The sequence below is a fragment of the Methanocaldococcus sp. genome (assembly GCF_024490875.1).
In the GTDB taxonomy this organism is placed as follows: domain Archaea; phylum AGJL01; class Methanococci; order Methanococcales; family Methanocaldococcaceae; genus Methanocaldococcus.
On record NZ_JACCLX010000042.1, the window covers coordinates 1 to 53,051 of the forward strand.

Consider the following 53,051-nt stretch of genomic DNA (forward strand, 5'->3'; position numbering starts at 1 on the left):
ATTATCTTTAATACTACTTATATTTGTCTGTCTGTTATTTCCATATCCAATTTCTACTGAAACACCCTTGTATATCCAAAATTATGATGTTAGGTTATTTATAATCTTAGCAATTTTTTATTATTTCTTACCGCTAATTGTTTTTAAATTATATAACAAAAAAATAAGAATTAAAAACTTAGTTAAAGTTTTAGTTTCTCCTAAATATGTTTTAATTGTTGGAATATCTTTGATTTACTTATTTTTTATTTTAAAAGTTGCTATTTATTTAATGTTTTTAAAATCTTTCATTGTTTTTTATCTTCTTATTGTAATAGCACGAATGTTTGGAGTTTATTTTAAAGGAGAGTTGTATTTATTCAATGCCCAATTTCTTTAAAACTGGATCTACTGGAATAGCGTGAACACTAACTGCTAACTCTTCAGGTTTCATTCCAAATGCTAAACCTAACAACTGACTTAGATGTAAAACAGGAAGTTTGTATTCTTCACCAAACTTTTCTTTAATTTCTAATTGTCCTCTATCAAACTGTAAATGACAGAATGGACAGACATTGACAGTACAGTCAGCATTTGCATCTAACATGTTTCTTATTTTTTCTCTTGTCATATCTAATGCTGTTTTTAAAAATCTTGCCCTAACCCCACCTCCTGCTCCACAACACATTAAGTAATCTCTATACATAACTGGCTTAGCTCCTGTTGCTGAAACTATTTCTTCTAACAGTTTTGGTCTTTCTGGGCTGTCAAGGCGCTTAACATCACATGGCTTTAAAAGGTGACATCCATAGTGTATAGCAACATTTAAGTTATTTAATGGTCTTACAACTTTTTCTTTTATTTTTTCAGTTCCTATCTCCTTATAAATTAATTCTGCAAAGTGATAAACTTTAACAGTACCTTTATACTGCTTACCAATTTTATCTAACTTCTCATTAACAAAGTCTAATGCTTCTTTATTCTCATGTAATATATGCGCCGCTTCAAATAAGGAACCATAACATCCGTTACATACAGTTATTATATCTAAACCCATCTCCTCAGCAATACATAAGTTTCTTGCAGCAATTGTAAGCCATGTCTTTAAATCGAAAGATCCAAAGACTCCTGGAGCAGGACAGCAAGATGCTCCTGGCATGTATTCTAATTCAACTCCTAACTCTCTCATAACTTTTTTTGTAGCCAATTCAATTCCTGGATATCTATGTGGCATTATACAACCTAAGAAAAATGCATATTTCATTGTTATCACCATCATAATATTAATTGTTTTATTCTTTTAAGTCCATTTTTTCCCAATCAAATCTTATTAATTCATCAAATTTTAATTCTTTAACTAATGTTCTAACTTCTTCTAAATCTTTTTCAGAAAATTGAGCTGTTGGAGATTTTGGAGGTAACCCTAACTTTTTTCTTAATTCAACAACTTGCTTATTTGCTGGAACTGCATGTCCAAATCTCAAAACATAAGATGCTGTTTTTCTATGAGCTAATGCCATATTTCCTTTCTTAGTTGCAATGTTTCTCAATGTTTTTATAATCTCAGTAATTTTTACATCTCTTGGACATCTCTCATAACAAGTATAGCATGTTGTGCAATACCAAATATCGTCTGAATCCAATACATCATCTAAACCTAAAAGAACTTTTCTTAAAACTTTTCTTGTTCTATATGCTGTTCTTCTTCCGCTTGGACAACTTCCTGTGCAAGTTCCACACTGATAGCATGCTTTAATTGATTTTACAACATCTTCACCTAAAATCAACTTTCCTTCCTCTACAACTTCATTTATAAAATTTTTATTAACATTGTTCATATTTATTACAGCCATTCTTATCACCTCACATTATATCTAATAATTTAGACATTATTTATATGTAGAGACTTTAAATATTAGTGTTTGACAACTGTAAAATAGTATCATTAGAGTATTTGCAATTATAAAACAATTAATATACAGGGGATTACATGAGAATTACGATTTACTGTCCAGAAGTATATACTTATGGTTCTATGATTGTTGGAAGGATTTTAAAAGATAAAGGGCATAAAGTTTATTTAATTAGAAAAATGGATAAAACACTACTTTTAAAGTCAGATGTAGTTATATTTAGTTTATATTCTACTTTGCACATATTAGATAAAAAAATTAGAGAAACTATTGAAAATTTAAAAAAATCTAAAAAGAATAAAATTAAAATATACATTGCTGGATGTGTTTCAGCATATCCAGAGATTATATTAAATGAACTAAATGTAGATGGAGTTATAGTTGGAGAAGGTGAAATAACTACTCCAAAAATTATAGAAGGAGATGAGGAAGGTTTAGCATACAAAAATGGAGATGAAATTGTAGTAAATTATCCAAAAGAAAGACCAGATTTAAATCATCCAATTCCTTTAATACCAAAAGACATTGGACAGCAGTGGATTAGAGGGGCTAATGTTTATATAGAAACTCATAGGGGTTGTTTGGGAAATTGCACTTTTTGTCAAGTTCCAAAATTTTTTGGAAAGAAAATTAGAAGTAGAGAAGTTGAAGATGTTGTTGAAGAAGTTAAAGCTTTTAAAAAGGCTGGAGCTAAGAGAATAGCGATAAGTGGAGGAACTGGAAGTTTGTATGCATTTAAAAAGTCAGTAAATAAAAATAAGTTCTTTGAGTTGTTAGAAAAAATTTCAGAAATTGTTGGGAGAAACAATTTATCAGTTCCAGATATGAGAGTAGATTATGTTGATGAAGACATCTTAGAGGCTATAAAAAATTATACTATTGGATGGGTGTTTTATGGAATAGAAAGTGGAAGTGATAAAGTATTAAGAGATATGAAAAAAGGAATTAATAGAGAAAAAGTATTAGATGCTATAAAGTTGGCAAAGGATTGTAATGTTAAGGTAGGAGGAAGTTTTATAGTAGGTTATCCAACAGAGACAGAGAAAGATTATTTATTAACCAAAGATTTAATTGTAGATGCTGAACTTGATGATGTTTTTGTATCTATTGCAGAGCCAATTCCTACAACAGAACTATGTGATTTAGTTTTATCAATTCCAAAAGAAGAAAATTTATTATATAAGCCACATGAAGGAATTTATAAAAAACTTGGATTAAGTGAGGCAGAGGCAAGGTGTTTTGATTTATTAATACATTCTGAAATGTGGAAATCTAATCCAAAACCTTTAACTCCACAACTCTATAATATATATTTAAATGAGGCAAAGATGCAGGGAAAAGATATAAGAGATATAACTGAACTATTATTTAAGTATAGGGACATATTACTCCAAAAATAAATAACAAAATAAATTAAATTAAAAATATTAAGAAATAAAATAATTAAGAAATTAAAAAAGGTGAAATAATGTGCATATTCTGTAAAATAGTAAATAGAGAAATTCCAGCAAAGATTGTTTATGAAGATGAAAATGTTTTGGCATTTTTAGATATTAATCCAAGAAATAAAGGGCACACATTAGTTGTTCCAAAAAAGCACTATGAGAGATTTGACGAGATGCCAGATGAGGAATTATGTAATTTTATAAAAGGCGTAAAAAAAACTGTAAATATTTTGAAAAAATTAGGTTTTAACGGATACAATATAGTAAATAACAATGGTAAAGTGGCTGGACAGGAAGTTAATCATGTTCATTTTCACATAATACCAAGATATGAAGGAGATGGAGAAGTTGTTAAATTTGGAGAAGTTAAAAAAATTGATTTAGATGAAGTTTTAAAAGAAATTAAGGAATAATTTCCCCTTTCAATCCAAAAGTTTTAGCGTCAGTTATTTTTACTTTTACAAACTCTCCAATTTCTCCACCTTCAAACTTAACTACTTTAAAGTTTTCAGTGTATCCTTTACCGTTCTCTAAAACTAATGTCTTTAATGTTTTTCCAATGTATTTTTTATTGTTCAAATAACTTAATTCTCTCCTTAACTTATCTAATATTTCACTTCTCCTTTTTCTAATCTTTGTATCAACTTGCTTCATTTTTGCCGCTTCTGTTCCTCTTCTTTGCGAATACTTTGCTCCATGAATATAATCTGGCTTTAACTCTTTTAAAACTTCTAATGTGTTTTGAAATTGCTCCTCTGTCTCCCCGGGAAATCCAACTATAACATCGGTTGTAAAGCAGAGATTTTTAACTTTCCTTTTAAATTCATTGACAATTTCTTTAAATTCATCTACCGTATAACCTCTCTTCATTTTCTTTAAAATTTCATCATCTCCACTTTGAAGGGGTAGATGTAAAAATTTTCCAACTTTTTCATTTTGATAAACCTCTATTAGTTCATCTAAAATTGGCTGAACATTTTTAGCGTGCATCATTCCTACTCTCATTATAAATTCTCCTTCTATTTGGGTTAAGTCATTTAATAAATTAACTAAGTTATCTCCAATGTCTAACCCATAGCATGCAGTATCTTGGGCAGTAATAAATAAACACTTGACTCCACTTTTTATTAATACTTCTGCTTTTTTAACGATTTTCTCTCTTGGGTATGATATTAAATTACCTCTTGCTATTTTTACAATACAATAAGAGCAATTTCCTATACATCCTTCACATATTGGTAGTGGAGTGATTAAAGAGGGTTTTATATAATCTAATTTTTTGTATAATGTTTTATTAATCTCCTCCTCAATATATTTTTCTCTTTTTTTATATTTTAAATAATATTTTAAAATTTCTCCTGCTTTATGTGCTTCTCTTGGATATATGTGTAAAAATCCCTTAACCTTATTTTTTAAAGCCTTTGGTAAGCATCCAGCAACCACTACCTCTTTTCCTAAATTTTTAATCTCATTTATTCTGTAAATCATTCTATTTTCAGTTTCTAATCTAACAACGCATGTGTTTATTATTACAATATCCGCTTCCTCTAAATTATCAACTACTATAAAGCCACACTCTCTTAAAGAATTTTTTATAATTTCAGTGTCAGCAGTGTTTAATACACATCCATATCCTTCCACATAAACTTTATAATTTTCTACCATATTCATCACTGTCTTAATGAATTAAATAAAAATTAATTCCTCTCAGATACCCCGAAAGGGTTCATCATATTAATTCAGCTTTTATTACTCATCATCGAGGAATTAAAAATAATTTTTGCATAAAATTTATATATTATTTATTTATAATCTTTTAAAACTTTCTTTATATTTACTTTATATTTATGGAGAGATATTATGAAAACATTAAGATTCAAAAAAGATAAAGTCATAAAGATAAGTGAAGAAATTTTTCCAGATGAATTATGTGAAAGATGTGGAAGATGTTGCATATTACACGCATATAAAACAGAAAAAGGTTTAGAAGTTATCTACTGCCCACATTTAGATAAAAAAACAAAATTATGCAAAGTATATAATAATAGATTTGAACATGGATGTTTAACAGTTATGGAAGGTATTATGGCAGGTGTTTTCCCAAAAGATTGTCCTTATGTTAAAGATTTAAAAAATTATGAAGAACCTTGGTTCTATAAATTACTTAGAGAAAAATAAAAAAGAATAATTTAAACTAAAATTTTATTTTAATTTTTCAACGAGATATCACTAATATTATTGATTATAACCTTTTTATATATAAACTTAGATTATGATAGTATTACCAACATTAAGATAACAAGGTGATAGTATGGGAATGACAATTGTCGAGAAAATTTTAGCAAAAGCTTCTGGAAAGAAAGAGGTTAATCCAGGAGATATTGTAATGGCAAACATTGATGTGGCAATGGTTCATGATATTACAGGACCTTTAACAGTCAATACATTAAAAGAGTATGGAATTGAGAAAGTTTGGAATCCAGAAAAAATAGTTATTCTTTTTGACCACCAAGTTCCTGCTGATAGTATAAAAGCCGCTGAAAACCACATATTAATGAGAAAATTTGTTAAAGAACAAGGTATTAAGTATTTCTATGATATAAGAGAAGGTGTTTGCCACCAAGTGTTACCTGAAAAAGGGCATATAGCCCCTGGAGAAGTTGTTGTTGGTGCTGATAGTCATACATGCACACATGGAGCTTTTGGAGCTTTTGCCACAGGAATAGGTTCAACTGACATGGCTCATGTGTTTGCTACTGGTAAATTATGGTTTAAAGTTCCTGAAACAATTTACTTCAACATTACAGGAGATTTACAACCTTATGTTACTTCAAAAGATGTTATTTTATCAATTATAGGAGAAGTTGGAGTTGATGGAGCTACATATAAGGCATGCCAATTTGGAGGAGAAACTGTAAAGAAGATGAGTATTGCTTCAAGAATGACCATGACTAACATGGCTATTGAAATGGGTGGAAAAACTGGAATTATTGAGCCAGATGGAAAAACTATTCAATATGTAAAAGAGGCTATGAAAAAACATGGAACTGATAGACCATTTGAAATTGTAAAGGGGGATGAAGATGCAGAATTTGCCGAAGTTTATGAAATTGAGGCTGACAAGATAGAGCCCGTTTTTGCTTGTCCACACAATGTAGATAATGTTAAACCAGCAAGAGAAGTTGCAGGAAAGCCAATAGATCAAGTATTTATTGGCTCATGTACAAACGGAAGATTAGAAGATTTAAAGATGGCTATTGAAATTATTGATAAGCATGGAGGAATAGCAGATGATGTTAGAGTTATAGTTACCCCTGCATCAAGAGAAGAGTATTTAAAAGCTTTAAAAGAGGGAATAATTGAGAAATTCTTAAAGTATGGTTGTGTAGTTACAAATCCATCTTGCTCTGCATGTATGGGTTCATTGTATGGAGTTTTAGGACCAGGAGAGGTTTGTGTTTCAACATCAAATAGAAACTTTAAAGGAAGACAAGGTTCCTTAGAGGCAGAGATTTATTTAGCATCACCAATAACTGCTGCTGCTTGTGCTGTTAAAGGAGAATTAATAGATCCAAGGGATTTAGAATAAAGACCAAAAATATTAAATAACAGTTAAAATATACATAAGAGTAAATAAAATAATAAAAAATCATTCTAACCGTTTCCCATTTTCATAGCATAGTATTTAACAACTTAATTTATATAAAATCCGATAGCATTGGAAATGAGTTGTCTTCAACTCACAGATTCATCGAGATTACCAATCTCTCCCTTGTGAGTTCATTGGACTTTGGGCTGAACGGAAACAGCCCCATAAACCTTTTTATCAAAATTAAAAATTATATTAATCTCGAAGGCAGAGCCCTCTCATCGGTTAATTAATAATATACAGAAATTAAGAAACTGTTTCTAACCCTACCTCAAAGTAGGTAGGGTGTATATTTTAACTGCACCCCATAGTGGGTGCAGTGCATTTTTTATTATAAAATTTAAAAATTACTTATTCGTCTGAACTCTTTTCACCACTATATATACTCCATAAAGCTATTAATGCAGATGGAATGGCATGTTCTGTAGCAAATGTCATATGAGGGGCTAAGTCAATTACATAATCAGCAAATCTAAACAATCCTATTGGTATTCCCTCCCTTGAACCACAGAATACTACTATTTCCTTCTTTTTTCTTAAATCATAGGATAATTTATCTTTTATTTTTGAAATTTCTTCTCCTTTTGGATCAGTTATTATTATTAATCTATTATTTCTCCTCTTATCTCTAATAACTTGATATAGATCCTGAACAGTTACAGGAACTAAAGAAATTTCAAATGGATATGCTCTCTTTTGAATCTCATATCTTGAATGTTGCCCAATTTTAACCCCTTTTATGAATTCCATTAACTCGTAGGCATCTACTTTCTCTTTTGGAGATATAATTAATTCCTTAACCTCAAATCCTTGAGCGGCTCTACCTATTGCCTCTCCAAACCTTTTACAAACAATTTTTTCTCCTAAATAAGGCATTTGGACAATAACCACTTTTTTAAATAATTCTCTTGCATTTCTTTTATCTTTTGTGTATTTTTTATATCTATCTTTATTAGTTATACAGATGTATGCCTTATCTTTAAAGATCTCAACATGAATAACTTTATCAGGTCTCTCTAAATCAACACTTGCATTAGTTAAATCTTTAATCTTAGCTCCCAAGACAATATTTACATCAATTGAATTAAAATCGTGTTTTCCTCTTTTTTTGGTCTCTACTGCAAATGTTTCTCCTTCTTGTATATAATCTTTAATTTTTTCAGCCATATTGACTATTTTTTCAAATTCTGCCTCAGTTTCAAAATAAACCTTTAAACATCTCTCAACTTCTGGAATTTGTAAAATTTTATCTTCAATATCTTCCTCACTTTCAATTATTACAACTCCATGATAACCATCTGGTGACACAATATAGTTAAAGTTTTCAACATAATCTTTTAATCTATTTACAACAATATTTTCAAAGCCTCTCTGAGTTTTTATTATATACTTTACCATCAAAATCCACCTCTAATGAATTTAAATATATTAAGAAAAGTAAAACAATCAAAAAGCCATAGTTAATTCCTACTTCACAGTAAGTTAATAGTATCGAGGCATAAATGGCATAGAGTTTTTTATCTCCATTATATATATACTTTGAAACATAACCTAAAAATATAGCAAATAAAAAACTAAATATTCCAAAGTCTAAGAATACACTACCAAACATTAATGTTGTTATATTATGCTTATAACCAAAAAGTATTTGTCCTATATAGCTCTCTCCGTTAGGAGTTAATATTATATTATATCCTAAACCAAACAATGAACTAATATCCAAAATTTTATTAAATACAGTCAAATCAAAGTATGCCCTATAACATAGTAAATTTAAAAAACCTATTTTCCAATGTTGATTTGAATTTAAAAGTACTATAAAGCCAACGATATTTAAGATTAAAAATAGCCCTAAAAATATCAAAATAAGATGTTTTAAATTTATTTTATTTTTGTATTTGTAAATTATATATGAAACAGTGAGCATTAAAATTCCAGCTTTATATCCTAAGAGAGTTAATAAAACAAAACCTACTGCAAAATAAAAAATATTTTCAATGCCCGAATATATTAATAAGCCAGTTGATATTAATCTCAATGGCTCAGAGTTTATAGCCATCCTTATATTATAATTTAGTAATGGAATCCCTTTATACTTTAAAACAATTAAAATAAAAGATAAAACCCCTCCTAAGAATACTAAATTATTAAAAAACTTGCTATTTTGATATTTTACAAATAACTTAACTATTAAGATTATAATAATTAAATAAATAAATGTAAATAGTATTGAGTGAGTTATAGCAAAAGAACCATAACCTGTCAATATCAAAAAAGACAATAAAGATAAATTTTTAATAATATTTTTATTTATTTCCAATTTTATATCTACAAAAAATGGCAAAGAAAAGGATATTAAAAAAATCCCAACAACTAATAAGATTTTTAAAAAGTTGTAAATTCCTATTTTATTTAAATATGGTAATGCCAATAAAATTATTGCCAAATGCCCAAAAACTACTATAAAAACTGGATGAAATAAATCTATCTCTTTAAGAATCTTTTTAATGTTGCATAAATGCATAGTAATACACCAAAAACATAATAGATTATAACATCTAAATCTAAGATTCCACTCTCAACTGCTATCAATGTATATGCAAAGACTACTCCATAAATACCTAAATAAACTCCTCCTTTATGCTTTGCCAACATATATAAATATCCTAAATATATCCCTAAAAAACCAAAGTAAGGAATAATAGATAATGTTCCAAAATCTGCTACTACACTACCAACAATAGTTGGAGTTATACTCACTCCATAAATTCCTAATATATTGGCTATAACAGTCCTTGGACCATTACATAACCCAAAATATGAAAATATTGCCGCATAGTGTAAATATCCATCTAAAACTCCATTAAAATGATTAAATAATATATCATAAACTGACATAGTTAATTCAATTCTTGAGAGTATTGGATTTCCTCCAGCACCAAGGAAATACATCCTTAAAATAGACATTATTACCAATAAAACGAATATAATTCCAAAGTATTTTATAATATCCTTGGTTTCTATTAAATTTTTGTAGTATAAGACAGCAATCGTTGATAAGAGTAGGACTAAAACATTTGTTCTATAACCTAACAAAGCAATAGGAATTGACAAAATTAAAGTATAAAGTATAACTTTTTTTACTCTCTTTTTTTCTATATTATAGTATGATAAAATCAAAGCCCAACCAATAAATATTAAGTGAGATAAGGTTGTGAAATAAACATTTAAATGGTATCTAACTATTGGATTAAAAAGAGGAATGTCGTTAATCCAAATTATGTCAGCCAAAATCGATATTAAACCAATAAACACAAATAACAATCCTATATAAAGCCAAATAGATTTATTTTTTTTGTTAAAATTATTTATTTCTTCATTTATATTATTCTCATTAAATATCCTAAAATATAATCTTTTGCCAACTAAAAAGGATATATAAAAAAATATCGCAGAGAATAAAAACACTAAGGATGAATATAAAGAAATATCTGAAAAAATTAGATAAATACAACATAATATTAAAAATAAATGGTTTAATTCTATCATATTATCCCAAAGTAATTACTGGATATTTATTACTAATGTTGTTGATGTTTGAGCTATTTATTACAATATAAACTACTAAGTTGGAAGTAGAGACATTTGAAGTGTTAATAATCTTATCAAGATTTTTTAGGGTTTTTAAACTAATCTTTCCACTTAATATAACTCCATTATCTAAAAAATTTATATACAATCCTTTACATATATCAACATATAGTTTATTTCTTATATTTACTATCTCAGTTGGTGTATATTCCTTAGTGTCTGCTCCAAACATACCATTTATATAAACATATGTTATATTCAAATCTTTAAAATTATTGTTTATCTGTTTTTGAATATAGTTGGCAATATCTTTGAACGATTTTCCATTTGTATGATTAACCTTATAAATAATTACAGCATTACCCAATGGCTTTAATATTATCTTCCTTGCAGAAATATCCTCTTTATATGCATTAATACCTCCAATAGTTATTGTTGTATTTTGGTAGATAGCATATAATGTTCCACCAGATGCTTTATAAATTTCAACCGTTCCATTAAATGGTTTTCCATATCTCCATTTTCCTATAACCTTAGCATACAAAGGAATATTTTTATTCAAAATGTTTTCACAAACCCACGCACATTTATACATCTGACTACCATCAAACACATATTTATTATTTTCATTACTTAAAGTAAAATACTTATACGCCAAAGATCCTGCTGTTATTAATATTGATAAGATTACTACAATTTCTAATATTCCCAACTTTTTCATAAAATTCACCACATATTATTAAAAAATTAAATGTAAATATTTTGCTAATATATAATAACTATACTATAAATAACCATTCTTATTTACTTAAACAATAATTAAAGTGGTTTAAATGAAAGTAGATTTGCACATTCACAGTATAGAAAGTAAATGCTCTTTAAATCCTAAAAGATTACTACAAAAAGTGTGTATAAAGAAAAATATTCTTCCAGCAATTTGTGATCACAATAAATTAACTAAACTAAATTTTTCTATTTCTGGGGAAGAAATTGCTACAAATAGAGGGGAATTTATAGGATTATTTCTAAATGAAGAAATTCCTCCAAATTTAGATTTATATGAGGCATTAGATAGAGTTAGAGAGCAGGGAGGATTAATATATATTCCACATCCATTTGATATTTATAGAAAAAGAAGTTTAGTTAAATTTAATGTTTTAGAAGAAAAGGAATTCTTAAAATATATTGACATTGTTGAGGTTTTTAACAGTAGATGCCGTAGTTTAGAGCCAAACATAAAGGCGTTAGAATTTGCTAAAAAACATAAGTTTTCAATAGGTTTTGGAAGTGATGCTCATTTTATTTGGGAAGTTGGCAACGCATACACGATATTTGATGAGATAAATATAGAGGATATAAGTAATATTTCACCAAAAGAATTTCTAAATTTATTAAATAAAAAAACTAAAAACCTTTTAAAATCTAACTTTAATTTATATGTAAATCCTTGGAAAACTAAGTATTATTTTGGAAAGTTGGGTAGTAAATATAATATTACATTGTATAGCAAAATTCTAAAAAAGATTAGAAGGCGTTTAAATATATAACCATATGAATATTTAGAAATAGAATAGGGAGTTGATAGTTATGCAAGTTTTAACATACGACTTAAAAAAAATATCTGAAAAACTTGGATTATCTTTAAAGGATATAAATAAAGCATTTAAAAAGAAAATTTTAAGAGAAGGAGAATATAGAGATACAAGAACACTATTATTTAAAAAGAACTTTATACACATTGAAAAAGGAACTGTAATATTCTTAAACGAGAATCTTGATATAGTTAGAGGTTATCCTAAAACTTATAGAGCTTTAACTCTTTATCCTACGATAAAAAAGCATTTTATAGATAAAGTGGTTATTGAGGAAAAATTAAACGGATATAATACAAGAATTGTGAAAATAGACAATGAAACTTATGCTTTAACGAGAAGTGGATACATCTGTCCATTTACAACAAAAAAGGCTAAAAAGTTATTAAATTTAGAGATTTTAGATGATTATCCCAACTATATGCTATGTGGAGAGATGATTGGATTGAACAATCCATACACTCCATATTATTACGAAGAAGTTGATAGAGGTTATGAAAATTTAGGATTTTACATTTTTGACATAAAAGAGAGAGAAACTAATAAATCCCTCCCAATAAGAGATAGAATAGAACTTTGTGAGAAATATAATCTACCCTATGTTAAGCCAATTAAAATAGTAAATAAAGAAGAGGCTCATATTTATATAAAAGAGATAATTAAAGAGTTAGAAGAAAAAAGGAGAGAAGGGGTAGTTTTAAAAGATCCAGATATGGATGTTCCACCTTTAAAATATACAACTCACTATACGCAATGTGAAGATTTAAAGTCGGCATTTACATTTTTCTTTGACTTGGGAGTTGATTTTATATTTAGCAGAATTGTAAGAGAAGGTTTTATGAGTTTTGAATTTAAAGAATCTATTGAAGAGAGAAAACAAAGAGCTAAAAATTTAGGAGAATATATTTTACTACCGATGACTGAAACTATTGAGAAAGTAGCAAGAGGAGAAAGAGTTTCAGAGGATTTTGAAGTTATATTTGATAATGAAGAAGATTTAGAAGAATTTTTAGATTTTATGAGAAAGATGAAGATGGTTATAAAAATAAAAAATGTTAAAAAAATAAATACTAATGAAGGTTTAAAAATTAAAGTATTACTTGGTAAGATATACAATAAAACTAATGATAAAATTATTAGTTATTTAAATGGAACCCTCTGGGAATGATATCATTTATAAAAAATAAAAAACTTTAAATACCTTAATTTAAAGTTTTATTTATATTTAATAAATCTCATTTGAGATAAAATAAAAAGGGGATATTTGTGAAGTTAAGTTTAAAGAATTTTTTATTAAAAATTGTTTCTCCAATTTGTGCCATTATATTGTGGGAAATTTTGGCTATATATATAAATAATCCTGTTATATTGCCAAGAGTTGAAGATGTTATCAATGTTTTAATTCACCCTTTTAATGGAATTTTAGGCACTGGAAGTTTAGTAGATAATACGATTGTTAGTATAAAGAGAGTTCTTAGTGGATTTATATTGGCATCAATTGTAGCCGTTCCTTTAGGAATACTTATGGGTTATTTTACATTAGTTAATAATTTATTAGATACAATAATTGAAATGTTAAGGCCTATTCCTCCATTGGCATGGGTTCCTTTATCATTGGCTTGGTTTGGTCTTGGAGAGATGTCGATGATATTTATTATTCTTATAGGAGCATTTTTCCCAATACTTATAAATACTATATCTGGGGTAAAAAGTGTCCCTAAACCGTTGATTGAGGCGGCTTTAACCTTAGGGGCTAAAGAAAAGGATATTTTAATAAAAGTTGTTATTCCTGCATCTTCACCTAGTATTTTAACAGGTCTTAGAGTAGGGGCTGGAATTGCTTGGATGTGTGTCGTTGCCGCAGAGATGCTACCTTCAAGTAATTCAGGTTTAGGTTATCTAATTATGTATGCCTATTCTTTAAGTAGAATGGATGTAGTTATTGCCTGTATGATAATTATAGGTTTAATAGGGCTTACATTAGATAGAGGATTAAGATACATAGAGGATAAATACTTTGTTTGGAGAAAAATGTTAAAATAAAAAGTGATAAAATGAAAGTAAAATTAAAAGTTGAGAATTTATCAAAAATTTATGAATTTAATGGAAATTATGTTAAAGCATTGGAAAATATTAACTTAGAGGTTTATGAAAATGAATTTCTAACGGTTGTAGGTCCAAGTGGTTGTGGAAAAACCACTTTATTAAGGATTATTGCAGGATTAGAATATCCCACAGAGGGTAGAGTTCTATTAGATGGAAAAGAAGTAAAGGGACCAGGAGCTGATAGAGGGGTTGTATTTCAGCAATATACATTAATGCCTTGGAGGACTGTTTTAAAAAATGTCACATTTGGTTTAGAGTTAAAAGGTATTCCAAAGAAAGAAAGAATAGAAATTGCTAAAAAATATATAAAACTTGTAGGATTGGAAGGTTTTGAAAACGCATATCCATATCAACTGAGTGGTGGAATGCAACAGAGAGTAGCAATTGCGAGAACTTTGGCTAACGATCCAGAGATCGTCTTAATGGACGAACCTTTTACAGCATTAGATGCACAAACAAGAAATATTTTGCAAAATGAGTTATTAAAAATATGGCAAAAACAGAAAAAAACTGTATTTTTTGTAACACATAGTATAGATGAAGCAGTGTATCTTTCAGATAGAGTAGTAGTTTTAACAGCAAGACCGGGAAGAATAAAAGAAATAATTAAAATTGAATTAGAAAGACCAAGAGATAGAACAAGTATTGAATTCCTCGAATATAGAAAAAAGATCTTAGAGATATTAAAAGACGAAGTTTTAAAAGCATTAAAACTTAAAAATATTTAAAAAATTATAAGGTTCTTATTGGTATTCCTCGATCTATACAATATTTTTTTATTTCTTCTATTGTATATTCTTTATAGTGTAATATCCCAGCCATTAGTGCGGCATCTGCCTTTCCATAAATAAAGGCCTCATAAACATGTTCTGGTTTTCCTGCTCCTCCTGAGGCAATCACTGGAATTTTAACGCTTTTAGATATTTCTCTCGTTAATATTAAATCATAGCCACTTTTTGTTCCATCCTTGTCAATACTCGTCAATAGTATTTCTCCTGCCCCTAATTTTTCAACTTTTTTAGCCCACTCAATTGCATCTATTCCTGTCTCTTTCTTACCTCCATATATATAAACTTCAAACCAGCAGTAACCATCTTCAACTTTAACTACATTTTTATCAATAGAATTTATTTCATCTTCATTGACATAATGCCTTTTAGCATCAATTGCTACAACTACACACTGAGAGCCAAATATTTCACTCGCTTCTTTAATTAAATTAGGATTTTTTACAGCCGCTGTGTTTATTGAAACTTTATCTGCCCCAGCCCTTAAAATTTTTCTAAAATCTTCAATTGATTTAATTCCACCACCAACAGTTAAGGGAATAAATACTTTTTCCGCTGTTCTCTCTACAACATCGATAATTATATCTCTCTTCTCTGCTGATGCAGTAATGTCTAAAAATACTAACTCATCAGCCCCTTCATTGTCATAATATTGAGATAATTCAACAGGATCCCCAGCATCTCTTAAATTCAAAAATTTTGTTCCTTTAACTACTCTTCCATCCTTAATATCTAAACATGGAATTATTCTTTTTGTTAGCATTATTCTCCCTTTATATCTTTTGTAATTATTTAAATTCGTCCTCAGAAAGCCCAGATAGAGCTTTTGCTATCTTTAAAGCTCTTAATGAAGCCAAGTCCTTTTCTAAGTATACACTTGCAATATCATGAGTAAGATTATTCAATTCTTTTGAAAATTTTGTTTTAATTTTTACTATTGGTTTGCTCTCTGACCACTGTCTTTCTACATTAGGATCATATGATAAAACCCCTACAATATCATCTGCTATTTCGCTAAGATCTGTAAGTCCTCTATATTTATTTACTATAATTCCAGTCAGCCCAATTCCAAAATCTTTTAACAGATCTATACTTTTTAATGAATTTACTATTGCTGGAATACTATCTTCTCCTACTACAATTACTTTATTAATTAAGTTTTCCTCACTACCATAAGCCAAAAGAATACTACTCTCTGGAATGTTTGGTGGAAAATCATAAACTATTACATCATACTCATCAGATAAAACTTCAACCAATTCAATAAATTTTTCTATATCTATTTTATATCCAAAAATATCAGAGGTTACTCCTGTTGGTATAATTGCTAAATCTTCATAGTTATAAATAATATCTTCCATAGTTGAGTCTCCAGATAAATATGTATTTAAGTTTTGATCCACATCTTCTAGACCAAATATTAAGGATAAGGTTCCTCCATATAAATCGCAATCTATTAGTATAGTTTTGACTGACTGACTAAGAATGTAAGCAAAATTAGCGGCAATTGTGGTTTTTCCTGTTCCTCCTTGAATATTATAAAATCCTACTTTCATTTTATCACCAAAATTAAAAATATTTAATTTAAAGGAATAACTTTTGGAGGATTTACAATTACATATTTATTATGTTCTTTATCAAATTCTTCAAAACTATAACTTTCATTTACTGTGAAATTCTTCTTATAAATTGTAACTTTTATTCCTTTATTATCTTTAATTATTAAATCTGTTCCATTATAATATATGTCATTATTTACATATTTACTTAACCATTTTGCTAAATCTTCAAACGAAACTATATCAGTTTCGTTTTCTTTTAGATTTAAAAGTAAGTTAGTGTTATAGTTTCTAATATCTGCAATATAAACTCCAAAGTTTTCTTCTTTTGGAGGTATATATAGTGTTGAAACAACATTTACTCCATAAATCTCTTTTAGAGGTGTTGGAATTCTAATTATAGGAATACCATTCTCTATATAAAATCCTTTTTTTCCAGGAATTACTATGTATTTTACTTTACCTTTTACATCTAATTTCCAGTCAATATCTTCATTTTCTTTCCCTAAAATTGCATCTACCAAGTATTTATCTGAACTTTCTAAGAATAAACCATCACAACCACTTGCAAGAGCATAGGCGTAATTTTTTACAAACCAGTGATTAAAATATTTATATCTTTCCCACATTTCACTATCATTTTTAGGAGATACAGGTTTTCCTTCATAATACCAATTAGATGTTTCCTTAGCATTACCATTCCAGTATGGCTCACCATAATCTAAATGATAGTAATAGTTTTCACTTTTAGGACCCTCTTCCCAATAACCATATTCTTCTGTTTCTTTATAACTTATTACTTTTGGATAATAACCACCAATTGGGTCATTTTGGAAAGTTTCTGGGGCTTTATCAACATAAATTAAAGGATAGTAACTTAAAGCCAATATATCAAATTTAAAGTTCTTAGTGGTTTTTAAAAAACTACTTAATTTTTCTGGATTAAAGTAGAGGTGTGTGTAGTTTGTATAAACTTTTTTAAACCAATAATCATTATATAAATATTCTAATTCGTCTTGACTAACATCTGATTTTTGAACGAGTTTTATTCCTTCACTACCTGTTACTATATAACTTACATTTATTCCTAAAAGTCTTAAAGAATTTATATAATTTAATTTTTTGTAAATAATCTCATCGTCTAACACATCAACTTTAATCTTCCTACCAGCAACATCTATGGCGTAATCTCCATTTTCATCTGGAATTATTTTATCTATAGCAACGCCTGTGGCAAGTATATGCTTATAGTATGGAGGAACTTTATTTATATATGCAAATACTCCCCCATTATTTGCTATATACTCTCCAATAATGTCAAGGGTTTTCTTATCATTTAATGTTGTGGGATATAGGAAGAGAAGTTTATTTTTTTTAAGTTCATAAACTCCATTATCTACTTTTTTATAGTTAATTTTGTAGATTGGAATTTCTTTAACATCAACTGGGGGATTAAATATAATTGCTCCATCTTTAGTAGTAACAACATACTTTTTTGGATAGATTATAAAATTACTGTTGTTGTCAATGAATACATAGCCATAATAATCTGGAATACACTTTTGTGGATAAGTATATGTATATTCATATCTATATTCATCTTCTGGTTCTTTTGGAGGATTATAGTAGATTACTCCATCATTTCCTTCAATAATGTATTTTTTTGGATATAAGATAAAGGTAGCATTTTTTATTAAAACATAACCATCATAGTTAGGGATTTCTGAAATGTTTGAAACTTTTACTTTATAGGGTTTTACAAATTCATATTTGCTATAATTTTCTTTTTTTGGAGGATAGTATATCAATTCTCCATTTTTCTCATAGATACTATACTTTTTTGGATAGATTATAAAAATCCCATTATTTTCTACATAGGTATAATTACCATAATCCGGTATTTTTGATGGAATATATTTCTTTATTCCTAAATAATACAGAATATCTTTATTAATTGTATCGTTATCTAAACAAAATATAGTTAATGTATTATTGTCATTTAAAAGATATTTAAGTTCTTCAACACTTTTAATTTCTGATAAAGGAACAAAATTTATAGGAATAGAACTTGCATACTTATATTCAACCTCTGAAGGATAGACAAAGGAAAGTATTGAAAAAATTAATAAAATAAATAACAACTTTCTCATATTACTCACCTTTCTTCAAAATCTTTCACATACATCAAAGGATAGTCAATCTCTGGGATGTATTCAAGTTTTAAGTGAGCAATAACATTATTTACTTTAATTTTTAAATCTACATTTAACATTTTCCCATCTAATGAAACATATTTTTCTTCTAAATTTTTAATCTTTACTTTCATGTCATATACAAAAGGTTGATTTTTCATAGATTCCTCTATAGCCCTCTCTAATAATTCTTTATTTTTTTTACTTACAGGAGTTCCAACAAATTGGTGAAATAACGCCCCAAGAGTAATACCTCCTTCAAATACTGCCCTCTCTCTATCTGATAAATTTTTAAAATATTTTTCAAATATTTCACTATTTTCAACTCTCATTTTATCCCTTAATATTAAGCATTCTCTCAATTGCTACTTTTGCTCTCTTTATAATATCTTTATCTAATTTTATTTCATATATTTCCTCTAATAAACTTTTTTCTATCTTTTGTAAGGTTATTTTTTTCATTTCATTACATATAGCATCTTCTCTTAAAGGAATTAACACTTTCTTCTCTCCAATTTTTTCAAGTTCGAGTTCAATTCTATCTATCATCCCTACCTCAGTTCCAATTATAAACTCTTTTTCGTCAGAATTTAAAACGATTTTTAGCATTCCGCTTGTACTTGCTATATAATCAGCGTTATCTTGCAGTTCTGGATTACATTCTGGATGAATTAAAACAATAGCATTTGGATATTTTTCTTTAACTCTCTTTAAGTCTTCAAGAGTAAATTTTTTATGAACATAGCATCCCCCACCTATTGGGATAGGAATGATTTTTTTATCAGTTCTCTTTTGAACATAGTATGCTAAGTTGTTATCTGGCCCAAATAATACAGTCTCTGCATCTAAGGAATTAACTACTTTATCTGCATTTGCTGAAGTACATGTAATATCTGCCAACGCCTTAGTTTCAGCGGTAGTATTTACATAAACAACCAATGGAGCATCTGGATACTTTTCTCTATACTCTTTTATGATGTCAGGAGGTAGTTGATGAGCCATTGGGCATTGAGTTCCTTCAATTTCTGGCATTAAAACTTTCTTATCAGGATTTAATATTTTTGCAGTTTCAGCCATAAAATCTACGCCACAAAATACTATTATATCTGCATCTGTTTCTTTAGCTTTAATACATAACTCTAAAGAATCTCCTAAAAAATCTGCTATTTTTTGAATATCTTTTGGTTGATAATTGTGAGCCAATATTATGGCATTTTTTTCCTCTTTTAATTTATTTATGTTTTTTATAATCTCTTCTTTATCTTTCATACATATCCCTCTTTATCTTCTTATATTCTAAAACCATATTTCTTTAATCTTTCGATAGCCATATCCCAAGTTGGTAAATTCGTTTGGCAACCTTTTGCCTCAACTACAAAGGAGGCAGTTGCTGAAGCAATTAAACCACATTTTTCTAAATCATATCCTTTAATGTATGCAGATAAAAATCCTGCTCTATAACTGTCTCCTGCTCCTGTAGGATCTACAACCTTCTCTGCCTTAATGCAAGGAATCTCTATTTTTTTATCTTTTGTATATATTACACTACCCTTAGAGCCTTTAGTAACTATGAGAATATCTACTCTATTTAAGTAATCTTCAATGTCAAAGTTTAATAACTTAGATGCTTTTTCAAATTCATACTTATTCATAAACAAAAAGTTTGTATGTTCAATAATTTCTAATAAACTTTCTTTTGAATATAGTGGTAGATCTTGACCAGGGTCAAAAGAAATTAAATTATTTCCATAAGCCTTTTTAGCACATCTTAAATTAAAATCAGGGTCTCCTGTAGCGATATGAACTATTTCTGTATTGAATTTAGGTGGGTCTATTTCCTTATAATGCTTAGCCGCTCCCCATAAAAAGAAAGTAATTTGATTATTATCTTTATCTGTAAATATCCACGCTTTTGAAGTTTCCTCTTCATCAGAGTAGTAAAGTTTTGAAATATTTATTTTTAAATTCTTTAAATATCTTTCATACCCACTATTTTTAAAATCATATCCAACACAGGATAAAAGTTCAGAATCTACTCCAAGTTTTTTTATGCCTACCGCAGTATTTGCCGCCGCTCCTCCATAGTATTTTCTCGCAGAGGGTATTTGAACTGATGTATTGGGCTCTGGAAATTTTTCTACATTAAATATATAGTCAAGGGCTGTATGACCAACACAAGTAATTTTTTCCATTTTATCACCAATAAAAATTGACATAGTTAATTTAATATTTTAGTAGAAACAAACTATTACTTAAATGTTTAACTTAAATTATAGGGGAGATAATATGATATGCATATCTGAAAATTCTGAAGCAAAGGATTTAATACCAATAGCCAAATCTATTCATATGTTAGTAAATAAACTTCCAGTAGCTATGAGAAGTAAAAATAAACCAGGAGTTAGGTTAGAAAAAGGGGATGTTGTAGATACAAACTATGAAGGATATGTTTTAAAGGTAGCAATTGAAAAAGGCGAAGTTATTAAAGCCACGCCTATTTTAGGGCCTTATTCTGGCTTACCAGTTATAGTAACTCCTATAAAGGACAATGAAAATAATATAGTTGGTGCAGTAGGAGTTGTAGATATCACAGCAGGAATATTTGAAGACATATTAACCATTGCAAGAAGACCTGAACTCTATAAATTCTTACCAGAAGATGCATTCCCAAAATAAATAATAAAATTTTAAGGTGATGTAATGAAAAAAATATTTATATATCCTCCAAATAGTTTAATATTAACTGATTTAGTTGAAAGATTTGGACACAAGCCATTGAATTTAAATATAGTTATAGGAAATTTAGTTAGAAATCCAGAAATAGATAGCCCTCCTATGAACATAACTGATGAAGTTCCTAAGCAAGGTTTAAAGTATGCCGCTGTTGAAGTGCCTTCTGGTGTTAGAGGAAGGATGGCTTTAATTGGTCCTTTGATTGAAGAGGCTGAGGCAGCTATAATAATGGAAGATGCACCTATTGCCTTTGGATGTATTGGATGTCAAAGAACCAATGAACTAACTCTATACTTAGTTAGAAGAAAGAATATTCCTACCTTAAAAGTTAAATATCCTACAAATGAAGAAGAGGCAGAAATCTTAGTAAATAAAATAGCAAATTTCTTAAAAAGTTTAGAAGAAGGAAATAATCAAAAATAAGGTGATAGAATGGATTGTCCAAATAAAGAAATAAACTTAAAAAGATGTAATTGCAGTTATCCTTCATGCTCTAAAAAGGGAATGTGTTGTGAATGTTTGCATTATCATTTAAAAAATAGACAGTTACCAGCATGCTGTTTCCCACCTGATGTAGAAAAAACCTATGATAGAAGTTTTGAAACTTTTGCAAAACTTGTTTTAGAAGGAAAAATTTAAATTATTATATTTTATTTTTTATTTTTATTCAACAATTGCTGAGGCATATCCAACAACTGCTGAATAATCTCCTGTTATATCCCCAGAAGTAGCATAACACAGAAGTTCTGATTTTGTTGCTCCTAATATTTTCATTGCCCTTATCATTGCTATTACTGGTCCATATCCACACATTGATATATTGTAGTTTATGACATCTTCATATAGATCTTTTTCATTCATTTCCAATATGTGCTTAATTACAATAGCATCTTTTTTTGTAGCGATTTCTTGTGGCTCATAATGACTTAAATCTGATGAGGCAATTATTACAACTCTTCTATTCAACTCTTTAGCAATTTTAGCAATAAAATATCCTACTTCGATAGAAGTTTCATAATCTTGAAACATCATACATATTGGGACTATTTTAAACTTGGCAATATTTAATAATTCTAAGTGCTTTAAAAATGGTAATTGAACTTCTATAGAATGCTCATTTAAATGAGCTGTTTCATCTAAGTCAATAATATCACATTTTTTCCAAAGTTCTTCAACAAATTTTTCATCACTATTTACATCTCCTAATGGCGTTCTCCATACACCATCCATAACACTAACTCCCGAACCTAATCCTGTATGATTAGGCCCTAAAATAACAGCTGTAATTTCTTCAATAGTATCTACTCTTTTTGATAACTCATAATATGAATGTGCCATTACAGGGCCAGAGTATATATATCCTGCATGAGGACATAGTAATCCAATAGGTTTCCTATAAGTTCCACGAACTGGCATAGATTTTGGACCAAATTTGTGTAAATAACATTGTTCTATTAATTCAATAAGTTCATTAGGATGTGAAGGATAAAACATTCCTGCAACTGCTGGGTATCTTATATTTGTCATAATCATCCCCACATATGTTGTAAATTTTTTAATGGAATATATAATAATATTTTTGTTATTAATTATATAATTATTTGTGGTGTGATTTCTTAACTAACTACTCAACTGTAACACTCTTAGCCAAACCTCTTGGTTTATCGACATCTCTTCCAAGTTCAACTGCCTTATAGTATGCTAACAATTGAAATGCAGGAGCATATACAATTGGAGAAATTTCCTCAATAACTTCTGGAACTAATATGTTATATGTATTATCAATTTCAACTGGTGTTATAGCCACTACTTTTCCTCCTCTTGCTAAAACTTCTTCAATATTTGATAATAATGACTCATACACTGAGGAACTTCTTGGTGGCACTATTGCTATTGTATCCATATTTTCATCTATTAATGATATTGTCCCATGCTTTAACATACCTCCACTCATTCCCTCTGCATGTAAATAAGTAATTTCTTTAAACTTCAAAGCCCCTTCCAATGCACTAACAATATTTATCCCCTTAGATATAAATATGTAATTATTTACTTTTAGATTTTGAGAAATATTTTTAATTATATCTTTTTTATTTAGAACCTCTCTTACATATTCAGGGATTTTTTCAATTTCCTTTTCATATTTACTCATATCCCTACCAATAAGTTTTCCATACTCTATAAACAATCTATAAATTATCATTAATTGAGAAGTGTAAGTTTTAGTAGCACAAACAGCAATCTCAATTCCTGCACCCATCATAATGGTTATATCCGCCTCTCTTGTTGCAGAACTTCCAATAACATTTACTATAACTCCTGTTTTAGCTTTATTTTTCTTAGCGAATCTTAAAGCCTTTAAAGTATCATAAGTCTCTCCACTTTGAGTAATTCCTATAACCAATGTTTTTTCATCTACCACTCCTTTATTTAAAAACTCTGATGCATCACAGGCAATAACAACTTTTCCTAACTTTGAAAATAGATATTCAGCAACCATTGCCGCATGTAATGATGTTCCCATAGCTACAAAATAAACCCTTTCATAATCTTTTATCCACTCTGCCAATTTTTTAATTTCCTCAGAGGATATTTTAGCAGAGATTTTTAAAACTTCTGGCTGTTCCATAATCTCCTTTAACATAAAGTGAGGATATCCCATCTTTTCAGCCGATGTAATATCCCAATCAATTTCTATTATATCCCTATTTACAATTTTTCCATCATTTTCTATAACAACTTTATAATTATCATTTTCTTTTTTAATTATAACAATATCTCCATCTTCTAATGGAATCGCCTTATTTGTATAATCTAAAAATGCTGTAACATCGCTACCTAAATAATAACTATTATTTCCAACCCCTAAAATTAGAGGACTTTCATTTCTTGCTCCAATTAATAGGTTTGGAAAGTTTTTATTTATTATAACTAATGCATAAGTTCCTTTTAGTTTTTTAATTGCATTTTTAACGGCTTTTATGTAATTTTCTTCATTTATATATTCAAATTTCTTTAATTCTTCTTCAATTAAATGAGGAATAACCTCTGTATCTGTATCTGATTTAAACTTATGTCCTTTTTTAATTAATTCCTCCTTTAATTCTTTATAGTTAGAAATTATCCCATTATGAACCACTGCTATTTCATCATTGCAATCAGTGTGTGGATGAGCGTTTTCTTTGCTTACATTACCATGCGTTGCCCATCTTGAATTATGATTAATTATTAGGTTTCCAATAAAGTTGTGATAATCTTCAACATCTAAATCATAAACATACTCAACATCTGACTCAATCTTTTCAATCTCAAATTTTGTCCAAACTACATCTCCATTTAAAAATTTTTTTATATAGTTTGCTTTGTCATATAATCCTCTACTATTTAACTCTTTAATAATCTTTTCTATTGTGTAATCAGTGCAATAGTTATCTTCACTTTTTATTGTTTTTAATGAAACGCCTACAAATTCTATTATTTCTTTTTTAGTCATTGGAACTGAAATATACTTAAAGTTAAGACCTTTCATTTTGTTTAATATACTGTTTAATTTTTCCATTTTGTTAAAGCCAATGTATTTCTTAAATAATTCAAAGGATTTTTTATCACTTATAAGAAGTTTATATACATTTTTTAAATATGATGCTAAAATTCCAAATCTCAACAACAAGAACTGAATTTCTTTTATAAGACATTCAGAAGTCATTCCTATACCAATTTGCTTAGCATCAACTCCTATATAACCTTCTGCATCAAATATTCCCCTTAAATATGATGCAACTAAATCATTATTTAATCTAAATACAAATTCTGGAGTTCTTTTATTTAACAACTCTGGAATGTTCTTTTTAAACCAATCCACCAAGTATTTGTTATTTATCTCCAATATGTAATAACCATTATCTTTTTTGATATTTCCTTCTAAGTTAAAAACATTATTAAATAGTTTATTGTAATATTCCAAGACATCTTTTCTTTCATCTTTTAATCTCAACATTCTATTTGAAGAGCATCTATTTCCAATAATATAACCAACAATTTGCATTAATTCGGGAGTAGGGGTTTTTGGGAATTTGATTGGATTTATAATATCCTTAAACTCAACTTTATCATTAAAATTATAATTTAACTTCCTTACTATACCAATTAACTCACTACCATTCAAATCCTCAACACATTTCTCAACTATCCTTCCATTTTCTACCACAAACAGTTTATGTTCTCCAGTTGTGATAAGTTCAGAAAAAGGTGTTTTTATCTTATATAATACCTTTGGTGCTTTATGTTTAAACTTTTTGATTTTTTTGTTATATAGTTTCAAATCTTCAAAATTAACTGATACAACTTCATCTTTATCATCAATTTCAGAAATCTTTTTTATCCTTCCATCTGATAGAATAATATAGGTATCTGGATGCAAACAATGTCCTACTCCTATATTACCCTCAACACTTAAAAAATCTTCTTTTTTAGATACTTCATCAACTTTTCCAACATCCTTTTTAATAATTAACATATCTTTGTTAATAACACCAATTCCACAACTGTCATATCCCCTATATTCCAATCTTTTTAAACCATTCAGTAAAATCTTTGACGCCTTTTCATCTCCTATGTATCCAATAATTCCACACATAACATTATCACCGATAAGCCTAAATATTTCTTAACAATAAATAAGTAATAATTTAGATAATAAGTTTGATATATATTATTTGATGTAATTTAGATAAATAATATCAAATTGTGAGGTGGGTGTTATGGTGTTTGGTAGTGCGGCAAGAGAAAAAACTCCTGAAGAGATATTAAAAGATGTTGTATTAATGTTAGATGAGATAATTAATGATACTACTGTTCCAAGAAACATTAGAGCAGCAGCAGAAAAGGCCAAAGAGACTATTTTAAAAGAGGATGAAGAACCAATTGTAAGGAGTGCGACTGCAATTCATATATTGGATGAAATTAGTAACGATCCTAATATGCCACTTCATACAAGGACACAGATATGGAGTATAGTTAGTGAATTAGAGAGAGTTAAATAATCAAAAAAATTTATTTATTATTTACAAGAAATTTTAAAAGAGTTAGTTTTGCCTGCTCCTCTAAGGTTTCTACTTTTATATAGGCATCAATTAAATCCTTTCCTAAGCAAACTACACCATGATTTTTTAATATTATTACATCTTCATCTCTTTTTGCAGTTTCTTCTGCCAATTTTAAACTCCCTGCCTTGTAATAATCAACATATCCAATTTTCTTTAAAAATACTTTTCCATCTGCTGTTAATATTTCTATTTCTTTGTCTATTATTGATAAAAAAGTAGAGACAATTGAATGAGTGTGAATTATTGCATTTATATCTTTTCTTTTTTTATAAATCATTAAATGGAGATTTCTTTCAGAGGTTGGATTTCCTTTTATAACATTTCCATCTAAATCCATTATAGCAATATCTTCTTCTTTTAAAAATCCTAAAATAGAGCCAGTTGGTGTTAAATAAACTATATTTTTATCTCTAACTGAAACATTCCCTCCACTACCTACTACATACTTTCTATCATATAATCTTTTACAGATTTCAATAAATAGAGATTTATTCATAGTTTCACTTAAAATATCTTTAACATTAATATTATAACGGCAATGTATAGAAAAATAATTAAAATTTCTAAGAGTATTATGTTAATACGAATCATTTTTAAATTTTTTTTAATATCGTCCATAATCTTTAAATATAATCCGAAAATTAATATAGTTTCTTGACTTAGTATTTTATTGGCTTTTTCATCAATCTTTTTCTCATTCTCTTTTAGTTTAGCATCTACTCTTTTTTCTAATTCCAAAATTTTTTTATGTAATACTCTAATATTTTCTTCTATTTCTCTCTCGTCCATAATAGCACTTTTTATTATTTATTTAGCAATTTTAGATATTTCAGTTTTTGTATTTTTTATAGAATCTAAGTCAAACACCAAAGGAATTATTTCATCCAATGTTTTTACTGGAATAATTTCTATTCCCTCACTATCTATAACATCAATTAAATTAGCCTCTGGAATTATAACCCTCTTGAACCCATATTTCTTTGCCGCCTCTATCTTTTCATTAACTCCTCCAATTGCCAATACATTTCCATTTAAATCTAAACTTCCAGTAATAGCAAAGTCTTGTTTTAATGGGATATTTAATAAAGCAGATATTATTGCTAAACAAACAGCCGCTGTAGCACTATCTCCATCTATTTTAGAGTATGACTGACTAAATTGGATATAAATCTCTTTATTATTTAGATCTATATCTTTCTTAGGTAGTGGAAGTTTTCCATCACTAACGAGTTTTTTTGATAATGCAGATGCCAAAGTTATTGAGTGTTTTGCAATGTCCCCTGATATATTTAATAAGTGAGTTCCTGGATTCTTTGAGTCTAATATTTGGACTATAATTTTGGTTACATCTCCAATTCCTCCAACTCCTATAACTGCCAATCCATATACTACCCCAACTTTTGGTGTATCGTTAGGCACTATGTGTTTGTATCTCTTAAAGTTTTTAATGTAGTTTATTGCTACCTGTTTCTCCATACTGTAAATTCCAGATTCAAACACCTTCCTAATATGCTCAGCAGTGATATATACTTTTTTATGCTCATCTTTTTTGGTCTCTGGATTGTAATTACCTTTTTCATCAAAGTTTCCTAATAATTCTTCGATTTCTTTACCCATTGCTATATCGTTTGCCATTTTTATAATGTTAGCAAGTAATCTTAACCTCAATGTTAATTTATCCTTAGAACCAGCTAAGTATTGAGCAATTTTAACTACTTCACAACATCCATCATAAGTCATTGGATTTAAATTGTTATTTTTTATTTCTTGAACAATGAACTGTAAAATCTTATCTCTATTTTCTAAGGTATTATCCATTTTGTTCTTTAAAACAATTTTATAGTCAATTCTATCCAATAGAGGGGCTCTTAAATTATAAACATCATCCATATTTCCAGACATTATTAAAATAAAATCACATGGAATTGGATTAGTTTCTACAGTTGCCCCACTTGAGTTTGGATTTCTTCCACTAATTGGGAGACATTTATCTTGTAATGCAGTTAATATATAATCTTGAACTTCTAAGGGCATTGTTTTTATTTCATCAACATACAAAATTCCTCTATGAGCCTCGTGAATAGCTCCTAATATAATTCTCTTATGTGGAGGAGTTCCTAATGGAGGTCTTCCACCTAATGGACAGTGCTTAATATCTCCCAATAATCTCGTTACATTGTATGCACTTGCCCTAACAAGAGGTCTTTTTTTGCATTCATATAATAGAACTGGTTTTAAATCCATTGGACTTAAAGTATTACTCATTGATGATCTTGAAGCCCCCATTAGACTTGTTAATATTATAACAAATCCAAATATTAATACAATTAAAGATGTTACTGTTACTGCTGCAAGTAAATAATTTTCAGGCATACTTTTTAAAAAATACTGTGATAGAAGAATAGCCCCAACCATTATTAAAATTAGAGTCATTGGATTAGAAGTTTTTAAATCAATTTTAGGAATTTCTTTTGTATCCTCTTTATATTCTCCATCAATAACTTCTACAATAGGTCTCTCCATATTTTTTAAATTAGGTTTTGCTATTACATAGTAAGGGGTAAAATCTCCAAAATCTTGTAGAATTTCTCCAACTGCCTTTACAATCATTGATTTTCCAACTCCCGGTTCTCCTAATAAAATAACATTTCTTTTATTTTTAACTGCTGACAAAATAATCCTAACGGCTTCATCTTGTCCAATAACCTGATCAATAAGTCTTGGGGAGGGTTCAGGCAATTCTTCCGTAGTTTTAAATTTTATTGAAAACATAATAACACCTTCTTTAATTTTTCAGATAATACAATATTTTGAAAAATATTAGTTAAATTATTAAAATTGTTTTTAATATATTTAAAATAAATAGCCCTTAACTTTAAATTTAAATCTTTAAATATAATATTGCTCTTAAAATTAGATTATTATATTATTTTTCTATATTATTTTTCTATAAATCTATTAAAATACTAAATGTAATATTTAAGCATTTTTGCTATTTATATAAACAAATATAAAAATATTTTGGTGAGAAAATGGATTTGGAAGGATATGTTAGAAGATGTTTAAAGAAAAATATTCCTGAAAATAAAATTATTGAGGATGGATTTAAGAGAATTTTAGAGATTAAAGAAGATATTGATGAGGAATTTGCAAAAAAATTTATAAAAGCAATATTGGAAGAGGTAAAAACTACTGAAAAATTTAAGGAGATTAAGGATGATAATCTAAAAAATTTATTGAGATATCCAGAGTCAAAGGTTACAATGGGAAAAATGGGAGTTGGTAGTAGAGGAGAAGGAGATTTTTTTGTTCATAGAGAAATAGCAAGAATCGTAAAAAGTACAAATGTTAAGGCATATGTTTCAACAGAAGAACAAGATGATGCTGGAATAGTTAAAGTTGATAATTCAAAATATATAGTTGCGGCAATAGATGGAACTCATTCAAGATTGAGTGATTTCCCTTTCTTAGGAGGTTTTCATGTAACGAGAGCGGCTTTAAGGGATGTTTATGTTATGGGCGCAGAGGCTGTTGCCTTAATTAGTGATATTCATTTGGCAGATGACGGAGATGTTGGAAAAATATTTGATTTCACTGCTGGAATATGTGCTGTATCTGAAGCAGTCAATGTTCCTTTAATTGGAGGGAGCACTTTAAGAGTTGGAGGAGATATGGTTATTGGGGAAAGATTAGTTAGTGCTGTTGGTGCAATAGGTGTTATAAAAGAAGGAAAACCTACTGCCAGAAGAAATGCAGAGGTTGGAGACATTATATTGATGACAGAGGGTAGTGGTGGGGGAACAATAACAACAACCGCTTTATATTATGGATGGTTTGATGTTATTTATGAAACTTTAAATGTAGATTTTATAAAGGCGTGTCAATCTTTAATTAAAAACAATTTAGTTAATAAGATTCACGCGATGACTGATGTAACTAATGGTGGTTTAAGAGGAGATGCCTATGAAATTTCAAAGACAGCAAATGTTTCGTTAGTTTTTGATAAAGATAAAGTATATAAAACAATAAATCCAAAGGTCTTGAAAATGCTTGAAGCATTGAATATAGACCCATTAGGAGTTTCTACTGACTCATTAATGATAATTTGTCCAGAAGAATATGCCAATGAGATAAAAAAAGTTACTGGAGCCATAGAGGTTGGATATGTTGAAAAAGGGAACGAGAGTTATTTAATTGAAGAAAACAAAAGAATACCTTTAAAGCCAATGTTTAGAGAATCTGCCTATACACCAGTAAAAAAGGTTGTTGGTGAAAAAAAACCTGAAAACTTTGAAGAAATGAAAGAAAAAGTTAGAAAAGCGTGTGATGAAGCAATAAAAAAGAAGGATTTTGTGGTTAAAATGTTAAAGAGTAGAGAAAAATTAAAATAATTAGTATTTGTTCTCTAATATTTTTAATGCAATTTCCTTTGCTTGTTTTCTCTTTTCCTCTAATTCTTTTAAAAATTTTACAACCATTTCATAAGCCATTTTTTTACACTTTCCACATGTTAATTCTCCACTTTTGCATTTTCTATAAATTTCCAAAAGTTCATTATCATCTAAAATTAAGTGGTATAAAAATAATTCATAAATGACGCATTCCTCTGGAATACCTCCATATTTCTTATGCTCTTCCAAAGTTTTTCTACCGCCAGTTTTAGCTGAAAATATTTTCTTTTTAACAGTTTCTTCGTCATCAGTTAAAAATATTGCTGTCTCTGGCTTCGAAGAACTCATTTTTCCTCCTAATAATCCAGTCATAAATCTATGATAGGTTGATGAGGGAGGAATAAATTTAAATTCTTTGGCTCTGTTAGCTATATCCCTTGTTAATCTTATATGTGGATCTTGATCAATCCCTACTGGAACTACAACTGGTTTCGGTTCTGGCTTTAAATTTTCGTCGAGTTGAGGATGTAGTATATCTGCAACTTGAACTATTGGAGCAATCACATGTCCTATATTTGTCTCTCCTTTAAATCCATAAATTGCACTCATTTCGCTCCAATTTGTTTTTTTAGATAAAATTAAAGCCAAATCTTTAACTTTTTGATATTTTGACTGTAAATATACATTTATTTTTTCTGGCTCCAATCCAAGGGCAATATAGTTGGTTATATATTCATTTAAAGCAAGTTTTTTAGTTTTTTCAAAACTCATGTTTCTTGCCCAGTATGCCTCTAAGTCTGCTATAGGAATATTTATATTGTCAGTGTATTTTTGATAATATTTTAATAGATCAACAACCATCTTATGCCCAAAGTGCATTTTTCCAGAGGGCATCATTCCACTAACTACAGCAAACTCTTTATTGTTTTTTATTGCATCTACTATTTTTTCAAAATCTCTATGTCCGAGTATAATATTTCTCCTAAAAAAATGATGTTCATCTTTTAAATCTTTTAAAATATCTTTTATTGGTTTTATTCCAAACTGTTCCATTGTTTTTCTATAATCTATAATTGCCGGTGTTTCCCATGGCGTTAATTCCATAAATTTCACCTTTTGTTTTCTAACTAATTAACAATTATTAGATTAAAAACTTATAAAAATATAAAAATAGTTTAATTAAAACAAGACTTAAAAGAAAAAAATTTAGATGTTATTCTACTTTTTTAATAGTATATAGACATCTTCTCCATGTTTAACATTTTTTAAATACTCGGCATTTTCAACGATTCTTCCAATGATGTTTGTTTTTTCAAAACTTTCACCAGTAGGTCCAAATTTATCACTATCTTTAAATCTTACACCTATCATTCCTTTATATCTACTAACCATATTAGATACTCCAATGTAGTATTTTTCAACTTTTTCTTTTGGAGTATTTTCTGGCAATAAACCTTTTGCATAGTCAGGATTTCCTTTAAACATAATAACATCTTTGTGTTTAAAATAAACATGTAGTTTTCCTACTCTCTTAGTAGTTAATCCAGTTGTTTTCCTAAAATACCATGTAGTTATTGGAGCCTTATCCTCAAATAATTCTATTACTACTATCTTGTTTTTATTTAACCCAGTGATTTTAACTTTTTTCTTTTTTAATACATCCAAAGTATATTCAGGCTCTTGTTCAACAACAATAGCATTTTCTAAATCTCCCTCTTTTTCTACCTCTATATTATATTTTTTTAATAATTCCTCTGCTTCATCTATGGTTAAACCAATAGCACATAACCTTTCTGGAACTGTCTTTACTGACAAAATTCCAGAGTCTGAGAAGTCTATAAGTTCAATTCCTTCTTTAACTTTTCCAACAACTGTATGAGATAGAGAAGAACTTCTACTTTCTTTATAAATATAAACCTTCCCCTCTCCTACTCCATAATTCCTTACAGTTATAGTTCCTCTATCTCTATCTATTAAACTACCCTCTTCAATTTTTAAGGTTTGTAATCTACAATCTGCAATGTATGTTTTAGTATTTTCAGAAATTTCAAATATTCCATCTTCCATAAGTGCCAAACAGTGTTCAACTGCTGAGGGTGTTCCATCAAATTCGGCAGTAAAGTAAGTATAAATCTTCCAACCATCTTCCAACTTTGTATTTAAATCTGTTGTTACAAAGTAATCAACTGCCTCTTTTTCCTCTCTAATTGGCTCTATATCAATAATTTCATCTCCAATATTTAGTTTATCAATAACCCACTTACCTCCTACAACAATTCCAATTTTTGGTTCTTTTAAACCATAAATAGCCTCTCCTTTTCTCTTAACAAATACAAGATGCCCCTCATCTTTATCCAAACCTGATATACTCAATACAACATCCCATTTTTTAAATTCTTTTGGTTCAGTTGATATTTCTAAATCAATTCTTGTAGAACCAAATGCCACATCTATACCACTAACCCATCTAAGTTTTTTTACGAAGTTTTTATAATTATTTATGAAAAATTTAGCAGTTTCGTTATTTTCAGTTATCGCAATTGTTATATTTCCCTTGGTAGTTTTAATTAAGAACTTTTTGGGAATTTTCTCTGCCTCTTTTTTAACTCCTTTTATTATAACAATATTTGTCCCTTTTTTGTAATATTCATCCTTTATAACATCTTTTAAAGTATTTCCTACTTTTTCTTTTCCATTAACTATAACCTTAGTCATAGTTCCACCGTAATAATTATTTTGAAATTACCACTGTTTTTATATCACTCATTTCTTCCATTGCATATTTAACTCCTTCCCTACCTAACCCACTCTTCTTAATTCCTCCAAAAGGCATATTATCTTGCCTGAATAGTGAAGAGTCATTTATAATAACTCCACCAAACTTTAAGTTTTCAGCAAAGTATAATGCCTTATTAATATTTTTAGTAAATACTGCTGAATGTAATCCATACTCTGTACTGTTGGCTATGTCTATCATCTCCTCCTCCTTAGCCCTAATTATTGGAATTACAGGAGCAAATGTTTCAGTTTTACATAAAATATTATCTTTATCAACCTCTAATATTGTTGGGTAAAATACTGCCTTTTCTCTTTTACCTCCTAATAATAGTTTTCCTCCCTCATTTATAGATTTTTTAACAATTTCTTCAACCCACTCTGCATGCTCTAAACTTATTAATGGTCCTAAATCAGTTTTTTCATCTAATGGATTACCTACATTGAGTTTTTTAGCCTTATTTACAAACATCTCTATAAATTTGTCAGATATACTTTCATCAACTATAATCATTCCGACTGAAATACATACTTGTCCAGCGTAGATAAAACTTCCTTTTATTAATGAATTTACAGCCTTTTTTAAATCAGCATCCTTTAAAACAATATTTGGATTAACTCCTCCTAACTCTAATGCAATCTTTTTAAAACCTGCCTTTTTAGTTATTAATTCTCCAACTTTAACACTTCCAGTAAATGATATCATATTAACCTTTTCATTAACAACTATTTCATCTCCAACAATCTCTCCATTACCAGTAAGTAAATTATAAACCCCTAAGGGAACATTATACTTTTTTAAAGCGTTTTCTATTATTTTGGCTAACTCTATACAAACAAGAGGGGCTTTTGATGATGGATGATGAACAATAACATTTCCTGTGGCAATTGCTGGAGCTATCTTATGTGCTGATAAATTTAAAGGAAAGTTAAATGGAGTTATCGCTCCAACTATACCAACAGGTTCTCTGAGAGTAAAAATTAACTTATCATCTGAAGGAATTACTTCATTTCTAAACTCCTTAACATAAAAAGCCGCTGATTTAAAGGTTCCTATACTTCTCTCAACCTCAACTCTTGCCTGTTTTATTGGCTTTCCTGCATCAATTGCCAATATTTTAGATAGTTCTTCTTTTTTTTCTTTAATTTGTTTAGCAATGTTCATTAAAATGTTGTATCTCTTAGCAATGGAAAGATTTTTCATGACATCCTTATATTTTTCAGCATTATCTATAGTTTCTTTAACTTCTTCTCTACTCAATGCAGGTATCTTTTTAATAACTTCTAAGGTGTAGGGATTTATAACTTCTAAATCCTCTCTATCTATCCACTTTCCATCTATAAACATAAATTTTCACCACTAAGGGTTTAACTAAATCTATTTATATAATAACTGATACTTAAAATTATGTGATTAATTAAAAATTGATGTGGGGGAATTGCAATGGATTATATAAACTTAGAATATGTTCCTACAGAGGATGATTTGTTATCTTGTATGATAATTAAAGGAGATAACCTAAAAAAATTAGCAAATGAAATTGCTGGAGAAAGTTCTATTGGGACTTGGACTAAAGTTCAAACAATGAAAAGCGAAATTTATGAAAAATTAAAACCAAATGTATATGAAATTAAAGAATTAAAAGAAGAAAATGGTTATAAAGTTGGTTTAATAAAAATTGCATATCCATTGTATGATTTTGAAATAAACAACATGCCTGGTGTCTTAGCAGGAATCGCTGGAAATATATTTGGAATGAAAATTGTTAAGGGTTTAAGAATATTAGATTATAGATTTCCAAAGAAGTTTGTTAAAGAATATAAAGGGCCAAGGTATGGAATTGAAGGAGTTAGAGAAACTTTAAAGATTAAAGAAAGACCATTATTAGGAACTATAGTTAAGCCAAAGGTTGGTTTAAAGACAGAGGAACACGCTAAAGTAGCTTATGATGCATGGATTGGGGGAGTTGATCTCGTTAAAGATGATGAAAATTTAACCTCTCAGGAATTTAATAAGTTTGAAAATAGAGTTTATAAAACCTTAGAGATGAGAGATAAGGCAGAAGAAGAGACTGGAGAAAGGAAGGCATATATGCCAAATATAACTGCTCCATATAGAGAAATGATAAGAAGGGCTGAAATTTGTGAAGATGCTGGTAGTGAGTATGTTATGGTGGATGTGGTAGTTACTGGATTTTCAGCAGTTCAGTCATTTAGAGAGGAAGACTTTAACTTTATAATACACGGACATAGGGCAATGCATGCGGCAATTACAAGGAGTAAGGATTTTGGTATTTCAATGCTTGTATTGGCTAAAATATATAGATTGTTAGGAATTGATCAACTACATATAGGAACAGTTGTTGGGAAAATGGAGGGAGGGGAAAAGGAAGTTAAGGCAATAAGAGACGAAATAATTTATAATGAAGTTAAAAAAGATGATGAAAATATATTCTTTGATCAGGATTGGGTAAATATAAAACCAATGTTTCCAGTGTCTTCTGGTGGAGTTCATCCAAGATTAGTTCCTAAGATAGTTGAAATTTTAGGTAGAGATTTGATTATTCAGGCAGGGGGAGGAATTCACGGACATCCAGATGGAACAGTTGCAGGGGCTAAGGCAATGAGGGCGGCAATTGAGGCAGTAATGGAAAATAAACCATTGGAAGAGAAGGCTGAGGAGATTCCAGAACTAAAAAAAGCATTGGAATATTGGAAATAGAATATTTTAATATTTTTAAATTTTTTCAGTTTCTTTTTCTTTTGGTTTTATAGCTACAACTCCCAAAGCCTCTGGAACTCTTTTAACTTTTATAAAACCTACTTTTCTCAATCTATCCATTACTCCCTTTTGTAAATCTTTTCCTCTATATTTTTTTCCTGGATTGCCTACATAATGAAACAATCTACCTCCAGGTTTTAAAACTCTAAAAATTTCTTTGTAAAATTCTTCACTGTATAGATGTCCTGCTAAACTAAATCTTGGAGGGTCGTGAATAACTACATCAAACTCTTCATTATCAAAGGTCTTTATAACATCAAAGGCATCCCCTAATATTATCTTTATATCTCCTTTAAATAACTCCTCACTGTATGGATTAATTTTAGCCAACTCCAAAACATTTGGATTTTTTTCTATCGTTATAACCTTTGCTCCTCTTTTATATGCTTCAATTGCCGTATAACCCAAACCCATACAGGTGTCTAAAACCTTCTCTCCTTTTTTAACTTTTACAGAGTTGATTTTATTTAAAGTATCTTGATATGGATCAACTTCCTTAGTTCTGTGCATTCTTATTCCATTTATTTCAATTGTTGGAGGTATTGTAGGAACTAACTTATAATAGCCATTATTAGAAATTGCCGCTTTAAAGACATTTCCATCTTTTATAAAGTATATATGCCCTTCATCCTTAGCTATTTTCTTTAAAATTTCAAAACTAATATTTCCCTCAGGAAACTTAACTACTTCATTTTTTCTATCAATTATTATTTTTTCTTTTTTATCAGTTTTATTTAAGTCTAAATTTATAAAAAGTTCATCTTCTTTTGAGTTTAAAATTTCCTTAGCAATTTTTGATGTTAAATAATTCATAATCTTCACCAAAAAGTTGTTCTCATTATAATCATAAAATTTCAATTAAAATCAAATCGATAATTATATATTTATATAGTTTCATAATATTTATCATATATGTCAATGATTTATCATCATTTATAATCATGAAAAGTTTAGGGGATTTATATGGAACTAACTGTTATCCAAAGAGAGATTTTACAGGAACTTATAAATCTTTATAGAGAAAAAAATAGGCCAATTAAGGGAACTGAAATAGCTCTCAGATTAAATAGAAATCCAGGAACTATTAGAAACCAAATGCAGGCGTTAAGGGCATTAGATTTAGTTGATGGTGTTCCCGGACCAAAAGGGGGATATGTTCCTACAAGTAAAGCATATAGAGCATTAGGTTTGGGAGAAGAAGGAGAAATTATAGTTCCAATATACAAAGAAGGAAAAAAAGTTGAAGGAGTTAAAGTAATAAAAATTGAATTTGATACAGTTACCCATGAAAAATGTTGTTCCTCTAAGATATATATTGAAGGAGATACAAAGCATTTCAACATTGGAGACATTATAAGGGTTGGTCCTACATACCATAACAAAATAATAATAAATGGTAGAATTATAGGAAGAGACGATATTCATAGAATTTTATTAATTGATGTATTGGGAGTTTCAAGTATCCCAAATATTAGAGTTGGAGATGTGGGAATTAAGGAGGTTTATACTGTATCTCCTGAAAATACTTTAAGAGAGACAGCCAAGTTATTTGCAGAAAAAAACATTAGTGGAGCTCCTGTTGTAGATAATGATAGATTAGTAGGGATTATCAGTTTGCACGATATTGCTGAAAATATAGACAATGTAGATAAAAAAGTAGAGAAAGTTATGAACAGAAATGTTATAACAATAAATAAAGATGAAAAAATATATGACGCTTTGAAAATTATGAATAAAAATGATGTGGGCAGGTTGGTTATCGTAGACGAAAATAACAAAATCATTGGAATTATTACAAGGACAGATATATTGAAAATTATTAGTGGAAAATTTCCTGAAAATTTTTATAGTTAAATAAATATTATATAGGATTATCCTATATTTTATTAAAATGATTATAAAAAAATTACAAATTAGAGGGATTAATTATGAAATTCTTCTTGGATACGGCAAATGTGAAAGAAATTAAAAAGTATGCTGAGCTCGGTTTAGTTGATGGAGTTACAACAAATCCAACATTAGTATCCAAAGAAGGAAGAGATTTTTATGAAGTTATTAAAGAAATCTGTGAAATTGTTGATGGCCCTGTAAGTGCTGAGGTTATCTCAACAGATGCTGAGGGAATGGTTAAAGAAGCAAGAGAATTAGCAAAAATATCTGATAATATAGTTATAAAAATCCCAATGACAAAAGATGGAATGAAAGCAGTAAAAATATTATCAAATGAAGGAATAAAAACAAATGTAACCTTAGTTTTCTCACCATTGCAGGCATTATTAGCGGCTAAGGCAGGAGCAACCTATGTATCTCCATTCGTTGGAAGATTAGATGATATAGGACATGTAGGGATGAAATTAGTTGAAGATGTTGTAAAAATCTATAAAAATTATAATATTAAAACAGAAGTTATTGTTGCCTCAGTTAGACATCCATGGCATGTATTAGAAGCGGCAAAAATAGGGGCTGATATAGCAACAATTCCTCCATCAGTTATGGATAAACTATTTAACCACCCATTAACTGACATTGGATTAGAAAGATTCTTAAAAGATTGGGATAATTATTTAAAAAGTAGAAATGAATAGAAATTCAATTTTTCTTATTTTTTAATTTAATTATCAATATATTATATAGGTGGAAAATTATGAAATTGGAAGCAACTAAAAAATTGTTAATGATTCCTGGACCTACGATGGTACCTCCAGAGGTTTTAAATGCAATGGCAATGCCAGTAATTGGACATAGAACAAAAGAATATGGGATGTTATTAAAAGACACTATAGAAAAATTAAAAAAAGTGTTTATTACTGAAAATGACACATTTTTAATAACAGGTTCAGGAACTGCGGCAATGGATATGGCTATATCAAATATAATTAAAAAAGGAGATAAGATTTTAAATATTGTTACTGGAAACTTTGGAGAGAGATTTGCAAATATAGTTAAAGCATACAAAGGAGAGGCAATTAGGTTAGATGTAGAATGGGGAGATATGGCTGAGCCAGAAGCAGTTAAAGAGATTTTAGATAAATACGATGACATTAAAGCAGTTACAGTTGTGCATAATGAAACTTCAACAGGTGCAAGGAATCCAATAAAAGAGATTGGAAAGGTTGTTAAAGATTACGATGCTTTATACATCGTTGATACTATCTCATCATTAGGAGGAGATTATGTAAATGTTGATGAATTCCACATTGATATTTGTGTCACTGGATCACAAAAATGTTTAGCCGCTCCACCTGGAATGGCGGCAATAACTGTTAGTGAAAAGGCGTGGGAAGTTATCAAGAAAAATGAGGAAAAAGTTGGATTTTATTTAGATTTATTAGCATATAAAAAATACTATGAAGAAAAAAAACAAACTCCATATACACCATCTGTTAATTTAACCTATGCAATGAATGTTGCCTTAGATTTAGTTTTAGAGGAAGGGATTGAGAATAGAGTTAAAAGACATGAAAGATTGGCTAAGGCAACAAGAGATGGATTAGAAGCTATGGGAATAGAGTTATTTGCTAAAAAAAGAGCGAGATCAATTACAGTTACATCAGCAAAATATCCAGAAGGTATTGATGATAAGAAATTTAGAGAAATATTGAGTGAAAAATACAATATAGTAGTTGCAGGAGGACAGAAACACTTGGCTGGAAAGATATTTAGAATTGGACACATGGGAATCTGTGGTGAGAAAGAAATTTTAGGAACTTTAGCATGTGTAGAATTAGCTTTAAAAGAACTTGGATTTGAAGTTAAAGAGAGTGGAGTTGAAGTTGCTAAAGAGGTTTTATTAAAGAATTAATTTATAATTTCCTTTAAAATTTTTAAAAATTTTTTAATTTCTTCAAAAGTCCCTATTGATACTCTTACATAGTTATCTCCCAAACCATCAAATGATGAACAATCCCTAACAATAACTCCTCTTTTTAATAGTTCTTCACAAAACTCCTTAGATTTCATTGTTTTCAATTCAACCAATAAATAATTTGCCTCAGAAGGATAAACTTTGATGTCTTTAAATTTCTTTAAACCATTATATAGCATTTCCCTACTTTTAATTCCATCTTTTACACATCTTTCAAAGAATTCCCTATCTCTTAATGCTGTTATAGCACAAACTTGACTTAATCTTGTTAAACTAAATATTGGCTTAACCCTCATCATATAATTAATAATTTTTTTATTTCCTACACCATAACCAACTCTCATTCCAGCTAAACCAAAAACTTTTGAAAAAGTTCTTAAAACTATAACATTATCATATTCAGGGGCTTTTTGAGTCCAGTCATACTCTTTTTTGGCATACTCAATATATGCGTGGTCTATAACAACCAAAGCATCTGTCTCATTAATAATCTTCTCTATATCTCTATTATCTATTATATTTCCCGTTGGATTGTTTGGAGTGCATAAAAAAATAACCTTTGTTTTATCTGTTATATTATTGAGAACGCTATCTACATCCAATTTAAAGTCCTTCTCTTTATCATACTTTGCATATTTTATTTTAGCGTTGTGAATTGTTGCTGAAACTCTATATTGGGTAAATGTTGGAATTGGAATTATTACTTCATCTCCATCATCAACAAAAGTTCTAAATATCGTATCTATAATCTCATCAGCTCCATCACCACCAACAATAATATTATCTTTACCAACATTCAAAAATTTGCTTAACTCTTCCATTAAAATAGGATTAACTGGCTCTGGATATTGATGAATCTTAGGAATCTCTTTTAATATTTCTTCTTTTATTTTTGGTGATGCTCTCCAAGGGTTTTCATTAGAGCCAAGTTTTATAATATCTTCTGGTTTTATTCCATAATCTCTTGCTATTTCCTCCTTAGATTTTCCAGGAACATAGGGTTTTAAGTTTTTAACAACATCTCTCACTTTGTTTTCTATCATAATATATCACCTAAAATTTATAGCCAAAAATATTTTTAATCAGATATGGAATATCCATTTATTAATTTATTTTATAAAAATTAAAGAGGTGAGTATATTGAAAACCTTAAATATATTTATAAATACTTTGCTAATTTTTTTTATTTTAAGTTTAACCTATTCATTACCAACGGAGCCATTAATATTTGTAAATAAAAGTACAGTAGATTATCAAAATGCTAAAATTTTGTTAGATAATTTTTACTCTTCAAGAACTATAAATGTTAGTGGTAATAACATAACACTTAAAATTAAAGATATAGAGTATATTCCAGCAAAGAACACTCTTATAATAAAAGAGAATGATAGAGAGCTTATTATAAAATTTACAAAGAATAATAAGGAAATTAAATACAATGATATTACTTATAAGTATTATAATAATTTTGAAAAAGGCAAGGAAATAAATTTCTTTAATAAAAACTATATTGTAGAAAATGTATCTCCAAAATATATAACACTAAAAGAAAAAAATAGTGAAAAAGAAATAATTACAAATGGAAGTTTTGAGTATAACGGATATAAAATCATTTTAAAAATGGTATCTCTTAACTACAATACATTATATATTAATATATATAAAAATGGAACTTTATTAGAATCACCTAAGTTAGTTAAAGGAGTATGGTATTACTTAAAGAATGAAAATTTAGGAATATTATATAAAAATTATTCAAATAAAAAATATGTGTTTGATATAGTTAATATAATAAAAATTGAAAAAGATAAAGATTTTCCTTTAAATAATAGTTTTGTCGTAGAAGATATAGATTCTAACAAATTAGTCCTTAAATATAAGTATCCAAATAATTTATCTAAAAATATATGTATATTTAATTATAAAATAATTCCAGAAATGATTTATAAAAATTATGTTCTATTTAAAGTGATTAAAAGATACTGTAAAACTCTAAATATTAAAGATAAAGATATAGTTTATATTGGAGAAGGATTTTATACAATTAAAGTAAATGGTTCTACTCAATTATACTATAAAGGGCATAAAATTAAAAATAATGAAAAAGTTTATATTAATACATTAAGTATGCTTGATACAAATAATATTTTGAATATAAACAAAGATATAATACTTGTTGGAGGTCCAAAGGTAAATAAATTTGTTAAATATCTTGAAAGTAAATCTTTGTTATTAGTAAATATAACTAATAATTATCCAGGAAATAATATTGGAATAATTCAAAAAATAAAAAATCCTTATAACAAAAATTATAATATCTATATTTTAGCAGGTTCAAATAGATACGGTACAAAAGCGGCAATATTAGCATTCTTAACAAAATATAATGATGAAAGTATAATGAAAGTTAAATGGAATAATGGACATATAGAGGTTATTAGATGATAATATTATTTTTTTGGAGAGATATTTATGCATACAAGTAACAAAAATATATCTTATTTTTTAATTTTTGGTATTTTATTTATTTGGTGATAGAATGAACTCCTTAGATATGATTATTCTTATATTGATATATGCTCTATTACTTCCTTGGATAGTCAATTACATTATATTAAAAAATAGAAAAATAAATTTTATCCAATCACTTACATACATGGATAAGATTTTAGGTAACAAAGAAAAATTGATACTAATAATTGTTGAAGGAATTTTAGTGGGAATCATTATTTATGAATATATTTTAAATAAATTTATAGTTATTTTGATTGTTGGTGGTATTGTTATATTTATATCTGATTACATTCTCAAAAAACATATTTTAGTTAAAAAATTAATTAGTCAATGATTGTAATGGTGCAGGAATTCTACCTCCTCTTTTAATAAACTTCTCAGAAGAAAATTTACTAATTTTCATAATTGGAGCTTTTCCTAATAAGCCACCATAATCTACAATATCCCCTTCCTTTTTTCCTGGAACTGGAATTATTCTTACAGCAGTTGTTTTATTATTTATAACTCCAATAGCCATTTCATCTGCTATAATTGCTGAAATAGTTGATGTTGGTGTGTCTCCAGGAATTGCCACCATATCAATTCCAACTGAACAAACGCATGTCATAGCCTCTAACTTCTCTAAACTTAATGCTCCTACCTTAACAGCCTCAACCATTCCACTATCTTCACTCACTGGAATAAATGCTCCACTTAGCCCTCCTACATACGAAGCTGCCATAGATCCTCCTTTCTTAACAGCATCATTTAATAAAGCCAAAGCCGCCGTTGAACCATGAGTTCCACACTTCTCTAAACCCATTGCCTCCAATATGTTGGCTATACTATCTCCTCTTGCAGGAGTTGGGGCTAAGGATAAATCGACAACTCCAAATTTAACCCCCAATTCCTTAGAAACTTCCCTTCCAATTAACTCTCCAACTCTTGTAATTTTAAATGCCACTTTTTTAATTTCATTTGCCAATGTTCCAAAGTCGGCATCTGGAAGTTTTTCTACCACTGACCTAACAACTCCTGGACCAGAGACACCGACATTTATAACTAAATCTCCCTCTCCAACACCATGAAAAGCACCAGCCATAAATGGATTGTCCTCCGGAGCGTTGGCAAACACTACCAACTTAGCACAACCAATTCCATTTTTTGTTCTAAATGCTGTCTCTTTAATAATTTCTCCCATAATTTTTACAACATCCATATTAATTCCAGTTTTAGTTGAAGCAACATTTACTGAAGAGCAAACTCTTTTAGTTTTTTCCATCATAAATGGAATTGAATTGATTAATACAATATCTTCCTTAGTGGCATCTTTATGAACTAAGGAAGAATAGCCTCCTAAGAAATCTACTTTAACTTTCTTTGCCGCCTTGTCTAAGATTTCACCGACTTCTACACAGGCTTTTATTTTCTCCTCATTGTCCAAATCTTTAATTGCTCCACCAATAATTAAAGATATTGGTGTAACTGCTATTCTTTTATTTACTATAGGAATTCCATACTTCTCAGATACTTTATTGGCTATTTCTACCAAATTCTCAGCAGAAGTTGTAATTTTATTATAGATATTTTCTTTTAATTCATCTAAATCTTTTGATACACAGTCTCTCAAACTTATACCCAATGTAACTGTCCTTACATCTAAGTTTTCCATTCTTATCATTTTTATAGTTTCAATTATTTCCTCTGGTCTAAACATAACTATCACATTTAGTTCTTTATTTTCAATTTTATGAAATAATTATAATTTAACTTATTTAAAATAATTATATGTAGATAAAAAATATTTTAACCTCTTAGTAAAGATTTAAAACGGATACCTCACTAGGTGAAAATAATGTATATACTAAAAATTGCCTATGATGGAAGATATAGTTTTCAGCAACAACATCATAAAGAAACTGTTTGTGATATTTTATTAGATACCTTAGAAGAAACTGGCTTTTTATATAAAAGGAAGATAATTTATAGCGGAGGTAGAACTGATAAGGGAGTTTCTGCCTTAGGTAATTTTGTTGTTGTAGAATTAAAAAAAGAGCCAATACTCTCATATATAAATGCAAAGTTGAAAAATAGGGGGATTTGGGTTTTAGGTTATAGAGAAATTAATGAAATTCCAAAAGTTAAATATAGACATTACCGCTATATTCTTCCAAATATTGATTATGATGTTGATTTAATTATAGAAGGAGCTAAAAAATTAATTGGAACTCATAGCTTTCACAATCTGTCAAAAAGAGATAGAACAAAAGAAAAAAGTCCTATAAGGACAATTTATGATATAAAAATCTCTGAGAATGATTTTTATTTAACAATAGATATTATTGGAGAAAGTTTTTTGTGGAATATGGTTAGAAAGATCGTTGGAGCATTAGATTTAATAGGAAGAGGAAAAAAACCAGTTGAATGGATTGATAAATTGTTAGATGAAAATTATAGAGAAGGAGTTCCAACATTTCTACCGGATGGGTTGATATTGGTTGAGGCAAAGGTTGATATTGACTATATTTATGATAATTATTCAATAAAAAAGTTTAAAGAGTATTGGAAAGAATTCTTTAAATTGTATGTTATGAAAATGGGTATATCTAAAACAATATTAGATTTTTAAATTAAGTGTGCCCCGGGGGAGCAAAGGAGAATCATCGCTTGCCGGGCTGTTGCTCATCTCCCGCGGTTTCCCGGGGCATAAATAATATAGCTTCCATACTTTATATAATTTAACTAACCAAAATCATCATATATGCTTTATAATTTTATCCTGAAAGGTGAAATTGTGAGATTTTTTAACAGAGAAAAAGAAATTAATGAAATACTATCGATCTTAGAAGGGGAGCCAAATTTTATTTATTTCATTTTTGGGCCTATTAATAGTGGTAAGACAGCATTAATTAATGAAATAATATCCAATAGGTTAGATAAAAATAAGTATGTAGTTTTTTACTTTGATTTAAGAGAAATATTCTTATCTAAATATAAAGATTTTATTGAAGTATTATTTGATGAATATAGCGAGGATAAAAAACCATTAGAAGTTATTAAAAGTATAATTAAAGACATTCCAGTAGTTAGCGGTATTCCAGTGCCTAAAAATACTTTAAACGAATTATTAAATAAAAAAACTACTAAAAATGTTTTTAAATATATTACTAATATTTTGTTAGAATTAAAAAAGCAAGGAAAACAGCCCGTTATAATTCTTGATGAATTACAAAAAATTGGCGATATGAAAATCAACGGATTTTTAATATATGAACTATTTAATTACTTCATTTCCTTAACAAAACATAAACACCTATGTCATGTTTTTTGCACATCTTCTGATAGTTTATTCATTGAAAAAGTGTATAATGAGGCTATGCTTGATGGTAGAGTAGATTATATATTAGTAGATGATTTCGATAAAGAAACTGCCTTAAAGTTTATGGACTTCTTAGCTAAAGAAATATTAAATAAAAATCTCTCTAACGAAGAGAAAGAAAAAATCTATTCTTATGTTGGAGGAAAGCCAGCTTCAATCTATAAAGTTATTGATAAAATGAGATACAAAGATTTAGAGGATATATTAAATTTTATGCTAAAAGAAGAAATTTCAAAATTGAAATACTTTTTAGAAGATGTAAAAGAGGATAATGAAGAATTTTATAAAGAAGTTGTTAATTATCTAAGTTTATTTAAAGAAAATTACATAATCGAGGATATGAAAATCCCTAAAAAAATTAGAGAGTTTTTAATTAAAAAGAATATTTTATTCTTAAATCCAATTGATGGAAATTTAAAACCTCAAAGTTATTTAGTCTGGAACGCTATAAAGAGAGTTTTATAAACATGAAAAAGTCATAAAAAAAATTAGGATGATAAAATGAAAAAATATATTATAAGTATTGGAGTAGATATATCTAACAATGATGTAAGAACTAATCCTAAAATTAATGAGTTAGTTAATAGAGAGGTTAAAGAAAGATTGTCTAAATTGGGAATAAAGGCGTGTATCTCAAATATAACCGGAGATGATATAGTTATAACATCGTTCGTTCCAGAAGATTTAATTGAGGAAAATAATAGAATAATCTTTGAAATTTTAAATAAATATGCCGAGGGCTTTGATGATTTAAATGGGATCTCAAAAGAAAAAGACGAGGCAGGGGAAGGGTTATCTTACGCTGTTGCTGAATCTATATCTGAGTATGGAGATGCTATAATAGTATCTTTTGACACTTATGGAGGAGAGAGTTTTGTAGATGAAATGGCTCTATTTGTAAGGGAAATTGGGGAGAAGTTTGGATATGATGTTGGCTGTTCTGTCTCTAATGAACCAGTTGAAATTCCTGGAATTGGCTATACTGGCTCAGAGAGTGATGACCCAGTTGTTATAATAACAGTTAATGAACTTAAAGAGATAAGTAAAATATCTGGATTAATATATGGGGGTTTATTAAGTTTTGATAAATTATACTTTGTAAAAAATGGGGAGGGGGTTGATATTCTACCCCCTGGCGTTATCTATACGATGAGTGCATTTTTAAATGGAAATATAATTGACCTATACGAGGGAATTAAAAAAAGAGTAAAATTTTAAATGTGATAGTATGGACATACAGTACTTTATAGTAGCATTCACATCAATATTTTCAATTTTAAACCCGTTTGGTGCTGTTCCAGTTTTTATGGCTTTGACAGAATCATATCCTAAGAAGGAGAGGAATTTAATAGCAAAAAAAACAGTTATTTATACTTTAATAATATTGTTAATTTTTGCACTTTTTGGTAATTGGATATTAAAATTTTTTGGCATATCCTTAAATGCCTTTAAAATAGCAGGAGGTTTGTTATTACTTTTAATATCATTAGACATGGTTAGAGGTAAGCAGGAGGCAAAATTGCACAAAAAAGAGATTGAAGATGCTTATGAAATTGACGAAATAGCATTAATGCCTTTAGCTACTCCTCTATTAGCTGGACCGGGATCAATAACTGCCTGTATGGTAGCAATGGCAGAGGCTCCAAGTTTTGGAGATAAATTTTTAGTAATATTAGCAATACTTGTATCTATTTTAATAACCTATGTAACATTACTATCTTCTGAAAAAATATTAGATAGAATTGGGAAGTTAGGGATTAAGATACTAACAAGAATGATGGGTTTTATATTGACGGCAATAGCGGTTCAAATGGCAATTAGTGGAATTAAAGGAGCATTATTCTAAATTTATAATTTTTTTAAATGAGGTGATTAATTTGAACATTGATATTAACTTAGATAAATACAAAAATTTTAGAAGAAATTTAAACAGAGAGATAATAAACTTAAATCCAATACAGAGAGGAGGAATATTACCAAAAGAATCTAAAAAAACAGTTTATGAGTATTGGGATGGTTATAGTGTTTGTGACTTTTGCTATGGAAGATTGGATGAGATAACAAACCCTCCAATAAAAGACTTTTTAGAAGATTTATCTAAATTTTTAAATATGGATTATACAAGGCCAACACATGGAGCGAGGGAGGGAAAATTTATAGTTATGCACGCAATTTGTAAGGAAGGGGACTATGTAGTTTTAGATAAGAATGCTCACTATACAAGTTATGTCTCTGCTGAAAGAGCAAGGTTGAATGTTGCAGAAGTTGGTTATGAAGAGGAGTATCCTACATATAAGATAAACTTAGAAGGGTATAAGGAGGTTATAGACAACTTAGAAGATAAAGGAAAAAATGTTGGATTAATATTATTAACTCATGTTGATGGAGAGTATGGAAACTTAAACTATGCTAAAAAAGTTGGTAAAATAGCCAAAGACAAAGGAATACCTTTCCTGCTAAATTGTGCATATACAGTTGGAAGAATGCCAGTTAATGGAAAAGAGGTTAAAGCTGACTTTATTGTAGCCTCTGGACATAAGAGTATGGCTGCCTCTGGTCCCTGTGGTATTTTAGCATTTAATGAGGAATTTGCAGATAAAATTACTAAAACATCTGAAAGATATCCTCTCAAAGAAATTGAAATGCTCGGATGTACAAGTAGAGGATTGCCAATATTAACTTTAATGTCAAGTTTTCCTTATGTTGTAGAGAGAGTTAAAAAGTGGGATGAAGAGATTAAAAAAACGAGGTATGTTGTAGATGAATTAGAAAAAGTAGGTTTTAAGCAATTAGGAATAAAACCAAAGGAACACGATTTAATTAAATTTGAGACACCAATATTGGATAAAATTGCAAAAAAAGATAAAAGAAGAGGATTTTTCTTTTACGATGAATTAAAGAAGAGGGGTATTGGTGGAATAAGGGCAGGAGTTACAAAGGAGATAAAGATGAGTGTTTATGGCTTAGAATGGGAACAAGTAGAATATGTAGTAAATTCAATAAAAGAAATTATTGAGAAATATAATAAATAATATTTAATTTTTAAATTTTAAACTCTCCATTTTCAATTTTCTTTTTTAGTTCTTTTGCTAATTTTAAGGCTCTTTTTCTATCTGACTGCCTGCAAGTTATAGGAATTCCACATATAGAGCCAAGTTTTGTTTTAAATACTCCATAAGGGCAGATATTACAAATACCACATCCAAAGCAATCCTCAGTTATCATTATCTTTCCATTCTCTCTTTTTATTGCAAAGGTAGGACAATACTTTTCAGCTAAACATTCTTTACACTCTTTACATCTATCTGGGTATATTTTTGGTCTTAAATCTACATTTTCCCAAACTTCTGCATAGTTTCCAACATCTATAATTTCTCTACCAAATATATTAACTAATGGTAAAGCTATATCTTTATCTAACTTTTTTAAACTCTCTTTATGTTCATCAACTTTAACTGGAATGGCTACTGTATTATATATTTCAATTCCAGAAGAAGTTAAGAAACCTCCTAAATAGTAAGGATTCATTTCTTTCATATTGGCTGATAACATCAAATTAGGTTTTTTTATTGAACTTCTTGTTCCAAAACCTAATATTATACTCTCAGCACCATTTAATAGTGCCTTTTTTCCAATAATATCTTTTTCGTCTTTAATAATCATATTTTCCAATGGGTTATACATACCACATCCAGAAAATGAAGATTCTCCTTTTTTTAATGGTAATCTATGAAATATAGTATTAACTTCTTCATCAGACAAATTTGTTATTGCAGTGTAATTTTTAAAAGCCATTCTCGTTCCAATCATTTTTGCTGTTGGTAAATCTTCAATAGTTACCTCATTTTTATAAGTTTTATTACCACATACTGCTTTTGCCTCTACAACCTTACCTTTAACCAAATCTTTAAATAAAAATCCAACTTCTCCATAAAATATTGCATCAACTTTTCCTAAGTATTCATTAGGGCAAACTCCTACAAGGCCTTTAATATCATTTAAATATATTTCATCTGCTTTTTTAAAAATCTCATTAAAAGGGATGTGAAAAACTCCCATAGTTCCTGACATTATTCCACAAGTTGCAGTTGTAACTATATCTACCTCATCTATTTTATCCTCCTCATTATTTCTAATGTATTTTTTTAATTCATTTACAGTTATAACCCTTAAATAATTTTCCAAACTGCCACCTTTTTTTATTTGTTAATATTTATGAAGTTTTTTACTCAATTCTATCAATCTTCTGATTCTCTCCTCAGTTGGAGGATGAGTTGAGAATAGTTTCATTATAAAATCTGATCTAAATGGATTTACAATAAATAAGTGAGAAGTTGCTGGATTTCCCTTTTCTAATGGATACTTCTGAACTCCTTCTTCCAACTTAGATAATGCATTAGCCAACCATAAAGGATGAGTCAATTTAGCCCCTTCTTCATCAGCGTAAAACTCTCTCTGTCTCGAAATTGCAAACTGTATTAATGTTGCCGCAATTGGTGCTAATATCAACAATAAAATTAGTCCAATAAATTCTAATGGATTGGTATCTTCACTCTCTGATGCGAAGAATAAACCACCCCAGTATAGCATCCACTCTGCAATATATATGATAGCCCCAGCCAATGTAGCCACTATGGTAGATATTAAAATATCTCTATGTTTAATATGTGCTATTTCGTGTCCAATAACACCTTCCAGTTCTTCTGGAGACAATAGTTGTAAAATTCCTTCAGTAACAGCAACAACTGCATTTTTTGGATTTCTACCAGTAGCAAATGCATTGGGAGTCATTGTAGGAACAATAGCAACTTTTGGTTTAGGTAATCCTGCCTTTCTCGCCACTCTTTCAACCATCTGATGTAGCCAAGGCATCTCGTGCTCATCTAAAATTCTCGCATTGTAACTCATTAACACAAATTTATCACTATAATAGTATGCAATAATGTTAGGAATCAAAGCGATGAGTATAGCAAATATTGGATGTATATGTAACATAAGACATATTGCGTAAATTAAACCTATGAGAAGTGCCATCAATAAATATGTTTTTATCTCATTTATTAACATACCGATCACATTATTTTTTATTTTATATAGTAAAATAATATTCCTTAAATTTAAATATTTTGGTGATATAAATGGATGATAAATTTACCTCTAAGTTTGAAATAGACATTTTAAACAAACTATTGAATAAAAATTTTAACTATGATTTAGCAATAATACTTAAAAAAATTGGAGGTTTGGATTATAGAAAAAAAGTTTTTATTGGTGGAGAGTGTATAGGTATTTTAGAGTTCGATTTAATTGATTTGGATTGGAAGTTCCACCCTTATGCATCTTATTATCTAATAGAAGAGCCAAAGATTAAACTAAAACCTACAAAAAGAAAATTGAAAGGTAAAAAAGTTCCTATAAATTTAATTGTAAATCCAGAAGAACTTAAAGATATTAACGAGAATGAGTATGTTGGCGTAGAAATAGGAAACTATGTTGGTGTTGGAATTAAAAAAGGAGAAACTATAAAGATTAAAGACTTAACTTTAAAAAAAGAGATTAAATTTGAAAAGATTGAGGAATATTTGAGGAAGAATTATGACAGAATTAAAAAATTAGAGAAAAAATCTCTAAATATAATAGAAAAATATTACAAAAAATGTAAAGATAAAGGATATGTAATAAATGCTTCATTTAGTGGAGGAAAAGATTCATCTGTTTCTACATTATTGGCAAATAAAGTTATAGACGATTTAGAAGTGATATTTATAGATACTGGTTTAGAATTTAAAGAAACTATTAAATTTGTTAAAAAATTTGCTAAAGAATATGATATAAATTTAGTTATTTTAAGGGGTAAAGATTTTTGGGAATACTTAGGAAAATTTGGCATTCCAACAAAAGATTATAGATGGTGTAACAGTATTTGCAAGTTAGAGCCGTTGAAGGAATATTTAAAGAAGTATAAAAAAGTATATACAATTGACGGTTCAAGGAAGTATGAGAGTTTTACAAGGAGTAAATTAGAGTATGAAAGAAAAAGTAGTTTTATAGAGAATCAGATAAATATCTTCCCAATATTGGACTGGAAAGGAACCGATGTATGGAGTTGGATATATTTAAATGATGTAATGTATAATGAACTCTATGACAAAGGTTTTGAAAGAATTGGCTGTTTTATGTGTCCATCTGCTTTAAACAGTGAGTTTTTGAGAGTAAAAGAGTTGTATCCTGAATTGTTCAATAAATGGGTGGAAGTTTTAAAAAGATTTGGATACAGTGAAGATGAAATATTAAGAGGATTTTGGAGATGGAAAAAACTTCCTCCAAAAATGAAGGAATTAAAAAAATTATTACAATACCTCGGGACTTGATAATATTTTATAATAAAAATTTTCTATTTTTTATTATAATAATATTACAATTTTAATATTTTTCATATTATTATAATATTTTTTCGATATTTATATGATTTAGTAATATTCAAATCAAGATTTTCTCGGGAGTCAGTATTACTCGTTAAATTTACAATTAATCTTCCCTCGCTAAAAATTTTTATTTTTTGATTTAGAGGGTTTTAATTTATTATTTTTTAATTTTAAAAATTTTTATCAAATTTCGAAGGGTCACCTGTTTTGATTAATTTGAATATTTAATTTTATTAAATTATTGAGATTTTTTGGAGATTTTATTTAATTGTTTTTATCTTCAATTTTC

At 28.6% G+C, this 53,051-nt stretch carries 52 protein-coding genes; 26 read left to right on the forward strand and 26 right to left on the reverse strand.

Translation table 11 applies throughout. The features are described 5' to 3' along the window. The coding region (locus HZY31_RS07555; RefSeq protein WP_297318799.1) for a hypothetical protein at positions 1 to 379 on the forward strand (379 nt) is incomplete at its 5' end. Here the strand turns inward: HZY31_RS07555 and hdrB are convergent. Then, entirely contained in the window at positions 356 to 1,243 is an 888-nt protein-coding gene (hdrB, locus tag HZY31_RS07560; RefSeq protein WP_297318800.1) for a CoB--CoM heterodisulfide reductase subunit B, read from the reverse strand. The two genes, HZY31_RS07555 and hdrB, sit on opposite strands and share 24 nt — an antisense overlap. Before the next feature lie 28 nt (positions 1,244 to 1,271). Then, positions 1,272 to 1,832, reverse strand: coding sequence for a CoB--CoM heterodisulfide reductase subunit C (gene hdrC, locus HZY31_RS07565; RefSeq protein ID WP_297318801.1), 561 nt, complete (start codon positions 1,830 to 1,832; stop codon positions 1,272 to 1,274). Positions 1,833 to 1,969: 137 nt separating this feature from the next. On the opposite strand from hdrC, the gene HZY31_RS07570 reads away from it, so the two are divergent. Next, positions 1,970 to 3,292, forward strand: coding sequence for a methyl-coenzyme M reductase glutamine C-methyltransferase (locus tag HZY31_RS07570; RefSeq protein ID WP_297318802.1), 1,323 nt, complete (start codon positions 1,970 to 1,972; stop codon positions 3,290 to 3,292). Between the two features lie 68 nt (positions 3,293 to 3,360). Next, positions 3,361 to 3,750 (forward strand): HIT family protein, encoded by a 390-nt coding sequence (locus HZY31_RS07575; RefSeq protein ID WP_297318803.1) that lies wholly within the window; start codon positions 3,361 to 3,363, stop codon positions 3,748 to 3,750. Here the strand turns inward: HZY31_RS07575 and HZY31_RS07580 are convergent. Then, positions 3,740 to 5,002: a tRNA (N(6)-L-threonylcarbamoyladenosine(37)-C(2))-methylthiotransferase gene (locus HZY31_RS07580; RefSeq protein WP_297318804.1), complete on the reverse strand. Its 1,263-nt coding sequence runs from the start codon at positions 5,000 to 5,002 to the stop codon at positions 3,740 to 3,742. The genes HZY31_RS07575 and HZY31_RS07580 overlap by 11 nt on opposite strands. Before the next feature lie 195 nt (positions 5,003 to 5,197). On the opposite strand from HZY31_RS07580, the gene HZY31_RS07585 reads away from it, so the two are divergent. Both HZY31_RS07585 and leuC read left to right on the forward strand, forming a co-directional pair. Further along, positions 5,198 to 5,515 carry a CxxCxxCC domain-containing protein gene (locus HZY31_RS07585; protein WP_297318805.1) on the forward strand — a complete coding sequence of 106 codons (318 nt, stop codon included), beginning with the start codon at positions 5,198 to 5,200 and terminating at the stop codon, positions 5,513 to 5,515. Between the two features lie 133 nt (positions 5,516 to 5,648). Beyond that, a complete protein-coding gene (gene leuC, locus HZY31_RS07590; RefSeq protein ID WP_297318806.1) occupies positions 5,649 to 6,926 on the forward strand; it encodes an isopropylmalate/citramalate isomerase large subunit in 1,278 nt (425 codons plus the stop codon). 411 nt (positions 6,927 to 7,337) lie between these two features. On the opposite strand, the gene HZY31_RS07595 is transcribed toward leuC, so the two are convergent. From HZY31_RS07595 to HZY31_RS07610, 4 genes are read right to left on the reverse strand one after another with little or no spacing between them, the layout of a single operon-like run. Next, positions 7,338 to 8,384 carry an SPOUT family RNA methylase gene (locus HZY31_RS07595; protein ID WP_297318807.1) on the reverse strand — a complete coding sequence of 349 codons (1,047 nt, stop codon included), beginning with the start codon at positions 8,382 to 8,384 and terminating at the stop codon, positions 7,338 to 7,340. Further along, positions 8,347 to 9,510 carry an oligosaccharide repeat unit polymerase gene (locus HZY31_RS07600; RefSeq protein ID WP_297318808.1) on the reverse strand — a complete coding sequence of 388 codons (1,164 nt, stop codon included), beginning with the start codon at positions 9,508 to 9,510 and terminating at the stop codon, positions 8,347 to 8,349. Before HZY31_RS07600 ends, HZY31_RS07595 begins: the two co-directional genes overlap by 38 nt. Then, positions 9,471 to 10,535, reverse strand: coding sequence for an oligosaccharide repeat unit polymerase family protein (locus tag HZY31_RS07605; RefSeq protein WP_297318809.1), 1,065 nt, complete (start codon positions 10,533 to 10,535; stop codon positions 9,471 to 9,473). The genes HZY31_RS07600 and HZY31_RS07605 overlap by 40 nt, the downstream gene beginning before the upstream one ends. 1 nt (position 10,536) lies before the next feature. Then, positions 10,537 to 11,298 carry a TrmB family transcriptional regulator sugar-binding domain-containing protein gene (locus tag HZY31_RS07610; RefSeq protein WP_297318810.1) on the reverse strand — a complete coding sequence of 254 codons (762 nt, stop codon included), beginning with the start codon at positions 11,296 to 11,298 and terminating at the stop codon, positions 10,537 to 10,539. A 112-nt stretch (positions 11,299 to 11,410) separates the two neighbouring features. Here HZY31_RS07610 and HZY31_RS07615 point away from each other — a divergent pair, with 112 nt between their 5' ends. From HZY31_RS07615 to HZY31_RS07630, 4 genes are all read left to right on the forward strand, one after another. Then, entirely contained in the window at positions 11,411 to 12,124 is a 714-nt protein-coding gene (locus HZY31_RS07615; protein WP_297318811.1) for a PHP domain-containing protein, read from the forward strand. Positions 12,125 to 12,164: 40 nt separating this feature from the next. Further along, complete coding sequence (locus tag HZY31_RS07620) at positions 12,165 to 13,337, forward strand: RNA ligase (RefSeq protein ID WP_297318812.1); 1,173 nt, start codon at positions 12,165 to 12,167, stop codon at positions 13,335 to 13,337. Between the two features lie 98 nt (positions 13,338 to 13,435). Beyond that, a complete protein-coding gene (locus HZY31_RS07625) occupies positions 13,436 to 14,212 on the forward strand; it encodes an ABC transporter permease (RefSeq protein ID WP_297318813.1) in 777 nt (258 codons plus the stop codon). 11 nt (positions 14,213 to 14,223) lie between these two features. Then, the gene (locus tag HZY31_RS07630) at positions 14,224 to 15,003 is read left to right on the forward strand and encodes an ABC transporter ATP-binding protein (RefSeq protein WP_297318814.1); all 780 of its coding nucleotides are present in this window, start codon (positions 14,224 to 14,226) and stop codon (positions 15,001 to 15,003) included. A 4-nt stretch (positions 15,004 to 15,007) separates the two neighbouring features. Here the strand turns inward: HZY31_RS07630 and hisF are convergent, their stop codons facing one another. The 6 genes from hisF to HZY31_RS07660 are packed head-to-tail and all read right to left on the reverse strand — an operon-like array spanning position 15,008 to position 21,006. After that, positions 15,008 to 15,826 (reverse strand): imidazole glycerol phosphate synthase subunit HisF, encoded by an 819-nt coding sequence (gene hisF / locus HZY31_RS07635; protein WP_297318815.1) that lies wholly within the window; start codon positions 15,824 to 15,826, stop codon positions 15,008 to 15,010. Between the two features lie 25 nt (positions 15,827 to 15,851). Further along, positions 15,852 to 16,619 carry a MinD/ParA family ATP-binding protein gene (locus HZY31_RS07640; RefSeq protein WP_297318816.1) on the reverse strand — a complete coding sequence of 256 codons (768 nt, stop codon included), beginning with the start codon at positions 16,617 to 16,619 and terminating at the stop codon, positions 15,852 to 15,854. Between the two features lie 23 nt (positions 16,620 to 16,642). Then, the gene (locus HZY31_RS07645) at positions 16,643 to 18,772 is read right to left on the reverse strand and encodes a hypothetical protein (RefSeq protein WP_297318817.1); all 2,130 of its coding nucleotides are present in this window, start codon (positions 18,770 to 18,772) and stop codon (positions 16,643 to 16,645) included. A gap of 5 nt (positions 18,773 to 18,777) precedes the next feature. Next, positions 18,778 to 19,146: a dihydroneopterin aldolase gene (gene mptD / locus HZY31_RS07650; protein ID WP_297318818.1), complete on the reverse strand. Its 369-nt coding sequence runs from the start codon at positions 19,144 to 19,146 to the stop codon at positions 18,778 to 18,780. Position 19,147: 1 nt separating this feature from the next. Next, entirely contained in the window at positions 19,148 to 20,083 is a 936-nt protein-coding gene (gene nadA, locus HZY31_RS07655) for a quinolinate synthase (RefSeq protein ID WP_297318819.1), read from the reverse strand. Positions 20,084 to 20,103: 20 nt separating this feature from the next. Then, on the reverse strand, positions 20,104 to 21,006 hold the full coding sequence (locus tag HZY31_RS07660) for a carbohydrate kinase family protein (protein ID WP_297318820.1): 903 nt from the start codon (positions 21,004 to 21,006) through the stop codon (positions 20,104 to 20,106). A 94-nt stretch (positions 21,007 to 21,100) separates the two neighbouring features. Here HZY31_RS07660 and HZY31_RS07665 point away from each other — a divergent pair, with 94 nt between their 5' ends. From HZY31_RS07665 to HZY31_RS07675, 3 genes are read left to right on the forward strand one after another with little or no spacing between them, the layout of a single operon-like run. Next, positions 21,101 to 21,490, forward strand: coding sequence for a DUF2111 domain-containing protein (locus tag HZY31_RS07665; protein WP_297318821.1), 390 nt, complete (start codon positions 21,101 to 21,103; stop codon positions 21,488 to 21,490). Positions 21,491 to 21,514: 24 nt separating this feature from the next. Next, complete coding sequence (locus HZY31_RS07670; protein ID WP_297318822.1) at positions 21,515 to 21,970, forward strand: methanogenesis marker 5 protein; 456 nt, start codon at positions 21,515 to 21,517, stop codon at positions 21,968 to 21,970. 9 nt (positions 21,971 to 21,979) lie between these two features. After that, the gene (locus tag HZY31_RS07675; protein ID WP_297318823.1) at positions 21,980 to 22,186 is read left to right on the forward strand and encodes a DUF6485 family protein; all 207 of its coding nucleotides are present in this window, start codon (positions 21,980 to 21,982) and stop codon (positions 22,184 to 22,186) included. A gap of 24 nt (positions 22,187 to 22,210) precedes the next feature. Here HZY31_RS07675 and amrB read toward each other — a convergent pair whose 3' ends face one another. Both amrB and glmS read right to left on the reverse strand, forming a co-directional pair. Further along, entirely contained in the window at positions 22,211 to 23,074 is an 864-nt protein-coding gene (gene amrB, locus HZY31_RS07680) for an AmmeMemoRadiSam system protein B (RefSeq protein ID WP_297318824.1), read from the reverse strand. Positions 23,075 to 23,171: 97 nt separating this feature from the next. Beyond that, a complete protein-coding gene (glmS, locus tag HZY31_RS07685; protein WP_297318825.1) occupies positions 23,172 to 26,183 on the reverse strand; it encodes a glutamine--fructose-6-phosphate transaminase (isomerizing) in 3,012 nt (1,003 codons plus the stop codon). Between the two features lie 124 nt (positions 26,184 to 26,307). Here glmS and HZY31_RS07690 point away from each other — a divergent pair, with 124 nt between their 5' ends. Continuing rightward, the gene (locus HZY31_RS07690) at positions 26,308 to 26,589 is read left to right on the forward strand and encodes a UPF0147 family protein (protein WP_297318826.1); all 282 of its coding nucleotides are present in this window, start codon (positions 26,308 to 26,310) and stop codon (positions 26,587 to 26,589) included. 10 nt (positions 26,590 to 26,599) lie between these two features. On the opposite strand, the gene fucA is transcribed toward HZY31_RS07690, so the two are convergent. Genes fucA through lonB form a run of 3 tightly spaced genes read right to left on the reverse strand, consistent with a single transcriptional unit; the run spans position 26,600 to position 29,424 of the window. Beyond that, entirely contained in the window at positions 26,600 to 27,148 is a 549-nt protein-coding gene (gene fucA, locus HZY31_RS07695; protein WP_297318827.1) for an L-fuculose phosphate aldolase, read from the reverse strand. Positions 27,149 to 27,156: 8 nt separating this feature from the next. Beyond that, a complete protein-coding gene (locus HZY31_RS07700; RefSeq protein WP_297318828.1) occupies positions 27,157 to 27,441 on the reverse strand; it encodes a hypothetical protein in 285 nt (94 codons plus the stop codon). Between the two features lie 18 nt (positions 27,442 to 27,459). Then, positions 27,460 to 29,424 carry an ATP-dependent protease LonB gene (lonB, locus tag HZY31_RS07705; protein WP_297318829.1) on the reverse strand — a complete coding sequence of 655 codons (1,965 nt, stop codon included), beginning with the start codon at positions 29,422 to 29,424 and terminating at the stop codon, positions 27,460 to 27,462. A 260-nt stretch (positions 29,425 to 29,684) separates the two neighbouring features. Between lonB and HZY31_RS07710 the strand changes: the two genes are divergently transcribed. Beyond that, on the forward strand, positions 29,685 to 31,043 hold the full coding sequence (locus tag HZY31_RS07710; protein ID WP_297318830.1) for an AIR synthase-related protein: 1,359 nt from the start codon (positions 29,685 to 29,687) through the stop codon (positions 31,041 to 31,043). Here HZY31_RS07710 and HZY31_RS07715 read toward each other — a convergent pair whose 3' ends face one another. The 3 genes from HZY31_RS07715 to HZY31_RS07725 all read right to left on the reverse strand — a co-directional run bounded on the left by HZY31_RS07715 (position 31,044) and on the right by HZY31_RS07725 (position 35,166). After that, complete coding sequence (locus HZY31_RS07715) at positions 31,044 to 32,147, reverse strand: tryptophan--tRNA ligase (RefSeq protein ID WP_297318831.1); 1,104 nt, start codon at positions 32,145 to 32,147, stop codon at positions 31,044 to 31,046. A 114-nt stretch (positions 32,148 to 32,261) separates the two neighbouring features. After that, positions 32,262 to 33,758 carry a methyl-coenzyme M reductase-associated protein Mmp3 gene (gene mmp3 / locus HZY31_RS07720; protein ID WP_297318832.1) on the reverse strand — a complete coding sequence of 499 codons (1,497 nt, stop codon included), beginning with the start codon at positions 33,756 to 33,758 and terminating at the stop codon, positions 32,262 to 32,264. A 16-nt stretch (positions 33,759 to 33,774) separates the two neighbouring features. Beyond that, entirely contained in the window at positions 33,775 to 35,166 is a 1,392-nt protein-coding gene (locus HZY31_RS07725) for a lactaldehyde dehydrogenase (RefSeq protein WP_297318833.1), read from the reverse strand. A gap of 96 nt (positions 35,167 to 35,262) precedes the next feature. On the opposite strand from HZY31_RS07725, the gene rbcL reads away from it, so the two are divergent. Then, positions 35,263 to 36,540: a type III ribulose-bisphosphate carboxylase gene (gene rbcL / locus HZY31_RS07730; protein WP_297318834.1), complete on the forward strand. Its 1,278-nt coding sequence runs from the start codon at positions 35,263 to 35,265 to the stop codon at positions 36,538 to 36,540. Positions 36,541 to 36,555: 15 nt separating this feature from the next. Here rbcL and HZY31_RS07735 read toward each other — a convergent pair whose 3' ends face one another. Then, the gene (locus HZY31_RS07735) at positions 36,556 to 37,413 is read right to left on the reverse strand and encodes a class I SAM-dependent methyltransferase (RefSeq protein ID WP_297318835.1); all 858 of its coding nucleotides are present in this window, start codon (positions 37,411 to 37,413) and stop codon (positions 36,556 to 36,558) included. A gap of 150 nt (positions 37,414 to 37,563) precedes the next feature. Here HZY31_RS07735 and HZY31_RS07740 point away from each other — a divergent pair, with 150 nt between their 5' ends. The 3 genes from HZY31_RS07740 to HZY31_RS07750 all read left to right on the forward strand — a co-directional run bounded on the left by HZY31_RS07740 (position 37,564) and on the right by HZY31_RS07750 (position 40,402). Continuing rightward, positions 37,564 to 38,454, forward strand: a complete 891-nt coding sequence (locus tag HZY31_RS07740; RefSeq protein WP_297318836.1) for a CBS domain-containing protein — start codon at positions 37,564 to 37,566, stop codon at positions 38,452 to 38,454. Between the two features lie 74 nt (positions 38,455 to 38,528). Next, the gene (gene fsa, locus HZY31_RS07745; RefSeq protein ID WP_297318837.1) at positions 38,529 to 39,185 is read left to right on the forward strand and encodes a fructose-6-phosphate aldolase; all 657 of its coding nucleotides are present in this window, start codon (positions 38,529 to 38,531) and stop codon (positions 39,183 to 39,185) included. 59 nt (positions 39,186 to 39,244) lie between these two features. Continuing rightward, positions 39,245 to 40,402 (forward strand): pyridoxal-phosphate-dependent aminotransferase family protein, encoded by a 1,158-nt coding sequence (locus tag HZY31_RS07750; protein ID WP_297318838.1) that lies wholly within the window; start codon positions 39,245 to 39,247, stop codon positions 40,400 to 40,402. Here the strand turns inward: HZY31_RS07750 and hisC are convergent. Then, the gene (gene hisC / locus HZY31_RS07755) at positions 40,399 to 41,511 is read right to left on the reverse strand and encodes a histidinol-phosphate transaminase (RefSeq protein ID WP_297318849.1); all 1,113 of its coding nucleotides are present in this window, start codon (positions 41,509 to 41,511) and stop codon (positions 40,399 to 40,401) included. The genes HZY31_RS07750 and hisC overlap by 4 nt on opposite strands. 94 nt (positions 41,512 to 41,605) lie before the next feature. Here hisC and HZY31_RS07760 point away from each other — a divergent pair, with 94 nt between their 5' ends. Together HZY31_RS07760 and HZY31_RS07765 are read left to right on the forward strand one after the other, a co-directional pair. Beyond that, positions 41,606 to 42,910, forward strand: coding sequence for a hypothetical protein (locus HZY31_RS07760; protein ID WP_297318839.1), 1,305 nt, complete (start codon positions 41,606 to 41,608; stop codon positions 42,908 to 42,910). A 94-nt stretch (positions 42,911 to 43,004) separates the two neighbouring features. After that, positions 43,005 to 43,313, forward strand: a complete 309-nt coding sequence (locus HZY31_RS07765) for a hypothetical protein (protein WP_297318840.1) — start codon at positions 43,005 to 43,007, stop codon at positions 43,311 to 43,313. On the opposite strand, the gene HZY31_RS07770 is transcribed toward HZY31_RS07765, so the two are convergent. After that, a complete protein-coding gene (locus HZY31_RS07770) occupies positions 43,299 to 44,675 on the reverse strand; it encodes a PFL family protein (RefSeq protein WP_297318841.1) in 1,377 nt (458 codons plus the stop codon). The genes HZY31_RS07765 and HZY31_RS07770 overlap by 15 nt on opposite strands. A gap of 138 nt (positions 44,676 to 44,813) precedes the next feature. On the opposite strand from HZY31_RS07770, the gene truA reads away from it, so the two are divergent. The 5 genes from truA to pscS all read left to right on the forward strand — a co-directional run bounded on the left by truA (position 44,814) and on the right by pscS (position 49,369). After that, the gene (gene truA / locus HZY31_RS07775) at positions 44,814 to 45,587 is read left to right on the forward strand and encodes a tRNA pseudouridine(38-40) synthase TruA (protein ID WP_297318842.1); all 774 of its coding nucleotides are present in this window, start codon (positions 44,814 to 44,816) and stop codon (positions 45,585 to 45,587) included. Positions 45,588 to 45,752: 165 nt separating this feature from the next. After that, complete coding sequence (locus tag HZY31_RS07780) at positions 45,753 to 46,802, forward strand: ATP-binding protein (RefSeq protein WP_297318843.1); 1,050 nt, start codon at positions 45,753 to 45,755, stop codon at positions 46,800 to 46,802. A 36-nt stretch (positions 46,803 to 46,838) separates the two neighbouring features. Further along, positions 46,839 to 47,555, forward strand: a complete 717-nt coding sequence (locus tag HZY31_RS07785) for a hypothetical protein (protein ID WP_297318844.1) — start codon at positions 46,839 to 46,841, stop codon at positions 47,553 to 47,555. Between the two features lie 10 nt (positions 47,556 to 47,565). Then, positions 47,566 to 48,183, forward strand: coding sequence for an NAAT family transporter (locus HZY31_RS07790; RefSeq protein WP_297318845.1), 618 nt, complete (start codon positions 47,566 to 47,568; stop codon positions 48,181 to 48,183). A 37-nt stretch (positions 48,184 to 48,220) separates the two neighbouring features. Continuing rightward, the gene (pscS, locus tag HZY31_RS07795) at positions 48,221 to 49,369 is read left to right on the forward strand and encodes an O-phospho-L-seryl-tRNA:Cys-tRNA synthase (protein ID WP_297318850.1); all 1,149 of its coding nucleotides are present in this window, start codon (positions 48,221 to 48,223) and stop codon (positions 49,367 to 49,369) included. A gap of 10 nt (positions 49,370 to 49,379) precedes the next feature. Here pscS and HZY31_RS07800 read toward each other — a convergent pair whose 3' ends face one another. Then, entirely contained in the window at positions 49,380 to 50,522 is a 1,143-nt protein-coding gene (locus HZY31_RS07800; RefSeq protein WP_297318846.1) for a methanogenesis marker 16 metalloprotein, read from the reverse strand. 21 nt (positions 50,523 to 50,543) lie between these two features. Further along, positions 50,544 to 51,404, reverse strand: a complete 861-nt coding sequence (locus HZY31_RS07805) for a zinc metalloprotease HtpX (protein WP_297318847.1) — start codon at positions 51,402 to 51,404, stop codon at positions 50,544 to 50,546. Positions 51,405 to 51,475: 71 nt separating this feature from the next. Between HZY31_RS07805 and HZY31_RS07810 the strand changes: the two genes are divergently transcribed. Continuing rightward, positions 51,476 to 52,708 carry a phosphoadenosine phosphosulfate reductase domain-containing protein gene (locus tag HZY31_RS07810; RefSeq protein WP_297318848.1) on the forward strand — a complete coding sequence of 411 codons (1,233 nt, stop codon included), beginning with the start codon at positions 51,476 to 51,478 and terminating at the stop codon, positions 52,706 to 52,708. Positions 52,709 to 53,051: the final 343 nt, after the last annotated feature.

Coding starts and splice junctions, on each gene's coding strand:
- hdrB (WP_297318800.1), bottom strand. CDS start 1,243: ATGAAATATGCATTTTTCTTAGGTTGTATAATGCCACATAGATATCCA.
- hdrC (WP_297318801.1), bottom strand. CDS start 1,832: ATGGCTGTAATAAATATGAACAATGTTAATAAAAATTTTATAAATGAA.
- HZY31_RS07570 (WP_297318802.1), top strand. CDS start 1,970: ATGAGAATTACGATTTACTGTCCAGAAGTATATACTTATGGTTCTATG.
- HZY31_RS07575 (WP_297318803.1), top strand. CDS start 3,361: ATGTGCATATTCTGTAAAATAGTAAATAGAGAAATTCCAGCAAAGATT.
- HZY31_RS07580 (WP_297318804.1), bottom strand. CDS start 5,002: ATGGTAGAAAATTATAAAGTTTATGTGGAAGGATATGGATGTGTATTA.
- HZY31_RS07585 (WP_297318805.1), top strand. CDS start 5,198: ATGAAAACATTAAGATTCAAAAAAGATAAAGTCATAAAGATAAGTGAA.
- leuC (WP_297318806.1), top strand. CDS start 5,649: ATGGGAATGACAATTGTCGAGAAAATTTTAGCAAAAGCTTCTGGAAAG.
- HZY31_RS07595 (WP_297318807.1), bottom strand. CDS start 8,384: ATGGTAAAGTATATAATAAAAACTCAGAGAGGCTTTGAAAATATTGTT.
- HZY31_RS07600 (WP_297318808.1), bottom strand. CDS start 9,510: ATGCATTTATGCAACATTAAAAAGATTCTTAAAGAGATAGATTTATTT.
- HZY31_RS07605 (WP_297318809.1), bottom strand. CDS start 10,535: ATGATAGAATTAAACCATTTATTTTTAATATTATGTTGTATTTATCTA.
- HZY31_RS07610 (WP_297318810.1), bottom strand. CDS start 11,298: ATGAAAAAGTTGGGAATATTAGAAATTGTAGTAATCTTATCAATATTA.
- HZY31_RS07615 (WP_297318811.1), top strand. CDS start 11,411: ATGAAAGTAGATTTGCACATTCACAGTATAGAAAGTAAATGCTCTTTA.
- HZY31_RS07620 (WP_297318812.1), top strand. CDS start 12,165: ATGCAAGTTTTAACATACGACTTAAAAAAAATATCTGAAAAACTTGGA.
- HZY31_RS07630 (WP_297318814.1), top strand. CDS start 14,224: ATGAAAGTAAAATTAAAAGTTGAGAATTTATCAAAAATTTATGAATTT.
- hisF (WP_297318815.1), bottom strand. CDS start 15,826: ATGCTAACAAAAAGAATAATTCCATGTTTAGATATTAAGGATGGAAGA.
- HZY31_RS07640 (WP_297318816.1), bottom strand. CDS start 16,619: ATGAAAGTAGGATTTTATAATATTCAAGGAGGAACAGGAAAAACCACA.
- HZY31_RS07645 (WP_297318817.1), bottom strand. CDS start 18,772: ATGAGAAAGTTGTTATTTATTTTATTAATTTTTTCAATACTTTCCTTT.
- mptD (WP_297318818.1), bottom strand. CDS start 19,146: ATGAGAGTTGAAAATAGTGAAATATTTGAAAAATATTTTAAAAATTTA.
- nadA (WP_297318819.1), bottom strand. CDS start 20,083: ATGAAAGATAAAGAAGAGATTATAAAAAACATAAATAAATTAAAAGAG.
- HZY31_RS07660 (WP_297318820.1), bottom strand. CDS start 21,006: ATGGAAAAAATTACTTGTGTTGGTCATACAGCCCTTGACTATATATTT.
- HZY31_RS07665 (WP_297318821.1), top strand. CDS start 21,101: ATGATATGCATATCTGAAAATTCTGAAGCAAAGGATTTAATACCAATA.
- HZY31_RS07670 (WP_297318822.1), top strand. CDS start 21,515: ATGAAAAAAATATTTATATATCCTCCAAATAGTTTAATATTAACTGAT.
- HZY31_RS07675 (WP_297318823.1), top strand. CDS start 21,980: ATGGATTGTCCAAATAAAGAAATAAACTTAAAAAGATGTAATTGCAGT.
- amrB (WP_297318824.1), bottom strand. CDS start 23,074: ATGACAAATATAAGATACCCAGCAGTTGCAGGAATGTTTTATCCTTCA.
- glmS (WP_297318825.1), bottom strand. CDS start 26,183: ATGTGTGGAATTATTGGATACATAGGAGATGAAAAGGCGTCAAAGATT.
- HZY31_RS07690 (WP_297318826.1), top strand. CDS start 26,308: ATGGTGTTTGGTAGTGCGGCAAGAGAAAAAACTCCTGAAGAGATATTA.
- fucA (WP_297318827.1), bottom strand. CDS start 27,148: ATGAATAAATCTCTATTTATTGAAATCTGTAAAAGATTATATGATAGA.
- HZY31_RS07700 (WP_297318828.1), bottom strand. CDS start 27,441: ATGGACGAGAGAGAAATAGAAGAAAATATTAGAGTATTACATAAAAAA.
- lonB (WP_297318829.1), bottom strand. CDS start 29,424: ATGTTTTCAATAAAATTTAAAACTACGGAAGAATTGCCTGAACCCTCC.
- HZY31_RS07710 (WP_297318830.1), top strand. CDS start 29,685: ATGGATTTGGAAGGATATGTTAGAAGATGTTTAAAGAAAAATATTCCT.
- HZY31_RS07715 (WP_297318831.1), bottom strand. CDS start 32,147: ATGGAATTAACGCCATGGGAAACACCGGCAATTATAGATTATAGAAAA.
- mmp3 (WP_297318832.1), bottom strand. CDS start 33,758: ATGACTAAGGTTATAGTTAATGGAAAAGAAAAAGTAGGAAATACTTTA.
- HZY31_RS07725 (WP_297318833.1), bottom strand. CDS start 35,166: ATGTTTATAGATGGAAAGTGGATAGATAGAGAGGATTTAGAAGTTATA.
- rbcL (WP_297318834.1), top strand. CDS start 35,263: ATGGATTATATAAACTTAGAATATGTTCCTACAGAGGATGATTTGTTA.
- HZY31_RS07735 (WP_297318835.1), bottom strand. CDS start 37,413: ATGAATTATTTAACATCAAAAATTGCTAAGGAAATTTTAAACTCAAAA.
- HZY31_RS07740 (WP_297318836.1), top strand. CDS start 37,564: ATGGAACTAACTGTTATCCAAAGAGAGATTTTACAGGAACTTATAAAT.
- fsa (WP_297318837.1), top strand. CDS start 38,529: ATGAAATTCTTCTTGGATACGGCAAATGTGAAAGAAATTAAAAAGTAT.
- HZY31_RS07750 (WP_297318838.1), top strand. CDS start 39,245: ATGAAATTGGAAGCAACTAAAAAATTGTTAATGATTCCTGGACCTACG.
- HZY31_RS07765 (WP_297318840.1), top strand. CDS start 43,005: ATGAACTCCTTAGATATGATTATTCTTATATTGATATATGCTCTATTA.
- HZY31_RS07770 (WP_297318841.1), bottom strand. CDS start 44,675: ATGTTTAGACCAGAGGAAATAATTGAAACTATAAAAATGATAAGAATG.
- truA (WP_297318842.1), top strand. CDS start 44,814: ATGTATATACTAAAAATTGCCTATGATGGAAGATATAGTTTTCAGCAA.
- HZY31_RS07785 (WP_297318844.1), top strand. CDS start 46,839: ATGAAAAAATATATTATAAGTATTGGAGTAGATATATCTAACAATGAT.
- HZY31_RS07790 (WP_297318845.1), top strand. CDS start 47,566: ATGGACATACAGTACTTTATAGTAGCATTCACATCAATATTTTCAATT.
- HZY31_RS07805 (WP_297318847.1), bottom strand. CDS start 51,404: ATGTTAATAAATGAGATAAAAACATATTTATTGATGGCACTTCTCATA.
- HZY31_RS07810 (WP_297318848.1), top strand. CDS start 51,476: ATGGATGATAAATTTACCTCTAAGTTTGAAATAGACATTTTAAACAAA.